The organism is Promicromonospora sukumoe 327MFSha3.1, assembly GCF_000385135.1.
In the GTDB taxonomy this organism is placed as follows: Bacteria; Actinomycetota; Actinomycetes; order Actinomycetales; family Cellulomonadaceae; genus Promicromonospora; species Promicromonospora sukumoe_B.
Map to the genome: position 1 here is coordinate 57672 of NZ_ARQM01000015.1, position 57671 is coordinate 115342.

Genomic DNA, 57671 nt, shown 5'->3' on the forward strand with positions numbered 1-57671 from the left:
GCCGCCCGCCGTCCGCCGCCCGACCTGCAGCAACGGACCGATCTCGGCGAGGCGATCCCCTTTGAGGCCTAAGTTTCTTCGCTTTGTGGCTGCGCAAAGCGAAGAAACTTAGGCCTCAAAGGTGTCCGGGCTACCGGGTACCGGTCAGCTGCCGGTCAGCGGAGCGGGTCGACGACGGCGTAGGTCTCCGTCGTCAGGATCGGGGCCAGCACCCCGTTCGACAGCGCGTACCACCCGGCGACCGCCCCGACGGCCTCCGGCAGGGCGCCCGCGTGCTGCACCTGGGTCGCATGGGCCCGCATCGCGCCCACGACCGACCCGAGCACGCCGCGAATCTCGACCCGCGCGGTAGGGCCGATCCGGGTGATCGGTAGTCCGTCAGATGATCGGTAGTCCGGGCTGCCGACCACCTGACGTTCTGCCGACCACTCGGGCAGGCCCTCCTTCGCGAACGGCGGGAGGTCCTCCGCCGGGTCCGGGAGGGCGAGGGCGTGGGCGGCGGCCAGGGCCTGCGCCTCGGGCAGGGCGGCGAGCGTCGCGCGCGCCGCGCGCACCTCCGCCGCCGGGGCGACGGCCTGCCACAGCTCGGCCCCGGCCCAGGGCTCGCTCCGCCGTCCGACGCCGGAGCCCGCCTCACCTCCGCGAACCGGCTCGGCACTCCCCTGCCCGACGCCGGAACCGTGCTCACCCTTGCCCCGCTGCCCGACGCCGCCGTCCTGCTCCCCCGCGAGCACGTCGCCCGGCTCCCACGCCGGATCAGCCGCGAGGCGCAGTGCCCGCACCGTCACCTCGTGCGCGCGCACATGGTCGGGGTGCCCGTATCCGCCGCCGGGCTCGTACGTGGCGACGACGGCGGGGCGGCACTCGCGGATCAGCGCCGCGAGCCGCCCGGCGGACTCGTCGAGCGGCACCCGCGCGAACGCCGTCGGCGGGGAGTCGGGCGCCGGGCCGGCGACGCCGGGCGCGACCCAGGCCATCCCGGAGTCCTCGTACCGCACCCCGTCCGCCGCGCCGGAGACCACCCCGGAGCCCGACCCCGCCGACGCACCCGAATCAGCGTCCACAACCCCGTTTACCTGCGCAGATACCCCGGGAAGACCGTCCAGGAACGAGTGCCGGATCGCGCCGTCCGCCCCGCCGGCCAGCGCCGTGAGCGCACGGGCCAGCTCGGTCTCGCGGTACGCGCCTAGCGCGGCGCCGTCGCCCTCCAGCCCGGCCCGGCCCTCCGACGTCGTACCGGGCAGGGCGATGACCTCGCCGCGTTCCCCGCGGGTACAGGTCACGACATGCGCCGGCCGCCCGGCCGCCGCGAACGCGGCGATCAGCCCACCGGTGGACAGCGTCTCGTCGTCCGGGTGCGCGTGCACCGCAAGCAACCCGGATGCCCCGGAGAAAGCACTGAGTGCTGGGCCTTCGCCCGCGGAACGAAAGTTCATGGGCGAAGGTCCAGCACTCAGCGGTGGAACGTCAGGAACGCTTGGCGCGAGCCGTCGCGCGGGCGCGGTCCGTGGCGTTCAGGAGCACCTTGCGGATGCGGACGACCTCGGGGGTCACCTCGACGCACTCGTCCTCCTGCGCGAACTCCAGCGACTCCTCGAGCGTGAGCTTGCGCGGCGGGATCAGGTTCTCGAAGTTGTCGGCGGTCGAGGACCGCATGTTCGTCAGCTTCTTCTCCTTGGTGATGTTGACGTCCATGTCCTCGTTGCGCGAGTTCTCGCCGACGATCATGCCCTCGTACACCTCCTGCGTGGGGTCCACGAAGAAGGAGCCGCGCTCCTGCAGGTTGATCATGGCGAACGGCGTCACCTTGCCGGAGCGGTCCGCGACCAGCGAGCCGGTCATGCGCGACTCGATCGGGCCGTGCCACGGCTCGTAGCCCTCGGAGATCGACGCCGCGATACCGGTACCGCGCGTGTCGGTGAGGAACTGGGTGCGGAAGCCGATGAGGCCGCGCGCCGGGACCATGAACTCCATGCGGACCCAGCCGGTGCCGTGGTTCGTCATGGTCTCCATGCGGCCCTTGCGCTGCGCGAGGAGCTGCGTGACGGAGCCGAGGTACTCCTCGGGCACGTCGATGGTCATGCGCTCCATCGGCTCGTTGACCTTGCCGTCGATCGTCTTGGTGACGACCTGCGGCTTGCCGACGGTGAGCTCGAAACCCTCGCGGCGCATCTGCTCGACCAGGATGGCCAGCGCCAGCTCACCGCGGCCCTGCACCTCCCAGGCGTCGGGGCGCTCGGTCGGCAGCACCTTCAGCGAGACGTTACCGATGAGCTCGGAGTCGAGGCGGTCCTTGACCTGGCGGGCGGTGACCTTGTGGCCCTTGCCGCCCTTGCCCGCGAGCGGGGAGGTGTTGATACCGATGGTCATCGAGATGGCCGGGTCGTCGACCGTGATGAGCGGCAGCGGGCGCGGGTCGTCGAGGTCCGTGAGGGTCTCGCCGATCATGATGTCCGAGATGCCGGCGACGGCGACGATCTCGCCGGGGCCGGCCTTGTCGGTCGGCACACGGTCGAGCGCCTTGGTCTCCAGCAGCTCCGTGATCTTCACGCTCTGCAGGCTGCCGTCGTGCCGGGCCCACGCGACGTTCTGGCCCTTGGACAGGGTGCCGTTGTGGATGCGCAGCAGCGCGAGGCGGCCGAGGAACGGCGACGCGTCGAGGTTGGTGACGTGCGCCTGCAGCGGCACGCCCTCCTCGTAGGTCGGGGCCGGGATCTTGTCGAGGATCGTGGCGAACAGCGGCTCGAGGTCCTCGTTGTCCGGCAGGCCGCCGTCGGCGGGCTGGTCGGTGGAGGCGCGGCCGGCCTTGGCGGACGCGTACACGACGGGCACGTCGAGGATGGCGTCCAGGTCGAGGTCCTCGACCTCGTCCGACAGGTCGCCGGCCAGGCCGAGCAGCAGGTCGGTGGTCTCGGCGACGACCTCGCTGATGCGGGCGTCGGGGCGGTCCACCTTGTTCACGACGACGATGACCGGCAGCTTCGCGGCCAGCGCCTTGCGCAGCACGAAGCGGGTCTGGGGCAGCGGGCCCTCGGACGCGTCGACGAGCAGCACGACGCCGTCGACCATGGACAGGCCGCGCTCGACCTCGCCACCGAAGTCGGCGTGGCCCGGGGTGTCGATGACGTTGATGGTGATGCCCTCGGGCTCACCGCTCGCCGCGGCCGCGGGGCCGGCGTACCGGATCGCGGTGTTCTTGGCGAGGATCGTGATGCCCTTCTCGCGCTCCAGGTCGCCGGAGTCCATCACGCGGTCGTCCACGTGCTGGTGCGCGGAGAACGCGCCCGCCTGCTTGAGCATGGCATCCACGAGCGTGGTCTTGCCGTGGTCGACGTGGGCCACGATCGCGACGTTACGCAGGTCGGATCGGGTCGCACGGGCCGAGGTCGGCGCGGTTGCAGGCACGGTCACGGAGCACTCATTTCCAGAAGGGAGGTCAGGGGCGCGGACTCTGGCCCGAACGGACCGGTCTCGCAGCACCACCCATCTTACCCGCGAATCGAAATCGCCAGGTGTCGACCGTGTCACTGTGCGGTGAACACCCCCGGAAGCGACAGACCCTCGGGTCACCGGAGTGTCCCGAGGGTCTGCCACGTACTCACAGGGAGCGGGTCAGCCGCCGATCTCCAGGCTCGCGCCCGGGATGGCCGCCAGGAGGTCCCGCGTGTACTCCTGCTGCGGGTTGTCGAACACCTCGTCGGTGGTCGCGTGCTCCACGATGCTCCCGTCCTTCATCACGGCCACCAGGTCGGCGATCTGCCGGACCACGGCCAGGTCGTGCGTGATGAAGAGGAAGGACAGCCCGAGCTCGGCCTGCAGGTCGTTGAGCAGCGTCAGGATCTGCGCCTGGACCAGCACGTCGAGCGCCGAGACGGCCTCGTCGAGCACGAGCACCTCGGGCTTGAGCGCCAGCGCACGCGCGATCGCGATGCGCTGCCGCTGCCCGCCCGACAGCTCGTTCGGGAACCGGCGCATGGTGGCCTGCGGCAGCGACACCATGTCGAGCAGCTCCCGCACCCGCGCCTCGCGCGCCTTGCGGTCACCCACCTTGTGCAGGACGAGCGGCTCCTCGATCGACCGGAAGATCGAGTACGTCGGGTCCAGGGACCCGTACGGGTTCTGGAACACCGGCTGCACGCGGCGGCGCAGCGCGAACTGCTCCTTGGCGGACATCTTCATGACGTCCTTGCCGTCGAACATGACGGTGCCCGACGTCGGCTCGAGCAGACCCAGCACCATGTTGGCCGCCGTGGACTTGCCGGAGCCCGACTCGCCCACCAGCGCCAGGGTGTGACCCTTGGGCAGCGTGAAGTCGATGCCGTCCACCGCGGTGAAGTTCGTGTGCGAACCCGGCCGGGAACCACGGATGGTGAAGACCTTGGTCAGGTCCTTCGCCACGACGACGTCGGGCGCCGTCGTCTCCGCCTCGTCCGCGTGCTCGGCGAGCAGGTCGTCCGACTCCTGCCCGCGCTCGTGCGCGGACTGGATGCGCCGGGAGGCCAGCGACGGGGCCGAGGACACGAGCCGCTTGGTGTACTCGTGCTGCGGGTCCTTGAGGATCTGCAGCGCGGGCCCGGACTCGACGACCCGGCCCTTGTACATGACGACGAGGTGCTCGGCGCGCTCGGCGGCCAGGCCCAGGTCGTGCGTGATGAACAGGACCGCGGTGCCCAGCTCGGCGGTGAGGCCGTCCAGGTGGTCCAGGATCTTCTTCTGGACCGTCACGTCGAGGGCCGACGTCGGCTCGTCCGCGATGAGCAGCTTGGGCCGCGAGGCCAGGCCGATCGCGATGAGCGCGCGCTGGCGCATGCCGCCCGAGAACTCGTGCGGGAACTGGCGGGCACGCCGCTCGGCGTCGGGCAGACCGGCCTCGCTGAGCAGCTCGGCGACGCGCGCGGTGCGCTCCGCCTTGCCGCCCTGGAAGCCGTTGGCGACGAGCGCCTCGTCGATCTGGGCGCCGATGCGCCACACCGGGTTCAGGTTGGACATCGGGTCCTGGGGAACCAGGCCGATCTCCCGCCCGCGCAGGTCCTCGACCTGCTTGCGCCCCAGCCCGACGAGCTCGCGCCCACCGAACGAGATGGACCCGCCGGTCACCTTGCCGGTGCCCGGCAGCAGGTCGATGATCGCGTGCGCCGTGGTCGACTTGCCCGAGCCCGACTCGCCCACGATCGCCACGGACTGCCCCGGGTAGACCGTGAGGTCGACGCCGCGGACGGCCTCCACGGTGCCGGTCGCCGTGGTGAACGAGATCTTCAGGTCCTTGATCTCGAGCAGCGGGGTGGTGTCGTCGTGCTTCTCGACGGGCACCGGGGCTTCCTCGGTGGTCCCGTCGGTGAGGGTGATCGTGGTGCTCATCGCTTCCTCGCCTTCGGGTCGAGGGCGTCGCGCACGACGTCGCCCATCATGATGAAGCTCAGCACGGTCAGCGCGAGCGCGGTCGCCGGGTAGATCATGATCTCCGGGGCGATCCGGATCGACTCCTGCGCCTTGTCGAGGTCGCCGCCCCACGAGACGGTCGACGTCGGCAGGCCGATGCCGAGGAAGCTCAGCGTGGCCTCCGCGACGATGAACGTACCGAGCGCGACGGTCGCGTAGACGATGATCGGCGCGGCCGAGTTGGGCAGCACGTGCTTGCCGAGGATCGCGCCCCGGCTCATGCCGAGCGCCTTGGCGGCGGTGACGAACTCGTTGTTCTTCACGCCGAGCACCGCACCGCGCGTGATCCGGGCGATGGACGTCCAGCCGAACACCGCCAGCACCACGGCGACCACGAGCGCGTTCCGGTCGTCGAGCAGGCTCATGATGACGATCGCGGCGAGCACGAACGGCACCGCGAAGAAGATGTCGGTGAACCGGGACAGCACGGTGTCGAGCCAGCCGCCGAAGTAGCCGGCGATCGCACCGATGAGGGTGCCGATCACGACGACGAACACCGTGGACAGGATGCCCACCGTGACCGACGCGCGCGCCCCGTAGACCGCACGGGCGTAGATGTCGCAGCCCTGCTTGTCGAACCCGAAGATGTGCCCCGCGGTGGGCCCGCCCAGCGAGTCCTCCAGGTGGCACTCCGTCGGGCTGGTCGTGGTGAACAGTCCGGGGAACACCGCCATGAGGACGACGAAGACGATCAGGGCCGCGGACACCCAGAACAGCGCCCGGTGGCGCATGTCGCGCCAGGCGTCGGCCCAGAGGCTGCTCGGCGCCTCGGAGGTGTCGACGGCGTCGATCACGCCGACCTTGACTTCTTCCGGAGGCGCGACGTAGCGCTCCTGCCCCGGACGGGGAGTCTTCTCGTAGCGGTTGTCAGGCATAACGGATCCTCGGGTCCAGGACGGCGTAGAAGACGTCCACGAGCAGGTTGGCGAAGATGTAGACGACGACGAGCACGGTGGACAGCGACACCACCGTCACGTTCTCGCCGCGGACGATCGCCTGGTAGAGGGTTCCGCCGACGCCGTTGATGTTGAAGATGCCCTCGGTCACGATCGAGCCGGCCATGAGGTTGCCCAGGTCGATACCGATGAAGGTGACCACCGGGATCAGCGAGTTGCGCAGCACGTGGCGCGTCATGACCTTGCCCCGCGGCAGGCCCTTGGCCCGGGCGGTCCGCACGAAGTCCGCCGTGATGTTCTCGACGACGGACGTCCGTGTCAGTCGCAAGATGTAGGCGAAGGAGGTCGTGGCCAGCACGATCGCGGGCATCAACAGGCTGATGAAATCGGGGTCGCGGCCGGCGGTGATGGGTAGCCAACCGAGCTGGACGCCCACGACGGCCTGCATCACGAAGCCGATCACGAAGGTCGGCAGGGAGATGAGCAGCAGGCTCCAGAGCAGCACCGTCGAGTCGAAGAGCTTGCCCTTGCGGATACCCGCGTACAGGCCGAAGCCGATGCCGAAGACGGTCTCGATGACGATCGCCATGAGGGCGAGCTGGAACGTCACCGGGAAGGCCTGGGCGATCACGTCGACGACCGGGCGGCCGGTGAACGTCACGCCCATGTCGAAGGTGAAGACGCCCTTGAGGAAGTAGAGGTACTGCATGAAGAACGGCTGATCGAGGTGGTACGCCTCGCGGATCGCGAGCTCGGCCGCTGGTGACAGGCCGCGTTCGCCGCCCAGTGCAGCCACGGGATCGCCGGGGCGCAGGAACACCAGCCCGTACAGCAACAGCGTGGCGCCGAGGAACACGGGGATCACCTGCAGCAGCCGGCGTCCGATGTACCAGAGCATTCGTAGGTCTCCTTGGTAGATGGCTGCGGAACATTCTCCAGGACGTCGCCCGGTGTTCTGGCTCCGCACAGTGGAGGGCGGGGCGCGCAGTTCACGCGCCCCGCCCGTCACCTGGGGTGATGACTCACGCCGGCGGACCGGACGTGATCACAGTCACTCCGTCTTGGTGACCTCGTACAGGAGCGGCATGCTGTCCCAGCCGAACTCCACGTTGTCCACGTTCTCGGAGTGCCCAGCGGTCGTGGAGTAGTACCACAGCGGGATACCCGGGAGGTCCTTGAACAGGATCTCCTGCGCCTTGTTGTAGAGCACGTTGGCCTCGTCCAGCGAGGGCGCGGCCGCGGCCTCCTTGAGGGCGGCGTCGAACTCGTCGCTCTCGTAGCGGCCGTCGTTCGAGCCGGCCAGGGCGGCCTTGCTGTAGAGCGGGCCGAGGTAGTTCTGCAGCGACGGGTAGTCAGCCGACCAGCCGGCACGGAACAGACCGTCGACCTTGCCGTCCGGGCCCTTGTCGCGCTCGTTGAGGACCTCGTCGAACGTCGGGTAACCGGTCATCTCGCACTTGATGTCGAGGTCGTTGATGTACCCGTTGCACACGGCCTCGACCCACGCCTGGTGGTCCGAGTCGGTGTTGGTGTGGATCGTCAGGACGTAGTCGTCCGGCAGCGGGTCTTCCTCGTTGGCCTCGTCCCAGAGCTTCTTGGCCTCTTCCGCGTTGTACGTGGTGACCTCGTTGCCCGGGATCTCACCGGTCCAGCCGTTGATGACCGGCGACGTGAAGTCGGTGGCCGGGATACGGGTGCCAGCGAAGATCGTCTCCGTGATCTGCTCACGGTTGATCGCCATGGAGAGGGCCTGACGGCGCTTGTGGCCGGCGTCGCCCTGGAACTCGGGGAGCCACTCCGGGACCGTCATGGCCGCGAAGCTGGCGGACGGCTCGCTGATGGCGCCGTCACCCAGGTCCTCCTCGAAGGTGCTCATCGCCGAGGTCGGGACGTTCTCGAGGATGTCGAGGTTCCCGCCCTGCAGGTCGGCGTACGAGGTGTTCTCGTCGGTGTAGACGATGAAGTCCAGGCCACCGTTCTGGGCCTTGCGCGGGCCGTCGTAGGCCTCGTTCGGGACCAGCTTGATCTCGGAGTCGTGCTCCCAGCTCTCCAGCTCGTACGGACCGTTGGTGACCGGCTTCTCGCCGAACGCCGCGGTGTCGTCGTAGTAGGCGTCGGGCAGCGGGAAGTACGCCGAGTAGCCCAGGCGGATCGGGAAGTCGGACTCCGGCTGGGTCAGCTTGACCGTGAACTCGGTGTCGCTGACGACCTCGAGGCCGGACAGCGTCTCCGCGGTCGGCTCCTCGGCCATGCCGGAGACGTTGCCCTCCTCGTCGAACTCGGGCACGCCCTGCGCCTCGGCGAAGCCCTCGATGGGCTCGAAGAAGCCGGCGCCCTTGGCACCGTTCGGGCCGTAGCCCGCCCAGTTCCACGCGTCCACGAAGTTGGCCGCCGTGACCGGCGTGCCGTCGGACCACTCCCAGCCGTCCTGGATCGTGATGGTCCAGGTCTGGTTGTCGTCGGACTCGATCGACTCGGCGATCTCGTTGTGCACGACGCCCTCGGCGTCGTAGTAGACGAGGCCCGAGTAGAGCTGCTGGACGACGAGTCCACCCTCGGTCTCGTTGGTCATCGACCCGACGAGCGGGTTCTGGGGCTCACCGTTGCTGATCGTCACGATCCCGGTGCTGGCGCCATCGCCGGTCGCGTCGTCTCCGCTGTTGCCACCGCCGCAAGCGGTCAGCACGAGCGACGAGGCGAGCGCGAACGCGCCCAGCCCCACAAGTCGCTTTCGAGGTGTCACGTGTCCTCCTGGGTAGCAGTACACCCCGGCACGGCGGGTGCCGTCCGGAGCGATGCGGACGCTTCGTTGCGCCCCGTGGTATCACGGAATAACGTAACCGCTCTGCGGACGTGCCGATGACCACCACCCGAGAAACTCCACCGAGTTGTGACCATCTCGGTATCCACGGGTAACACCCAGCAACAGTTCCGACCAGGTAGTTCTCACAGCCGTAACACGGGTGGCGTGAGGGGCGCCAGCGGGAAATTCACCCGTTGCCCGCACGCACCGAGGCAAGTGGCGAAGACGCCACCGCACCCTACGCCGTTCGAGCAAGTCCGCAGCCGGCCATGACGGCCACCACGGGCGCCATCCTGCCGCTCAACTGCCGGTTCACTGCCTGGTCAACGCCGATGCCGCGTACCAGGCTGACATTGCGCGGCCACACCACGAAGGCCGCCCTCGAGGGGCCTGTCGTCTCTTGCGGTTCGCGCGCTCACCACGTTGTACATCCACATCGAAGGGACTACGTCGACATGGTCGGAAAGCTCAAGGGAAAGATGGTCAGCACGATCGCGTGCGTCGTGGGGCTGGCCGCGGCCAGCTTGGTCGCGGTATCCCCGGTCATGGCCACCGCTGCAACCGGTGCGGATGGTGCCCGCGCGGCTGCCGTCGCGTCCTCTGACAGCTCGGCCGGGATCCTGGCGACCTCGTGCAAGGTCGGCACCGGTTGGACGGCTGGCGACAACCCCAACTCCCGGAACTACGCGTGGGCATCGTGCTACGACACGAACCCCGTGACCCGCCCGTGGAACGAGTTCAGGGTCGAGTGGAGCTGCACCGGCGAGGGGTACATGCGGTACGGCGCCTGGACCTACATGAACAACCAGAGGGCATCTGGGACGTGCCCGCTCGGAAAGCGAGTCGACGTGAACCGGGTCGGGACCCGCTACGTCGGGCCCTGAGACTCACGCGGCTCGGGCTGCTGGGTGAGTTAGGCAGCCCGCGCCCCGGCTCTCTGGGGTGGTTCGTCACTCCAAGCGGTGACGAACCACCTCGGTCTCGGGCACGCCGCACTCTGCATACTTCGCAAGGGCTCGTTCGAGGTGCCGGCGCTCACCCTGCACGTCTGCCTGACCACGGTAGATGTCGGCGAGACCATGGTGGGCTCGCGCAAGCTCATAGGAGTCCTCGTGCGATTCTGCGAGCCCTGCGGCGCGCTCGAAGTGGCGGAGTGCGACCGCAAGGTCCCCGGTGAGGATCTTCGCCCGCCCGAGATCGACCAGCGCGGTGCGGATCAGCGCCGGATATCCGAGGTCTTCCGCGTCCTCGACTGCCTGGGCGAGGTAGGCGGAGGCCTCGGTGCCGCGCTTCATCTGGGTCAGGTCCATGCCCAGTTCGACGAGCAGAGGGCCGAGACCGCCACGGAATCCGAGCTGTCTGCAGCGATCAAGACATGCGCTGTGCACCACCGACGCGCCGACCGGGTCGCCGCTCTCGCGGGCGAGGGTTCCCCGGTAGCTGTCGAGGCGGAGGCGGTTGTACTTGTCGTCTCGGTCCAGCAGTCGCTCGGTCTCGTCGAGGCATCGCTCGGCGTCCGCCAGGCGCCCCAGGCGGAGCATGGGCGCGATCATGTTCGCCCGGACGACCACACGTGCGAGCGGGTCGTCGGCCGCCTCGGCCGAGTCGAGCGCCGCAGCGTAGACGTCGAGCGCCTCGCCAAAGTGACCGGACTGACGGTGCGCGATCCCCATCGTCCTCAACGCGAGCGCCGCGGCAGCTTCGTCACCGAGGTCCCGGTAGTGAGCGACGGCCTGCTCCAGGCACGAGTTCGCCTCACGACAACGTCCCTCGACAAGGAGGTTCCGGCCTCTGTCCGCAAGGGTGACGGCCTCGTAGGCCCTGTTCCCGAGAGCACGCGAGATGTCCAGGGCTGCATCGTTCATCCGCAGGTACTCCTCGTGGTCCCGGTCAGCCAGCCGGAACGCACCGAATACCGTCGCCAGGTGCCATGCCGCTTCAAGATTTCCTGATCGCCAGGACGCCGTCACCGCGGCCGCCAGGTTGCCACGTTCGGCTCTGAACCAGGCGAGCGCATCAGCCTTTTCGTCGAATCCCGGCAGCCCGAGGTCGTACTTCGCCATTCCCTCGTTCAGGACCTGGACCGTGGTCGGAGAGATCCGGGTGGCGGCACGGTACGCGAAATGGAGATAGACGTCGACGAGCCGGGCGAGGACTCTCTCGCGCTCGGCCTCGGGCTCCTCCGCGGCAGCGAGCTGTGTCGCGTAGACCCGTACGAGGTCGTGCAGCCGGTAGCGGCCGGGCGAGCGACTTTCCACCAGGTGCACATCGACCAAGGCTTCAAGCATCCAGGTCGCCTGCTGCTGCTTCATCTCCGACAGGGCCGCAGCGGCTACCGCATCGACGTCGTCCCCGGGTACGAGGCTCATCCTTCGGAAGACGCGCCGGTGGTCCCCGTCGAGCTCGGTGTACGACGCGTTCAACGCCGCCACCACACCGCCGTGCCCCAGGTCGAGCTCCGAGAGCAGATGACTGTCGTCGGCGAGCCGGGCGAGAAGGTCCTTTGCAGTCCAGTGCGGACGACTGCGCAGTCGCGACGCCGCGAGGCCCATAGCGAGCGGCAGACACCCGCAGCGCTCGGCAACAGTCACAGCCTCTTCTACGGTGACCCGGTCACCAACCTCGGCCCGGAGCATCGCGACGGCCTCGGCCAGGGAGAGCGCGCCCAGCGGTACCGAGTGCGCGCCGGAGAGGTGCGAGAGATCCCGTCGACTGGTGGCCAGCACAAGACTGCTCGGAGTGCCCGGAAGCAGTGCCTCGACCTGGTCGGCGTCCCTCGCGTTGTCCAGCACGAGAAGCATGGAGCGTCCGGCGGCAGCGCTGCGGTAACGGGCCTTCAGCTCATCGACACCAGCAGGAAGCTCCTGGTCGTCGGTGCCGAGGCTGCGAAGCAACCGGGTCAGGACCGCCCGCAGATTCGGCTCGGGTTCCTCAGATTTCCGAACCCCGTGGAGATCGACGAAGATCTGACCGTCCGGGAACCGCGGCGCCAGCTCGTGCGCCAGCCACACCGCCAAGGACGTCTTGCCGGCCCCTGCCATCCCGTGCACGGCGACGACCAGAGACCCGTCGGCGACCGCCGCGATGATGCTGTCGACCACCTGGTCCCGGCCGGCGAACACCGTCGGGGTGCGTGGCAGCTCCCGGGGAACTGGCCGGCCGGTGTCGGGGGCGGCCTGGAGCCCCTCGCCTGCCCCGGGGGTGCTGGACGGATGTGTCGTGAGCGAGGCCCGCTCCGCCTCGCTGAGACCCAGCACGTCGATCAGGAGGCGCAGGGTCTTCGCCTGCGGCCGCGCCCGCCCCGACTCGATGTCCCGGATCGTCCGTGTGCCGACCCCGGCCTTGTGCGCGAGCTCCTCCTGCGTGAGCATCGCTCGCAACCGAAGCGGCCGCAGGTCGATGTGGCCACCGGCTCGTGCATCCGACATCTCGCAAGGATAGGTCGCGCACGAACTTTCACCCGGTCGGGCGGGCTACGCCGTTCGGTCCACGACCTGCCCGTCGCGCAGCTCCACCACCCGGTCGGCCCGCGCCATGAGCTCCGGGTCGTGCGTGGAGACGACGGCGGCCACGCCGCGCTCGTGCACCACCCTGGCCAGCAGGTCCATCACCACGGCCGCCGTGCCCGAGTCGAGCTGGCCCGTGGGCTCGTCCGCGAGCAGCACCTCCGGGTCGGCCACGAGCGCTCGGGCGATACCTACCCGCTGCTGCTGCCCGCCCGAGAGCTCGTACGGCCGCTGCTTCGCGTGCCCGCTCAGGCCGACGGCGTCGAGCGCCTCCGCCACCCGCCGCGAGCGCTCGCCCTGCGGGGTGCGCCGCAGGCGCAGCGGGACCTCCACGTTCTCGGCGGCGGACAGCACGGGCACCAGGCCGAACGACTGGAACACGTAGCCGATCCGGTCGCGCCGCGCGGCCAGCACGTCGCGCTCCGCCAGCGCGGACAGCTCGGCGTCGCCGAGCCACACGCCGCCCGACGTCGGCCGGTCCAGCCCGCCGAGCAGGTTCAGCAGCGTCGTCTTGCCCGAACCGGACGGACCCCGCACCACGAGCAGCTCACCCGCGGCCACCTCCAGGGTCGCGTCCGACAGCGCGCGCACCTCGCCGGCGCCGCTGCCGAACACCCGGGTGAGGCCCTGGGCCCGCAGCACGGTGCGGGCCGGGGTGGTGGTGGTCATCGGTCCTCCTCGGTGGGGGTCTCGACAGGCTCGACCGGCGAATGCGGCTCGACCGGCGTATGCGGCTCGACCGGCGGGTGGGGCTCCGCCGTCTGGCCCGGCGCCGCCGGCCACACGCCCACGTGGTCGGGCTCCAGCGCCAGCCGCACGCGGTCACGCAGGTCGAGCGCGTGCACGAAGTCCTGCGGCAGCTGCAGCCGGCCGACCCGGTCGACCACCGCGAACTCCTCCGCGACGTGCCGCTCGGCGCCGTGCTCGTCCACCTCCGTGCGGCGCAGCGTCTCCGTGGACGTTCGGCCGTCGCGGATCTGGACGGTGCGCGCGACGTGCTCGGAGACGGTCGGGTCGTGCGTCACGATCAGCGTGGTCACGCCGGTCTCGCGGTTGACGCCGCGCAGTGCCTCCAGCACCTCGACCGAGGTGGCCTCGTCGAGCTCGCCGGTGGGCTCGTCGGCCAGGAGCACCCGCGGGTTGTTGGCCGCGGCCACCGCGATGGCGGTGCGCTGCTGCTCGCCGCCGGACATCTCCCCCGGCCGCCGTCCGGCCACGTGCCCGACCTCGAGCAGCTCGAGCAGCGCCTCGACCCGGCGCGCACGCTCGCGCCGCGGCAGCGCACCGGCCAGCTCCAGCGGGAGCCGCACGTTCTCGGTCGCCGTGAGGTAGGGCAGCAGGTTGCGCGACGTCTGCTGCCAGACGAAGCCGACGGTGGAGCGCTGGTAGCGCACCCGCTCGGCGTGGCCCATGGTCAGCAGGTCGGTGCCCGCCACCACCGCGGAACCGCCGGTCGGCGTGTCCAGGCCGGACAGGATGGTCAGCAGCGTCGACTTGCCCGACCCGGACGCGCCGACGACGGCGACGATCTCCCCGGGCTCGACCGTCAGCGTGAGGCCCTGCAGGGCCTGCACCTCCACGCCGTCGGTGGCGAAGATCCGCACCAGGTCGGCGCACCGGATCTCGCCGCCTTCCGCGGGCCCGGCCGAGGCCGGCGCGCCGCCGCCCGTCAGCTCGATGGTCGTGCTCATCGGTTCTCCCTCATGTCAGTCGTTGCTCCCCATCCGGAGCTGGGCGGCCACCTCGCCGCGGCGGCTCAGTGCCGCCGCCACGCCGACCGAGGCCAGCACCACCACCACGAAGCCGACGGCGGCCGCGCCCAGCAGCGCCGGGTCGTACTGCGCGTCCGGCTGGGTCGGACCGCCCGTCAGGGCGGTGACGTCGACGGCGGCCAGCACCAGCTCCGGCACCACCACGCCGAGCACGGCGCCCATCACGAGGGCCACCACCGCCCAGGGCCCGATCTCCCAGCCGACCAGCCCACGCCCCTGCCGTGGCGAGAGGCCGAGGGTCTGCAGCACGGCGAGCAGCCGCGCCCGTGCGGGGGCGGCGAGCATGAGCGTCATCACCACGGCCCCCGCGCACAGCAGCCCCGCGAGCAGCACGGCCAGCACGAACGCGATGGCCAGCCCGCCCGAGACGGGCGCCGCCAGCACGGCGTCCGCCTCCTGGTCCGGGTCCTCCACGACCGACGACGGGAGCAGCCGCGAGATCTCGTCCGTCACGGCAGCGCGGTCGGCGTCGTCGGTCAGGTCCACGAGCGCGAGGCGCGGATAGGTGACGTCGCCGGTCGCCTCGGCCAGGCGGTCGGCGTCGGCCAGCACGAGAGAGCGGCCGGCCGGCAGTCCCGGGAGCTCGTCGACCACGTCGACGACCCGGACGGGCACGTTGCCCGCCTGCGTCGTGAGCGTGATCCCGGTCGTTCCCGGTCCGACGCCCGGGCCCGCCGCGCCGGGGGTGAGGATGACGGGCAGCGCCCCGTCGCCGTCCGCGCCGCCCGCCCCGGCCAGGTCGGTCAGCGTCTCGGGAGCGCCCGCGACGTCCTGCTGCGCGACGGCCAGCCCGGCCGCGTCCACGGTCCACACCTCGGCCCGCGGCGAGGAGCCGGCGCCCTGCAGCACACCGTCGCCGACGTCGCCCACCGGCGACACGGCCGAGACTCCGTCGATCGCCGCCATCCGCTCCGCCACCGGCGCGTCGACGACGGGGCCCGACACGCGCAGGTCCGCGCCGGTCGCGCGCCAGGCCTCGCGGACGACGCCACCGGAGACCGTGGAGTACAGGACGGCCGAGGTCGCCGCGACGGCCACCGCGAGCACCAGCGCGATCGCCGGGACGGGACCGCCCGCGGGGTCGCGCGTGGCGCGGGCGGCGCCCAGGAAGGGCACCAGGTCGCGCCGCGGCGCGAGCGCCCGCTCGGCCGCGAGGGCGAGCCAGGGGTACGCGCGGACCGCGAGGAGCGTGAGCGCCAGGGAGACCAGCAGCGGCGCAGCGGCGACGAGCGGGTCGACCCCGGTCCCGGAGCCGGCGCCCGACCCGGCCACGACCCCGCGCGAGAGCAGCAGCCACGTCGCGAGCGCGGCCCCCGCGACGACGAGCACCTCCAGCACCCAGCGCACCCGGCTGCGCGAGCGCGGCGCGAGGTCCGCCCGCGTGGTCCGCAGGCCGGCGGGCGACGTGGCGAGCGCGAGGGCCACGGCCGGGGCGAGGCCCGCGGCCACCGCCAGGAGGACCTGGGCGACGGTGACGGGGGCGTCGAGGCCGGTCGCGGCCGAGAGCACCAGGCCCGCCGCGAATCCCACGGCCGCCGAGCCGAGCCCGACGACGAGGCCCTCACCGCCCATGAGGAGCCGCACCTGGGTGCCGGACGCACCGCGGGCCCGCAGCAGGGCAAGCGCGGAACGCCGCCGGTCGACGACGAGCCGCGCCCCCAGGGCCAGCACGGCGACGGTGGCGCCGAGCGGCCCCACGGCGAGGACCGCGACGATCGCGTCGACCCCGGTGCGCTGCGCGAGCAGGCTCTCCAGGATCTCGGTGAGCCTGCTGGTGGGCCGGAGCTGGAGCGGCGTGGGGTCGTCGGGGCCGGCCGGGACGAGGAACGTGTTGGCGGACTGGCCCTTCATCTGGGACAGCAGCACCGGCACCTCCGCGGCGGTCAGGCCGTCGGTGCTCACCGGGAACCAGACGCGGGTCTCGGCCACGCCGAGGGTGAGCGGCGTGAGCATGGCCGGGTCCACGTAGGCGGTCGCGGTGCCGAGCAGGCCGCGGTTCGGGTCCGCGATCACGGATGCCCTGGCCCCCAGGGCGTGGTGCAGCCAGTAGTCCGCGTCGGGGTCGCCGGTCTCGAAGATCCCGGTCACGACGAGCGACGGGTAGCGGCCGGCCAGGGCGATCACGCCCGAGCCCGAGAGGTTGTCGTACCGGCCACCGAGCTCCCAGCCGTACGTCTCGGCGACGGCACGCGACACGGCAACCTCGAACGCCGGCGCCCGCTCGGTGGGCTGGCTCACGGACTGCTCGTCCCCCAGGAACACGGGCCCCGCGGTCGCGGTGGGCCAGCGCCCCTCGATCAGCTCGGCATGCTCGTCCAGGTCCGGGGCTGCGCGGAGGAAGACCTTGGCCTCGGCCAGCTCGGAGCTGGGTTCCGGGACGGTGTACGCGGGATCGGTCGAGGTCACGTGGAAGAGCGGCGCGCCCATCACCGAGCGCAGCGGCTCGGGGGACTCCGTGCGGACGGCGTCCAGGTTCTCGACGAACGGGGCCCAGTCCGGCTCGTCCGGCACGCCGCTGCCGACGGCGCCCGGGTCGTAGAAGCCGCCCGACGGCGCCTGGCCGGGAATCGAGCCCACCACCGAGATCACGTCCCGGGCCGGGCCCGAGGCCGTCGCGGTCTCGTAGGCCACCTGGTCGGCGTGCATGGTCGCGACGGCGCGCGGCGCGGTGGACAGCACCCCGGCGGCGAGGAACGCGACGACGCCGAGCGCCGCCGTCGCGCCCCACGACGTGCGCAGCTGGCGCCGGGCGAGCAGGCCCAGCCCGGACAGGGCCGCCATCAGCGGACCTCCTCGCGGTAGGTGGTGTCGCGGGCCTGGGCGGCGACGCGGCCGCCGACCCCGACCGCGACCAGGACCAGCCCCGCCACCGCGGCGGCCAGCACCAGGGCGGTGCCTCCGGTCGCGAGGACGAGCTGCGCGGGCGGCGCCGCGTCGATCCCGGTGAGCGTCGCGGCGGCGAGCCCGCCCGCGGCCAGCCAGGCCACGCCCCACCCGGCGACCGCACCGACGGCGAGGGCGACGATCCCGACGGTGATCAGCTCGGCGGCCCGCGCCCGGCCCTGCGCCACGGGGCCGAGCCCCACGGCGCGCAGCACGATGACCTCGCCGCGCCGCTCGCGCAGCGTGGCGACCGCGACGGCGAGCACACCGGCGAGCGCGAGCACGGTCGCCCCCGCGGCGGCGAGCCAGAACGAGACCCGCACGGGGACGGCGGTGTCGGTCGAGCCGTAGCCGGGGGTGCTCACGGCGGGCCGCTCCCGGCTGTTCGTGGCGGCGGCCTCGGCGGCGTCCGTCGCGTCGCGGGCCAGGCTCGCCACGGCCGGTGCGGGTCCGGCCGGGCCGGGTGGCCCCGCCGCGAGCCAGACCTCGTTCGTCAGGACCGGATCGCTCACGTCGCGCACCAGCGCGGCGGCGAGCGCTCCGCGGTCGAGCAGGGCGGCGTAGGGGTCGAGCGCGCCGGGCACCGTGCCCGACGACGCCACGACCTGCACCGGCAGCCGCGTGCCGCCCAGCGTCAGCTCGAAGGTGTCCCCCGTGGCGACGCCGAGCGCGCCGGTCAGCGACGACGAGGCCAGCAGCGGCACCGGAGTGGCCTCGGGGTCGCTCAGGAGCCGGAGCCGGCTGGCCGCGGTGGCGCCGTCCTCGCCCAGCGCGATCGTGAGCTCGGCCTTGCCCTCCGTCAGCACCAGTCCCGAGGGGCCGTCGAAGGTCTCCGACGGCGTCCATTCAGGCTGCTCGACGTCCTGCCCGCCCGCCGTGATGCCCTCGACGGCCAGCGTCACCTCGGCGATCGACCAGCCAGGCCGGGTGTCGACGTCGAGCGCGGCGATCCGCCAGGCCTGGCCCTGCGGGGGCGCCGGCACGTCGCCGGTCAGCTCGTGCACGGCCGGCTCCTCGCCGAGGGCGCCGTCGGTCCCGCCGCCCTCGGTGAGCTGCCCGAGCTCGACCGTCGCGACCGACCCGTCGGGCGCCGCGAGCACGAGGGACAGGTCGAGCTCGTGCCGGGGCGCCCAGTCGGCCAGCTCGGTCCCGACGGTCTCCTCGATGCCGGCGCGCACGGAGAGGGTGACGTCGCGGGCGTCGCCGGGAAGGGCGGGCGCGTCGGCGAAGCTGTCGCTCGCCAGGTCGCCGGCGAGCCGCTCGACGTCGAGCACCTCCTCCGGGGCGCGCACCACCTGGGGCACTGCGGCAGCGGGGAGCGCCAGCATCGTGACCGGCAGGCCGTCGGAGTAGGCGGTCCCGGACAGCACAGGTGCCGCGGCGACGGCGGTGTCGCCGGGGCCGGTCCCGCCCGGCAGGAACGGGGCCGGGTCCAGACGCCCGCTCTCGGGTGCCGTGATCCGCACGTCCGCGCCGTTGGTGAGCACGTCGACGTCGTCCCGCAGGCGCTCCGCGGTGCCGGTGTAACCGCCGGCCAGGGTCGCGGCCCCGCCGGCGAGCACGAGCAGGACCACGGGGACCACGTAGACGACGATGCGGCGGGCCACCTGCCGCGCGGCGAGCGGGCCGACGACGCCGCGCGACCGTCCAGCGAGACCCGCCCACAGGCGCGTGGCCGGGCCGAGCACCGCCATGGCGGCGACGGCGAGCGCGGCGAGCGCGAGCGCGGGGGCGGCGGCCGCCGTGGGGTCGGTCCGCAGGCCTCCGGGAGTGGTCACCAGCGGCGAGCCGTAGCGCAGGAGCTGGGTCACGCTAACCGCTGCGGCGGCGACCGTCAGCACCACGGTGCCGAGCGCCGCGACCTGGCGCACGCGCCCCGAACGGTCGGTCACCTGGCGCCGCACCGCGGCCTGCGCCTGCAGCGCGGCGACCAGGACGAGCGTCGCGGTGGCCATCACCGCGACCGCGAGGGCCACGGCCAGGGGCGCACCGGCGGTGGCGGCCGCCGAGGAGCCGGCGCCCACGACCGCGCGCAGCGCGCCCCACGCGGCGGCCCCGCCGGCCGCGGCGGCGGTCAGGGCGAGCAGCGCGCCCTCCACCGCGGCCGCCGCCGTCACCGTGCCGGGTGCGGCGCCGCGGGACACCAGGAGCGCGACCTCGCCCTCCCGGGTCGCCGCCAGCAGCCGGGCCACCTGCACCAGCGCGACCAGGCCGACGAGCGCCAGCAGGGACAGCGGGACGAGCGCGACGGCGTCGGCGGCGCGCAGCGCGGCCCCCAGGTCGGCGGCCGTCACGTCGAGCGTGCCGGTGACGGTCAGGCCGCGGGGCGCGACGTCGGCGTCCTCGCCCAGGGTCCGCTCGACCTCGGGGGTGAGGGCCGCGAGGGCGGGCAGGTCGGCCGGGGTGATCGCGGCGCCGTCGGGCACCACGGTCCAGCGGGCGAACGGGTCGGTGTCCAGGCCGGTGATGACGTCCGCGCTCACGACGACGGGCCCGGGGTGGGCGCCGTCCGCGCCGGTCAGCACGGCCGGGTCGCCGAGCCAGCCCGCGTCGTCCGGCTCGGTGACGCGCCAGGTCGCGCTGACCGTGACCGGGGTGCCGGTGTCCGTGGGGTGCTCGGGGTCCACGCCCAGCCGGAGCGTGTCGCCGACCGCCAGGCCGGCATCCTGGGCCGCGTCCACCTGGAGGGCCGCCTCGTCCTTCGCGGCCGGCCACGCGCCGTCCACGAGGGTGACGCCGCTCGCGCCCGCCCCGGACAGGGCCTCCTGGCGCGAGGGCGCGGGCAGGAGCGCCACCGACCAGCGGCCGAGGTCGTCACCGTCGGCGCCCGCCGTGTACTGCGGCTCGGTCCGCACGTCGTAGGTGAGGCGGTGCGGCACGCCGTCGAGCAGCCCCGCGAGCACCTGCTGGACGCGCGCGTCCTGGGCGTCGGCCTCGGCGCCGTCGGCGAGGCGGGTGGCGAGCTGGACCGCCCTCCCCGAGGGCTCGGCCGCGGCCAGGCCGTCGCGGGCGCCCGCCGTGGCGGCGGCCTGCGTCCAGCCGACGGTCACACCTAGCGCGCCGGTCAGGACCGCCACCAGCAGCCAGACGAGCGCGAGCAGCCCGCGGTGCGCCGTGGACCGGCGGGCAAGGAGGGTGGCTCGACTCACGGGGCCAAGGTAGCCCCGCCCTGTGACACGCACGACGAAACTGTGGCTGCCGGAGGCAACGATCCGGTCACGCCGTGTTGCGGTCCCGCAAACGAGTTCGGTCGGTTGCTCTGAGTTCGGTCCAAAGATGGACCGAACTCAGAGCAACCGACCGTACTGGAAGGCTTGCCCCAGGCTCAGCGCTGCGACGCCGGGACGTACGGGCGCTCGGTGGCGCCGGTGTAGACCTGGCGCGGGCGCCCGATCTTGGTCTGCGGGTCCTTGATCATCTCGCGCCACTGGGCGATCCAGCCGGGCATGCGGCCCAGCGCGAACAGCGGCGTGAACATGGCCGGCTCGAAGCCCATGGCCTTGTAGATCAGGCCCGTGTAGAAGTCGACGTTCGGGTAGAGCTTGCGCTCGACGAAGTAGTCGTCCGAGAGGGCGATCTCCTCGAGGCCCCGCGCGATGTCGAGCAGCTCGTCCTTGGCGCCGAGCTTGTCCAGCACCTCGTCCGCCGACTTCTTCACGATCGCGGCACGCGGGTCGTAGGACTTGTACACGCGGTGGCCGAAGCCCATCAGGCGCACGCCGTCCTGCTTGTTCTTGACCTTGTCCATAAAGGTCTCGACGGTCTCGCCGCCCGACCGGATCTTCTCCAGCATGGTGAGCACCGCCTCGTTGGCGCCGCCGTGCGCGGGACCCGAGAGCGCGTTCACGCCCGCGGCCACTGATGCGTACAGGGTCGCGTTCGAGGAACCGACGACGCGCACGGTGGACGTGGAGCAGTTCTGCTCGTGGTCCGCGTGCAGCACGAGGAGCTTCTCCAGCGCGTCCACGATCACCGGGTCGGCCTCGTAGGCCTCGTACGGCGTCGCGAACGTCATCCGCAGGAAGTCCTCGACGTAGCCGCGCGAGTAGTCCGGGTACAGCAGCGGCTCGCCCACGCGGCGCCGGTGCAGGTAGGACGTGATGGTGCGGGTCTTGGCCAGCAGCAGCACCGTGGCGAGGTCGACCTGGTCGTCGTCCGCCGGGTCGAGCGACTCCGGGTAGAACGTGGACAGCGCGTTCACCGCGGAGGCCAGCACGGCCATCGGGTGCGCGTTGCGCGGGAACGTTCCCATGAAGGTGCGGAAGTCCTCGTGCACCAGGGTGTGCCGGTTGACGCGCTCGGTGAACGCGTCCAGCTCCGAGGTGCTCGGCAGCTCGCCGTAGATGAGCAGGTAGGCCACCTCGAGGAAGCCGGAGCCGTCCGCGAGCTGGTCGATCGGGTACCCGCGGTAGCGCAGGATGCCGGCGTCGCCGTCGATGTACGTGATCGAGGACTCGCACGACGCCGTGTTCATGAAGCCGGGGTCGACCGTGACCAGACCCGTGTCCTTGAGCAGCGACGACACGACGATGCCGTCGTTGCCCTCGCTGGCGGCGACGACAGGCAGGGTGTGAGTGGTTCCGTCGACGGCGAGCTCGACGCGGCTCGAGCCGTCCAGCGGTGTGGAGGTCATGTCTTCCTTCCTGAGTGGCGCACGAGGGACGCTGCTGTGAAAGAAAGGTGTCGGGACAGCGTCGACCTGGGGCACGACAGTATCGCGCCCTGCTTTAGTTTTTCCAATCCATCGGTCAAGGCTGCGTGATGCGTGTCACAGCATCGGCAATCTGTACGTCAGTCGAGGTCAGCGCCACACGCGTGTGGGTGCCGTCGCCGTACAGATGACCCGGCGCGGTGAGGATCCCGCGGTCGGCGAACCACTCGGCCACCTCGAGCCCCGGCCGCCCGTCCGGCGCCGCCACCCAGAGGTACAGACCGGCGGTCGACTCGTCGATGACGAACCCCGCCTCGGTGACCGCGGCGGCCAGCGCCCGGCGCCGGGCGCCGTAGGCCTCACGCTGCACGGCGACATGGGCGTCGTCCGACATGGCGGCCGTCATCGCGGCCTGCACCGGCGCGGGCACGATCAGGCCCAGGTGCTTGCGGGTCTGCGTGAGGTCCGCGACCAGGGCGGCGTCGCCCGCGAGGAACGCGGCCCGGTAGCCCGCGATGCTCGACTGCTTGGACAGCGAGTACGCGGCCAGCAGCCCCTCGTGGGAGCCGCCGCACACGCTCGGGTCCAGGATCGAGGGCACGCCGCCGGTACCGGTCGCGGCGTCGTAGGGGGAATCCCACACCAGCTCGGCGTAGCACTCGTCGGAGACGACGACGGCGCCGATCGCCCGCGCGGCGTCGACCACGGCGCGCAGCGCCGCGGCGTCGAGCACGCGGCCGGTGGGGTTGCCCGGGCTGTTGACCCAGACCATCTTGACGTCGTCCCGGCCGGCCCAGTCGGCGACGTCGTCCGTCGCGAGGGGCGTGGCGCCGGCCGCGCGGATGCCCGCGAGGTAGGTGGGGTAGGCCACGGCGGGGTGCACCACCACGTCGCCGGGGCCCAGGTGCAGCAGGGAGGGCAGCAGCCCGACGAGCTCCTTGGAGCCGATGGTCGGGACCACGGCCGCGGGGTCGAGGCCCGGCACGCCGCGGCGCCGGGCGAACCAGTCCGCCACGGCCTGGCGCAGGGCCGGGGTGCCCGCGGTCATCGGGTAGCCCGGCGCGTTCGACGCGGCCTCGAGCGCCTTCCGCACGACCTCCGGCGTCGGGTCCACGGGCGTGCCCATCGACAGGTCGATCAGGCCGCCCGGGTGCGCCTTCGCCGTGGCGGTGATGCCGTCGATCGAGTCCCAGGCAAAAGGGAGGTCAGACAGGTCGTGCAGACCCACGTCAGGCCTGGGGCGGAAGGGCCGCGATCATCGGGTCGTCCTTCTCGATGACGCCCATCTTCGCGGCGCCGCCCGGCGAGCCCAGGTCGTCGAAGAACTCCACGTTCGCGCGGTAGTAGTCCTTCCACTCGTCGGGGACGTCGTCCTCGTAGTAGATGGCCTCGACCGGGCAGACCGGCTCGCAGGCACCACAGTCCACGCACTCGTCCGGGTGGATGTACAGGGAGCGGCTGCCCTCGTAGATGCAGTCCACGGGACACTCCTCGATGCACGCCCGGTCCTTGACGTCGACGCACGGCTGAGCGATCACGTAGGTCACTTGGAGGGTGTCCTTCCACTTCCGGACTGAGGATCATGCACGATGCCGACCGCGGGACCGGCCCGGCGGGGCGATCCTAGTATCTCCCGGGACACCCCCTGGTCCCCACCGGTCTCACACACCGGAAGGAGAAGTGACGTGACATTCGCTACACCGGCCGCACCCGGCGGGTGGCGGGACCTGCGTCCCGGCACCCGCGTGGTGGTCCGGCGGCGGCTCGCGCCGGAGGGCCCGGTCGTGTCCGACGGCGGCACGGCGTACCGCTGGACGGACCTGATCGGCCATGTCGTCGAGGTCTCGGACGCCGGCCTGCGGCTCCGCACCGACCCGGCGCCCGGCCGCGGGGAGCCGCAGGAGGTCGACGTGGCGGCCGCCGACATCGAGGCCGCCAAGCCGATCCCCCCGCGACCCGTCAGGCGTTCTGGTCCACCCAGATGACACCGGTGGGGCACATGCTCACGGCCTCCTGCACCGCGAAGTCCTGGTCGGCCGCCGGACGCTCGTCGAGCAGCACGACGATGCCCTCCTCGTCCTGGTCGAAAACGTCGGGTGCGAGCAGGACGCACTGGCCGGCGCCGCAGCAGGCGTCACGGTCCACGTTGATCTTCATGGGGGTCACTCTCCCCACTTGACGGGCAGTTCGTCGAATCCGGCCACCAACAGGCCTTCCTTGCGCGGCACCGACTCGACGTCCACCGCCAGCTCGAGGCTCGGCACCTTGCGCACCAGCGCGGCGAGCACGATCTGCAGCTCGGTGCGGGCCAGCGACTGGCCGAGGCACGAGTAGGCACCCGCGCCGAAGGAGAGGTGGGGGTTCGGGCGGCGGCCCAGGTCCATCTCGGCCGCGCCCTCGAACGTGCCCTCGTCGCGGTTGGCGGCCGCCAGGCTGCACACCACGGTCGTGCCCGCGGGGACGGTCTCCCCCGCGATCTCGACGTCCTCGTCCACCCAGCGCACCATGCCGAAGCCCGCGTTCGGGTCGAACCGCAGCGACTCCTCGACCGCGCTGCGCACCAGCGAGGGGTCGGCGACGAGCCGCTCCCACCGGCTGCGGTCGCCCAGGAACAGCGCCATCATCTTGGCGATGTGGCTCGCGGTGGTCTCGTGGCCGGCCACGAGCAGCGCCATGCTGGTGCCGATCACGGTCTGCGCCGTCAGCCGCGGGTCGTTCCGGTCCACGAGCGCGATCAGCTCGGAGATGAGGTCGTCGCCCGGCTGCGCCCGCTTGGCCTCGACCAGGGCGGCCATGTACGCGCCGAACTCCTGGCGCGCCGCCGAGATCTCCTCCTGGGTGTACCGAGTGGTGCTCAGCGCCGTGTCCGACCAGTACGGGAACCGCTCGCGCTGGTCCTCCGGCACGCCCAGCAGCTCGCAGATGACCCAGACGGGCAGCGGGAACGCGAGAGCCGGCACCAGGTCGGCCGGGCCGCCGGCGGCCAGCATGTCGTCGATGAGCTGCTCGGCCCGGGCCGTGATGCCGGGGGCCAGTGCCTGCACCCGCTTGGCGGTGAAGGTCGCGTTGACCAGCCGCCGCCAGGCCTGGTGCTGCTCCTCGTCCGCCATCACCCCGGTCGGGTCGTTGCTGAACGTGCCGCCGTCGTCCTGGGAGCCCACGCCCGTGCCGCCGGCCGGGATGACGCGGCCGAACCGGCCGTCGGTCAGCATGGCGCGGACGTCGTCGTACCGGGTGAGCAAGGTGGCCTCGCCGCCGCTCGCGAGGCGCACCTTGGCCACAGGACACTGCTGGCGCAGCTCCTCCCACTCCGGTGGCGGCTCGATCGCGCGATCCGACGGGATGGGGTAATCGAGCAGGTCAGACATCTTGTCCTCCGGTTGGCTGAGGGGGTTGTGCCCGCCCCATCCAATACCGGTCCGGGTGAATCGGACAAGGGTGTCCGGTTATTCAGGCGTTGGCGACCAGGCCCAGCTCCGCGACGCTCGCCAGGTGCCGGTGCCGCGGCACGATGCGCACCGTGTAGCCGAACGGCCCGGACGTGTCCAGGCCCACCTCGCCGCCGAACGCGTGCCGCCCCGCCTCGTAGGACTCCACCAGCGCCAGCGGCTCGGCCGTGAACTCGTCGATGACGTCGGCCTCGGTGACCCGGCCGTGCACCACCTGCACGTCCACGTCCTCGGGCGAGAGCGGCCCGAGCGAGACGTAGGCCCGCACCGTCAGCCGGTCGCCGACGCGCACCGCCTCGCCGATGCCCGCCGACTCGACGTGGTCCACGCGCACCTGCGGCCACGAGGCGCGCACGTGGGCCTTCCAGCCCGCGAGGTCCTTGGCCGCGGCGAACCCGTCGGCGGCGAGCAGCCGCCCGGCCTCCGCCGCCGGGGCGTACAGCCCGTGCACGTACTCGCCGACCATGCGCGTGGCCTGCACCTTCGGCCCGAGGGTGGCCAGCGTGTGCCGCACCATCTCCAGCCAGCGGCTCGGCACGCCGTCGGCGGACCGGCCGTAGAACGCGGGCGCCACCTGGGACTCGACCAGGTCGTACAGGGCGGCGGCCTCCAGGTCGTCGCGGCGGTCGGCGTCCTCGACTCCGTCGGCCGTGGGGATGCCCCAGCCGTTCTCGCCGTCGTACCACTCGGCCCACCAGCCGTCCTCGATCGACAGGTTCAGGCCGCCGTTGAGGGCCGACTTCATGCCCGAGGTGCCGGACGCCTCCAGCGGCCGCAGCGGGTTGTTCAGCCAGACGTCGCAGCCCGGGTACAGCGACTGCGCCATGCCGATGTCGTAGTTCGGCAGGAACACGATGCGGTGGCGCACCTCGGGGTCGTCGGCGAACCGGACGAGCTGCTGGATCAGCCGCTTGCCGGAGTCGTCGGCCGGGTGCGACTTGCCGGCCACGATGAGCTGCACCGGCCGCTCCGGGTGCAGCAGGAGCGCCTTGAGCCGCTCGGTGTCGCGCAGCATGAGCGTGAGCCGCTTGTAGGTGGGCACGCGGCGGGCGAAGCCGATGGTGAGCACGTCGGGCGAGAGCACGTCGTCGACCCAGCCGAGCTCGGCCGGGGACGCCCCGCGCTCGCGCCAGGACTTGCGCACCCGGCGGCGGGCCTCGGCCACGAGCTCGGCACGCATCTCGCCACGCAGGGCCCACAGCTCGGCGTCGGACACCTTGCCCGGGTCCAGCCAGCCACCCGACGCCTCGGGCGCCGTGATCTCGTCCAGGCCCATCCGCTCGGCCTCCACGGCGGCCAGGCGCGGCGCCACCCAGGTGGGCGAGTGCACGCCGTTGGTGACCGACGTGATCGGCACCTCGCGCGAGTCGAAACCGGGCCACAGGCCCTCGAACATCTCGCGGGAGACCTGGCCGTGCAGCAGCGAGACGCCGTTCGCCCGGCCACCGAGCCGCAGGCCCATCACCGCCATGTTGAAGACGGTGGGGTCGCCGCCGTCGTAGTCCTCCGCGCCGAGCGCGAGCACGGTCTCGGTCGGCACGCCCGGCATCGTGTTGTCGCCGCCGAAGTACGCGCTGACCAACTCCTTCGGGAACCGGTCGATGCCGGCGGGCACCGGCGTGTGCGTGGTGAACACCGTGGCCGCGCGGACCGCCTCGTGGGCCTCGCCGACGCTCAGGCCGGAGCCGACGAGCTCGCGGATGCGCTCCACCCCGAGGAAGCCCGCGTGGCCCTCGTTGGTGTGGTAGACCTCCGGCTCCGGCGCGCCGGTCAGGCGCGACCAGGCGCGCAGCGCGCGCACACCGCCCACGCCGAGCAGGAGCTCCTGCTGCAGGCGGTGCTCGCCGCCGCCGCCGTACAGGCGGTCGGTCACCTTGCGGGCCGCGTCGTCGTTCTCGGGCACGTTCGAGTCGAGCAGCAGCAGCGGCACCCGGCCGACGGCCGCGACCCAGACGTGCGCGTGCAGCGTGCGCCCGCCGGGCAGGGCGAGCGAGATGACGGCGGGCGTGCCGTCGTCCTCGCGCAGCACCGCGAGCGGCAGGCCGTCCGGGTCGAGCAGCGGGTACGTCTCCACCTGCCAGGCGTCGCGCGTGAGCGACTGCCGGAAGTAGCCGGCGCCGTACAGCAGGCCGACGCCCACGATGGGCACGCCCATGTCGGAGGCGCTCTTGAGGTGGTCGCCCGCCAGGATGCCGAGGCCGCCCGAGTACTGCGGCAGCACCGAGGTGATGCCGAACTCCGGCGAGAAGTAGGCGATCGCGCGCGGCAGCTCGCCACCGGCCGCCGTGGTGCGGCCCTGGTACCAGCGCGAGTCGCGCAGGTAGTGGTGCAGGTCGTCGGCCGCCGCCCGCACCCGCCCCGTGAACTCCTCGTCGGCCGCGAGCGCCGCGAGGCGTTCGGAGCCGAGCGCGGCGAGCAGGGCGACGGGGTCGCCCCGGACGTCGGACCAGAGGTCGGGGTCGATGCTCGCGAACAGCTCGCGTGTCGGCGCGTGCCAGGACCAGCGGAGGTTCTGGGCCAGCTCGTCGAGCGCCGCGAGCTGCTCGGGGAGGACCGTGCGGACGGTGAATCTGCGGATCGCTCTCACCGGCAGAACACTACGCACTTGTCCCGGCGAGCACACCTGTTGCCGCGGGCTTCACCGACCCGTCCGACGACGTTCACCGGACCTCGGCGCGCCCCGCAGGCGAGTCACCCGAACCGGTCGATAGCGTGTTCCGGTGAGCCCGCACACGACTCCCGGCCGGATCGGCCGCATCCCCGTCCTCGAGGTCGCCCCTGTCGTCGAAGGGGGCCGCTGGCCTGCGAAGGCGGTGGTCGGCGAGGTTGTCCCCGTGGAGGCCACGGTCTTCCGCGAGGGGCACGACGCCGTGTCCGCGACGGCCGTGCTCGTCGCCCCCGACGGGTCGGACCACTCGTGGGCGCCCATGACCGACGTCGCCCCCGGCCTGGACCACTTCCGGGGCGAGCTGCAGCCCGACGCCGAGGGCGACTGGGCCTTCCGCGTCGAGGCGTGGTCGGACCCGTACGCGACGTGGGTGCACGACGCCGGGATCAAGATCGCCGCGGACATCGACACGGATCTGATGCTCGCCGAGGGCGTGCGGCTGTTCGACCGGATCTGCCGCCTGGTGCCGGGTGATGAGCTCGTCGCGGCGGACCGGACGGCGCGCGACGCGCGGGTGCTGACCGCCGCCGCCAAGGCGCTGGCCGACGCCCGCCGTCCGGCGCAGGCGCGGTTCGCGGCAGCGACGGCGCCCGAGGTCACCGACGCCCTGCGCCGCGCGCCGCTGCGCGAGCTGGTCTCGGCGTCGGACACCTACCCGCTGCGGGTCTCGCGGCGCCTGGCGCTGGCGGGGTCCTGGTACGAGATGTTCCCCCGGTCGGAGGGCGCGTACCAGAAGAAGGACGGCACGTGGGTGTCGGGCACGTTCAAGACGGCGGCGAAGCGCCTGCCGGCCATCGCGGCCATGGGCTTCGACGTCGTCTACCTGACGCCGGTCTCCCCCATCGGCACCACGTTCCGCAAGGGCCGCAACAACACGCTGGAGGCGGCGCCCGGCGACCCGGGCAGCCCCTACGCGATCGGGTCGGCGGACGGCGGGCACGACGCGATCCACCCGGACCTGGGCACGGAGGCGGACTTCCGCGACTTCGTGGGCGCCGCGCGGGCGGTGGGCCTGGAGGTGGCGCTCGACATCGCGCTGCAGTGCTCCCCCGACCACCCGTGGGTCACCGAGCACCCGGAGTGGTTCGTGGTGCGCGCGGACGGTTCGATCGCGTACGCGGAGAACCCGCCCAAGAAGTACCAGGACATCTACCCGCTCAGCTTCGACACCGACCCGGACGGCCTGTACGCGGCGGTGCTCGGCGTGATCCGCACCTGGATCGACCGGGGCGTCACGCTGTTCCGCGTCGACAACCCCCACACCAAGCCGCTGGACTTCTGGGAGTGGCTGCTGGCGCAGGTGCACGCGACGAACCCGGAGGTCATCTTCCTGTCGGAGGCGTTCACCAAGCCCGCGATGATGCAGACGCTGGCCCGGATCGGCTTCCACCAGTCGTACACCTACTTCACCTGGCGCAACACCAAGGAGGAGGTCGAGGAGTACCTGGCGGAGGTGAGCGGGCCGCAGGGCTCGGTGCTGCGCCCGTCGTTCTGGCCCACAACGCACGACATCCTGCCGCCCTACCTGATCGAGGGCGGTGTCTCGGCGTTCGCGGTGCGCGCGGTGCTGGCGGCCACGGGCTCGCCCACGTGGGGCATCTACTCCGGCTACGAGCTCGTGGAGAACGTGCCGCGGCCCGGCGTGGAGGAGCAGATCGACAACGAGAAGTACGAGTACCGGCCGCGCGACTGGGCGCGCGCCGACGAGTACGGGATCGCCCTCCTGCTCGGTGAGCTGAACGCGATCCGCCGCAACCACCCGGCCCTCGGCCAGCTGCGCAACCTGACCGTGCACCCGACGACGAACGACCAGGTGGTCGCGTACTCGCGCCGGATCTCGGCCGATCACGCGTCGCGCGCGACAGGGGCGGCGGCGGGCCGCACCATGAGAGCAGGGGGTAACGATCGGCGTGCCCCGCGGCACGACGACGTGATCGTGGTCGTGCTGAACCTGGACCCCCGGAACGTGCAGGAGTCTGTAGTGCACCTGGATCTCTCCGCCCTCGGCCTCAGCGCCCCCGACGGCGACGACAGCGCCCCGTTCTACGTGGCGCACGACCTCCTGTCGGGCGAGACTTACGGCTGGGGAGCTCATCCCTGGGTGCGCCTCGACCCACAGGTCCGGGTGGCCCACGTGCTGCAGGTGGGCCCCGCATGACGACGTTCGGGCCGGGTGGCCCCGCCGTCGGGCCGCCCGAGGGATACCCCGCACAGCCGACGCCGGAGCGGCCGGCCGCGCCGGAACGCCCGGCCATGCCCAACCCGCCGTCGGTCCCGGTGCCCGTCCAGGCGCTGCCGCCGCGGCGGCAGCCGCGCCTCGACGCCCGGCGCAAGGGGCTCGTCGACGACCCCGAGTGGTACAAGAAGGCCGTCTTCTACGAGGTCATGATCCGGTCGTTCTCCGACTCGGGCGACAACGGGACCGGCGACCTGCGCGGCCTCGTGGAGCGGCTCGACTACCTGGAGTGGCTCGGCGTCGACTGCCTGTGGCTGCCGCCGTTCTTCCCGTCCCCGCTGCGCGACGGCGGGTACGACGTCGCCGACTTCACCGCCGTCTCGCCGCAGTTCGGCACCATCACGGACTTCAGCGACCTGGTCGCCGCCGCGCACGAGCGCGGCATCCGCGTGGTGATCGACCTGGTCATGAACCACACCAGCGACGCCCACCCGTGGTTCCAGGCGTCCCGCGCCGACCCGGACGGCCCGTACGGCGACTTCTACGTGTGGAGCGACGACGCCACGCAGTACCAGGACGCCCGGATCATCTTCGTCGACACCGAGACCTCGAACTGGACGTTCGACCCGGTGCGGCGGCAGTACTTCTGGCACCGGTTCTTCAGCCACCAGCCCGACCTCAACTTCGAGAACCCGCGCGTCGTCGAGGCCATGCTCGACGTCGGCCGGTTCTGGCTGCAGCTCGGGGTGGACGGGTTCCGGCTCGACGCCGTGCCCTACCTGTTCGAGTCCGAGGGCACCAACTGCGAGAACCTGCCCGAGACGCACGACTTCCTGCGCCGGGTGCGGCGGATGATCGACACCGAGTTCCCCGGCCGCATCATGCTGGCCGAGGCGAACCAGTGGCCCGCGGACGTCGTGGAGTACTTCGGCACGGACGACGACCCCGAGTGCCACATGTGCTTCCACTTCCCGGTGATGCCGCGCATCTTCTACGCGATCCGCGACCAGCGGGCCCGCCAGCTCCTGGAGATCCTCGCGGACACCCCCGCCATCCCGGCGAGCGGGCAGTGGAGCACGTTCCTGCGCAACCACGACGAGCTCACCCTGGAGATGGTGTCCACCGAGGAGCGCGCCAGCATGTATGGCTGGTACGCCCCCGACCCCCGGATGCGCGCGAACGTGGGCATCCGACGGCGGCTGGCGCCGCTGCTGGACAACTCCCGCAAGGAGATCGAGCTGGCCAACGCGCTGCTCCTGTCGATGCCGGGCACGCCGTGCCTCTACTACGGCGACGAGATCGGCATGGGCGACAACATCTGGCTGCCGGACCGCGACGCGGTGCGCACGCCGATGCAGTGGACGCCCGACCGCAACGCGGGCTTCTCCACCGCCGACCCGGGCAAGCTGTACCTGCCGCTGGTCCAGTCGCTGGTGCACCACTACCAGCACACCAACGTCGAGGCCCAGCTCGCGCAGCCGACGTCGCTGCTGCACTGGATGCACAACATGCTCGCGTTCCGGCGGCTGCACCCCACGTTCGGCACGGGCGACTTCACGGCGCTGGACTGCGAGGACGAGTCGGTGCTGGCGTTCACGCGGTCCTCGTCCGAGGAGACGCTGCTGATCGCCGCGAACCTCTCGGCGACCGCCAGGTCCTCGACCATCAAGCTCCCGGGGTACGCGGGCTGGACGCTCACCGACGTGTTCGGCGGCGCCGGGTTCCCGAGCGTGGGCGACGACGGCATCCTGACGATGACCTGGGGCGCACGCGACTTCTACTGGCTGGTGCTGGCACCGCCCGCGCCCGCCGGGGCACCGGCCGCGCCGGACGACACGGCAGGGCAGGCGCGAGCGGTGTGAGCCCGGCGCCCACCGTCCACGTCTCCCCCGGAGCCGCGCACCTCTCCCCCGAGGTGCTGCGGCTGCTGGACCGGTGGCTGCCCGAGCAGCGCTGGTACCCCGTGCCGGCCGAGGGCGTCACGCACCAGCCGTGGCTCACGGTCACGTTCGGGGGCGTCGCCGACGTCGTCGTCGCGCTCCTGCGGCTGGCGGGCCCGGGGCTGGCGGCCGGCGACGAGTCGCTGGTGATCCAGGTCCCGCTGGTGCTGACCCCCACCGCCGAGCCGGAGGCCGACACGGCCGAGACCGAGGCGGCCGGGCTGATCGGCACCGTCACCACGGCCTCGGGCCGGGTGACCGTGCACGACGGCGGGGTGCACCCGGCCGCGTGGCACGCCTACTTCACGGCCGCGCTGCCCGGCGCGTGCGAGCCGGAGGACTGCGCCGAGCTCGCCGGGGCGCGGCGCATCTCCGGCGAGCAGTCGAACACCTCCGTGGTGCTGCCCGCCCTGCCGCACGCGACGGGCCGCGGCGGGATGCTGAAGATCCTGCGGACCGTGGCTCTCGGCCCGCACCCCGACGTCGTGATCCCGGCGGCCCTGACCGAGGCCGGCTGGGACGGCGTGCCGCGCTACCTCGGGTCGGTCGAGCTGCCGGCGGACGGGCCTGGGGCTCCTGGGGCTCCTGCGGGTTCCGGGGCTCCCGGGGCGGCCGAGGCGGCGGGCGACGCGCCGGCCCGCGCGCACCTCGCCGTGCTCTCCGAGCTCGTGCACGAGGCGACCGACGGGTTCGAGCTGGCCTGCGCGTACGCGGCGCGGGACGAGGACTTCGGGGAGCGCGCGCTGGAGCTCGGCGCCGTCGTCGCGCACCTGCACACCGCCCTGCGCGAGGCGCTGGGCCGTGGCCCCGCGCTGGAGCCCGCGGGCTTCATGGGCGTGCTGCGCCGCCGGGCGGCCGAGGCCTTCGCGGACGTCCCTGCCCTGGCCCCGCAGCGCGCGGGCGTCACCGCGCTGTACGACTCGCTGAGCGCGCGTCTGTCGGCGGTCGTGGACGGCGGCGGGGTGGTGGCGCTGCAGGCGATCCACGGCGACCTGCACCTGGGCCAGGCCCTCTGGTCGCCGGACGGCTGGAAGGTGCTCGACTTCGAGGGCGAGCCGCAGCGCCCCGTGTCCGAGCGCACTGCCCCCGACCTGCCGCTGCGCGACGTCGCCGGGCTGCTCCGGTCGCTGGACTACGCCGCCGCCGTCGGCCACGCGACGGACCCGCAGTGGGTGTCGCACGCCCAGATCAGCTTTCTCGAGGGGTACCGCGAAGCGCAGAGCAGGGTGGGGGCCGAGGAACGAGGCACCCGCCCGGAGCGGAGCGCAGCGGGATCCCGACCAGAAGGCGGAGAGGGGTACCGGCAGGCCGGCGGCGAGGACCAGGGGACGCCGCTCGCGCCGGAGGAGGTGGCGACGTCCGGCACCGTGCTCGACGTCGGCACCGCCGAGCTCATGCTGCGCGCCCTGACCGTGGACAAGGCGCTGTACGAGGTGGTCTACGAGTTCCGGCACCGCCCGGCGTGGATGCACATCCCGCTCGCCGCGGTGGAGCGCGTGCTGGCCTGAGGTTCTGTTCAGCCCACGAGGCTATGCCCGCATCCGCCGGGTTGAAGCGTTGCAACCTCGTGGCCTGAACAGAACTCCAGCTCGGCAGCTCAGCAAGCCCTGTGGACAGGCCGCACCACTGTGCGGCGTCGGCTGCAATGGGGCGATGAGATCAGGAGCGGACCTTCCCCCACCCCTCCTCGAGGTCGCCCGACGACAGGGCGGGCTGGTGTCCACGGCGCAGTGCGAGGAGCACCGCGTGCTGACGAGCCGACGCAGCCGACTCGTCGCCGCCGGCACCTGGAAGCGACCGGCTCGTGGCGTGTACGACACGCACGAACGCGATGCCACCGTGCACGAGTTCGACCAGGAACGCTGGCGCGCCGTCTGGCTCGCCCTGAAGACGTACCCCAGGTCCGCGGCCGTCGGCGAGATTGCGCTCATGGTGCACGGCGCCGAAGGGCTACCCCGGCGGCTCAACGCAGTGGTGGCGCTGCCGGGTGGCACGTACGCCCGACCTCGCGCGGGTGTGCGAGTGAGCCAGGTCGACCTGCGCGGCGACACGGTCAAGGTGCACGGCCGCCAGGTGGCCCGAGCTCCTCTGGCCCTGGTCCAGGCGATGCGGACGCTCTCACGGGACAGCTGGGTCAAGTGTGCGGACAGCCTGATCAACAAGAAGGTCATCGGTGAGCAGGACCTCGTGGAGGTGCGGTCGCTCGCACGTCGAGGAGGACTCGTCGCCCGGCTCCACTGGGTCGACCTCGTCGACGGTCGAGCCGAGTCGCCCCTGGAGACCGAAGCACGGCTGCGGTGCATCGACGCCGGCTTTCCACCGGACGACCTGCAGCGCGAGTTCCGGGACGACGACGGGAGGCTCCTGGGGCGGGCCGATCTGGTGTGGCACCTCGGCGGCGGTCGCTGGCTGGTCGTCGAGATCGACGGTGGTGCCTTTCACTCCTCCGACGACCAGCTCGGCAGGGACGCCGTCCGACAGAACGACCTGCTCGAGGACGGCAGCCTGATCGTCTTCCGCTTCCGCAGCGCACACCTCAGGCAGCCGCAGGGGCTGACGGACCGGATCGGTCGAGTCCTGAACCGCTCCGGCTGGCACCCTGCACGGGCTCTCCCCTCGGGCCGCTCCTGACCTTCTGTTCGGCCCACGAGCCTCTGCCCGCCGCGCTCGGTCTGAAACGTTGCAAGCTCGTGGCGTGAACAGAACAGCAGGTCGGCCCGCGACCTGACCCCGGTACGTGTCGCACGCCACCGTCGGGACGTGGAAAGGTGAACCCATGGCAGACCTGCCCGACGTCGACCTCGAGGCGCTGACCGCCGTCGCGTCCGGAACCCACCACGACCCGCACACCGTGCTCGGCCCCCACCTGCTCGACGGGCCCTGGACCGTGGTCCGCGCCCTGCGCCCGCTCGCCGACGAGGTGGTCGTCGTCACGGCGAGCGCCGACGGCGGCGCGGAGGTCGAGGCGACCCATCAGGGGGCGGGAGTCTGGGCCGCCGTCGTCCCCGCCGCCGAGGAGGCGGACGGGTCGCGGCACGCCCCCGACTACCGCATCCGCACCCGGTCCGGCACGGATACCTGGACCTCCGACGACCCGTACCGGTTCCTGCCCACGCTGGGCGAGGTGGACCTGCACCTGATCGGCGAGGGGCGGCACGAGCAGCTCTGGCAGGTGCTCGGCGCCAACCCGCACCGGTACCCGAGCACGTCCGGCGACATCGCCGGCGTCGCCTTCGCCGTGTGGGCCCCGAACGCGCGCGGCGTGCGGCTCGTGGGCGACCACAACGGCTGGGGCGGCACGCACCCGATGCGGTCGCTCGGCCACACGGGCGTCTGGGAGCTGTTCGTCCCCGACGTCGGCCCGGGCCTGCGCTACAAGTTCGAGATCCTGGGGGCCGACGGCGTCTGGCGTGCCAAGGCCGACCCGCTCGCCAAGGCGACGGAGCAGCCGCCCGCCACGGCCAGCGTCGTCACCGCCTCGGAGCACACGTGGCACGACGAGGCGTGGCTGGCCGGCCGGTCGGCGTCCGACCCGCACTCCGCGCCGCTGAGCGTGTACGAGGTGCACCTGGGCTCCTGGCGGCCGGGCCTCGGCTACCGCGAGCTCGCCGAGCAGCTCACGGACTACGTCGTCGAGCAGGGCTTCACGCACGTGGAGCTCATGCCGGTCGCGGAGCACCCGTACGGCGGCTCGTGGGGCTACCAGGTCACGAGCTACTACGCGCCGACGTCGCGGTTCGGCTCGCCCGACGACTTCCGGTACCTGGTGGACCGGCTGCACCAGGCCGGGATCGGCATCGTGCTGGACTGGGTGCCCGCGCACTTCCCGCGCGACGAGTTCGCCCTGGCCCGGTTCGACGGCACGCCCCTGTACGAGCACCCGGACCCGCGGCGCGGCGAGCAGCAGGACTGGGGCACGCTGATCTTCGACTTCGGCCGCCGCGAGGTGCGCAACTTCCTGGTCGCCAACGCGACGTACTGGTTCGAGGAGTTCCACGTCGACGCCCTGCGCGTGGACGCGGTCGCCTCGATGCTCTACCTCGACTACTCGCGCAAGGACGGCGAGTGGACGCCGAACGTGCACGGCGGCCGCGAGAACCTGGAGGCCATCGCGTTCCTCCAGGAGGCGAACGCGACCGCGTACCGGCGCACCCCCGGCGTCATGATGATCGCCGAGGAGTCGACGGCGTTCCCGCAGGTCACCGGCCCGACGTCGAGCGGCGGCCTGGGCTTCGGCCTGAAGTGGAACATGGGCTGGATGAACGACACCCTGCGCTACCTGGCGGAGGACCCGTACAACCGGCGCTACCACCACGGCGAGCTCACGTTCTCGCTGGTGTACGCGTTCACGGAGCAGTTCGTGCTGCCGATCAGCCACGACGAGGTCGTGCACGGCAAGGGTTCGCTGCTGCGCAAGATGCCCGGCGACCGGTGGCAGCAGCTCGCCGGGGTGCGCTCGTTCCTGGCCTACCAGTGGACCCACCCGGGCAAGCAGCTGCTGTTCATGGGCTGCGAGTTCGCGCAGGACACGGAGTGGGCGGAGTCCGAGGGCCTGCGCTGGGACCTGCTCGGCGACGCCGGGCACTCGGGCGTGCAGCACCTGGTCCGGGACCTGAACGCGCTGTACCGCGCGACGCCGGCGCTGTGGGAGCTGGACTTCGACCCGGCGGGCTTCGAGTGGCTGGAGTCCGACGACGCCGACCACAACGTGCTTGCGTACGTGCGCCGGTCGCGCTCCGGGGACCCGGTAGTCGTGGTCGTGAACTTCGCGGGCGTGCCGCACGAGGGGTACCGGCTGCCGCTGCCGGACGTGCCTGCGCATGTCGAGCAGGGAAGGATGGTCGAGCCTGTCGAGACCCTCCCGCCCGCCGAGCCGGCGGAGACGTCGATGCGGGTCGCCCCGGCCGACGCCGCGACGCTGGCCGAGCCGGTGCCCGCGGGCGGGCCGGTGTGGCGCGAGGTGCTCAACACCGACGCGACGGTCTACGGCGGCTCCGGCGTCGGCAACATGGGCAGCGTCCAGGCCGAGCCGGTCCCCCACCACGGCCGCGCGTGGTCGGCCCCGATGCGCATCCCGCCGCTGGGCGCCCTCGTCCTGGTCCCGGAGTAGCCCCCCGGGGGTAGCCCCAACTCTTTCGAGGCCTAAGTTTCTTCGCTCTGAGGCGACTCAAAGCGAAGAAACTTAGGCCTCGAAGGTGACGGATAGATCAGACTGCCGACCCGGCCGACCGGCGCGCCCGGTCAGTGCGCCCGGTCAGTACAGGCTGATCGCCAGGCGCTTGCGGGCCTTGCTGACGCGCGGGTCCGTGGTACCGGCCACCTCGAAGAGCTCCAGGAGCCGCACCCGGATCTTCTCCTTGCCGTCGGCGTCCGTCTCGGTCAGCAGGTCGAGCAGGCGCGCGAACGCGTCGTCCACCTTGCCGCCCAGCATGTCCATGTCGGCCACGGCGAGCGCCGCGTCGACGTCGGACGGCGCGGCCGCGGCGGCCTGCCGCACCGCCGCGAGGTCGGAGTCGTGGGTGCGCTGCATCAGGTGCACCTGGGCGAGACCGGCCGTTGCGTCGGCGTCCTTCGGGTCCTGGCGCAGGGCCTTCTCGTACGCCGCGGCGGCACCCGCGAGGTCGTCGCGCTCGATCGCGTCGTACGCCTCCTGGTGCAGCGGGGGCAGCGGCTGCTCCGGCTCGGGCTCGGGCTCGTCGCCCGTGGGGGCGGCGCCGCCCGGGGCGAGGCCGGTGACGCCGTTCTGCTCGGCGGCGGCCAGCACCTGGTCGAGCACGCCACGGATCTGCTGCTCGTCCGCGGCGCCCTGGAACAGGGGCAGGGGCTGGCCCTGCAGCACGGCGACGACGGTGGGCACGCCCTGCACCTGGAAGGCGGCGGCGACCTGCGGGTTGGCCTGCGCGTCCACGCGGCCCAGCAGGAACCGGCCGGCGTACTCCTGCGCGAGGCGGCCCATGGTGGCGCCCAGCTCGGCGTTCGCCTGGTCGGTCGGGATCCACAGCAGGATCACCACCGGGTAGGTGGCCGAGTCGCGGACGAGCTGCTCGAAGTTCGCCTCGCTGACGTCCACCACGAACCCGCCGGCTTCGGGTGCGCCGCCGGGCTGCCCGGGCGGCGGTGCCTGGGGACGGTTGAGGGCGGACAGGTCGACGGCGCCGCGCACCGCGAACTCGGGCTGCGCGCTCCGGGCGGGGCCGGGCTGAGGGGAGGTACTGCTCATGGGGGCAATCCTAATGAACCACGCGATCGATACCCGTCGACTCCGCTCTGGGCGATCAGCGGGTCACTTGTTCGAGACCGAGACGGGCACGCGGTGGAAGCCCAGCAGGGCGACCTGGTCCGGCGAGTCGGCGGGCGGCACGTACAGCGCGACGATGTCGCGGTAGACGACCTTCATCACCTCGGTGCCCTTGGCGTTGCCCCACAGCGCCTTGGCCGACGGCGTGCTCGGCGTCAGCCGCCACCCCTTCTCCGCCTCCAGGGTCTCCTGGCTCATCAGCGCCGCCAGCACGACGGCGCCGCCGTCGGCCGTGCGGACCGCCTTGACCGGGTCCTTCGTCGGCTCGTACCCGACCTCGAAGGTGCCCTTGGCGCCCTTGTCCTCCTTCTTGATCGCCGCGAGGTAGCTCTCGCCGGTCTCGCGCAGGTGCTGCCGCAGGGTGTCGTCGCCGAAGTTTTCGGCGTACTTCGACCGGTCGTCGATGCTCAGGACCGACGCGTACTGCTGCGCGACGTCCTGCGGCGAGATCTTGAGGCTCGTGTCGTCCGCCGGGACGGCCGGGCTGCCCAGCTTCGCGTCCGCGAACTGCGGCATGGTCACACCGGGCGTCAGGTAGACGAAGCCCCACATCTTGTACTGGTCGCGGGCCGAGGGCTGTTCGAACGCCGCGAGCGCCGGCGTGGCCTTGTTCGGGGGCTGCTCCGTGATGACGAAGCTGTTGCGCGGCCAGCCCTGCTCGGACGGCAGGATCAGCTGCCGGCCGGTGAGCGACAGGCCGGTCAGTGCCTTGTCGTTACCAGCGGCGGCGACCCGCAGCTCGGCCCGGCGCAGCTCGAGCGCGGGACCGGAGAGCCGCTCCTCCAGCGCCTGCGCGCCCTCGTCGCCCTTCGCGCCGTCGACGACCGCCGTCACCCGCTCCAGGATCTTGCGCTCCTGGGTCTCGCTGACGACCGCCGCGACCACCGGGGCGTCGGCGACCGGGACGGGGAGCTCGGTGGTGCACCCCGTGAGCAGGAGCGACGTGACGACAAGGGCGCCCGGGACGAGCCAGGAACGCGGAAAGGGTGGCCTCCGTGAGTTCACGGAGGCCACCCTAGCCAGGGCTGACCGCGAGGTCAGCGGAACGTCAGCCGTTCGAGACCGACGAGGGCACGTGCTCGTAGCCGACCAGGCTGATCTGGTCCTCCGAGTCCTTCGGCGGCACGTACATGGCCACCATGTCCTGGTAGTTCACCTCGACGACGTTGGTCACGTCCTTGTCGCCCCACAGAGCCTGGGTCGTCTTGGTCGGCGGGCCGATCTCGCAGCCCTCCTCCTTGGCGGTGATGGTCTCCTTGCTGATCATCGCCGCCATCACGAGAGCGCCGCCGTCAGCGGTGCGGACCGACTTGACCGGGTCCTTCGTGGGCTCGTACGCGACCTCGAAGGCGCCCTTGCAGTCCTCCTTGTTGATCGCGTCGACCTGCAGCTTGCCGTAGTCACGGAAGAACTGGCGCAGGTCGTCGTCGGCGAAGTTGCCGGCGTACTTGGAGTCCTTGTCGACCGTCAGCACCGAGGCGTACTGCTTGATGACGGTCTCGGGAGTCTCCTTGAGGCTCTCGTCGTCCGCCGCCACCGCGGCGCTGCCCAGGTCGGCCTCCGCGAACTGCGGCATGGTCACGCCCGGGAGCAGGCGCACCCAGCCCCACAGCTTGTACTGCTCGCGGGCCTCGCCCTGGTTGAACGCCATGAGCACCGGCGTGGTGAGGTCCTTGGGCTGCACCGTGATGGCGAAGCTGCTGCGCGGCCACTCCTGGTCGGAGGGCAGGACGACCTGCTGCATCTCCATGTTCAGGTCCGTCAGCGGCTCGTCGTCCTTACGGGCGCCGGCCACCTTGAGCTGGGTCTCGCGGATCTTGAGCGCGGGCCCGGACAGGCGCTCGCCCAGCGAGTCCGCCTCCTTGGCCTTGGTCACGCCCTCGACGACGCCGGACACCTTGTCCAGGATCTTGCGCTCCTGGGACTGCGTCACGACGGCCGCCGCGACCGGTGCCTCGGGCTTGGGTGCGGGAAGCTCCTCGGCGCAGCCGGCCAGCAGGCCGGTTGCCAGCACGGTCGCTACCACGGCCATGGATCGGGTCGTGGTGCGTCTCATCTGTTACCTCCGTCGTCGCTCCCGGTCACACCCCAGGTCTGGCGCCACGCCGCGGCGCGGCTGTTCGGGGTCTCCTGCTCGGGTTCGGGCTGGGGTTCCGGCTCGGCGGCCGGCACGGCCGGCATGGCGCCGGTCGCTGCCCGGCGCTGCGCCTGCTCGCGCATGCGCATCTCGCGCCGGGTCATCGGCTTGCCCGACGGCGCGGGCGCGGCCTGGGCGGCTGCCTCGCCCCGCGCGGGGGCGGGCTGTGTCTGCTCAGGGACGGCACCGCCGAACGACGGGGGCGCCGTCGGCTGGGCCGGGGCCGGAGCTGCCGCGGGAGCGCCCGGGGCCTGGCTCCGCCGGCTGCGGCGGATCCCGCGGATGGACGCCGCCGGTGAGGCGGCCGGCTCGGGCGCCGGCGCCGGCTCGGGGGCCGGTGCGGGCGTGATCGGTGCCGCGCCGCCGAAGGGGGCGGGCGCGGGCACGGGCGCGCCCCAGGCCTGCGTGCGGTCCTCCTGGGGCGGGGACGCACCCGGCTCGGGCGTACCGGGCTCTGGCCGGCCCGGCAGCGGCGTGCCCCGCTCGGGGCGGCCGCGGCCCGGCCGTTCCGGGGCCGCCGGCGGGAAGACCGCCGTACCGCCGTCGGGCGCGCCGAGCGCGGGCGGGAACCCGCCGCGGGGCTCTTCGGGGTGCTGGTCCTGCTCGTCGCCGTCCACCCCGAAGACCGCGTCGCGGCGCGGCAGCTCGGAGCCCGACTGGCGGGTACGGACCGCGGTCGGAGCGTCCTTCTTGCCGCCGCGCTTCTTGCCGCGGCGGGCACCGAGCAGCATGAAGACGCCGAGGATCAGGGCGAAGCCGCCGCCGAGCACGCCCGGCCACAGGTACGGGGTGTTGACGGGGCGGGGCCAGGTGAGCTGGAGCGTGGGCGCCTCGGCGCCCTTGCCCACGCCCGCGGCCAGGAGTACGACCCGGCCGGGCTGCTCGGTCCAGCGCATCTGGACCGCGCCCTCACCGCTGACCTCGGTGATCCACATGTCGGAGCCGGCGGGGTCCGGGCCGCTGGCCGGCTTCTCGGCAGGCTCCGCGGACTCCTCGTCGTCGGTGGTGGCAGGCGTGCCCGGGGCGACGCTCAGCGTCTCCCACGAGGACAGGCCGGTCACGGAGTCGTAGGGGTCGCTGCCGACCCAGCCGAGCACGTCGACGTCGGACCCGAGCGCGAGCGTGACCTTCTGCCCCTCGGGGACAGTGGCTTTCACGGTCACCTGGTCGTCGACGAGGCCCAGGACGCCGGGCTCGGTCACGACCATGGTTCCGTCGCCGCTGGGGGTCGCGGTCGCGACAACAGTGTCGGAATCGCGCAGGACGGTTGCCGTCGCGATCCCGAATCCGATCCCGCCGAGGCCGGCCACGATCAGGAGGATCGCCAAAAACCTTTGCACCACCGATTCCCTTCGAAATTTAGGGCGCGAGCCCGTCGATCAGGTGGATGTTCCAGCATAGGGACCGAACTCAGAGCACTGTCCAATGACAGGTGTGCTTGTGAGGTTCGGCCGGGACTCTCACTCTTCCTTCACCGAGGTCTGCCTGAACCGCCACGGCGGTGCAGGGGTCCCGGGCCAGCGGGCAGTATTCCACGCATTGCGTAGATTGCATCCCACTGCGGAGTATCCACATCCGCAGAAGGCACGTATTCTGGGCGCCGGACGGGCCGTACAAACGGCGTCCCAGGGGGGAGCCTGACCCGCGCCTCACCAAGTTCCGACACTGGAGGTCTGCACCGTGTCCGACGAGCGCTCGCTCTTCCCGACTGCCATGCGTGGTTACGACCGCGACCAGGTGCACGCGCACCTGGACCGACTGAACCACGCCCTCGAAGAGGCGCGCAGGCAGGTCGAGGCCTCTGACGGCCGCGCCATGCAGCTGACGCAGGACCTGAACGACGCCAAGCGCAACCTGCGCGAGACGGAGAAGCCGTCCTACGCCGGCCTGGGTTCGCGCATCGAGCTCCTGCTGCGGTCCGCCGAGGACCAGTCGACCGACATCATCAACCAGGCCAACCAGCAGGCCGCCGACATCATGGCGCGCGCCAAGCTGTCGGGCGGTCAGGTGCGCTCGCGCGCCGAGTCCGAGGTCGCCGAGATGCTCGCCAGCGCTCGCCGCGAGGCCGAGGAGATCCGCACCACCATGGCCGCCGAGGCGGAGGGCCACCTGCTTGCCGCCCAGCGCCGCGCCGAGGAGCTCGTGGGCTCCGCCGAGCGCGAGTCCGCGCAGATCGCCAGCGCGATCAACGCCGAGGAGAGCGAGCGCCGGGCCAGCCTGGAGCGCGAGCTCGGCACCCTGCGCTCCACCGTCGAGCGTGAGACCACCGAGCTGCGCGTCAACACCGAGCGCGAGACCGCAAAGCTCCGCGCCCAGGTGAACGCCGAGACCACCGAGCAGCGCGAGACCGCCGAGCGCGACTCGTCCGCCATGCTCGCCAGCGCCCGTGCCGAGTCCGAGCAGATCCTGTCCGAGGCCCGCCGTCAGGCAGCCGAGGCGTCGAACGCCGTCACCACCGAGATGGAGGACCTGCGCGAGCAGGCCCGCGCGGCGCTCGCCCAGGCCGAGCTGGACATCGCCACCCGCAAGGAGGCGGTGGAGAAGGAGCTGGCCGAGCGGCACGAGACGGCCAAGACCGAGACCGCCAAGCTGGTCAGCACGGCCGAGGAGCACGCGGCCGAGGCCGAGAAGCGCGTGGCCGTGGCGCTCGAGCAGTCGGAGAAGATCCGTTCCGAGTCCGACGTCTACGTCAAGGACCTCGTGGCCGACGCCCGCAAGTCCGCGGACCGCATCGTGGCCGACGCCCGCGAGTTCGCCGAGCAGACGATCGACGACGCCCGCGCCGAGGCCGAGTCGAGCCGGTCCGCCGCTCAGCACCAGCTCGAGGACCTCACGCGCCAGCACGACTCGATCAACTCCTACCTCGAGGAGCTGCGCGGCATGCTCGGCACCCCGGCGGCCGCGCCGGGCGCCCCGGCCGCACCGGCTGCCCCGGCGGCCAAGTCCGCGAGCATGGCGGGGGCCACCCCCGCGCAGCAGGCGCGCTTCGCCGTCGTGGGCGACGGCACCGAGGCCGAGCCCGACGTCTCGGGTGACGCCGACGCCTCGATGCCCGCGTCGATCCCGCCGAGCAACCCGACGCCCGTGCCCGTCGGCACCGCGACCGTCGTGATCCCGTCGGTCAAGGGCACCAAGGCCAGCACGAAGGCCGGCGCGGCCGCCTCCGACTCGACGTCCTCCCCCGCGGAGAGCGAGGAGGCGGACGCCCCCGTCGCCGAGAAGGCCGGCGCGTCGAAGTAGTCCCAGCAGCCGCTGACACAGTTCGGGGCGCGATCCACCACCCGGTGGATCGCGCCCCGAACTGTTCGCGCAGGTGATCAGCGGTGGGCGACCGATCAGTGGTGGGCGACGACGTGGGTGTGCAGCAGGCCCAGGGCGGCGGCGACCGCCTGCGGGTCCTCGACGACGCTCATGTGCCCGGCGCCGGGCACCAGCGTGAGCGCGGCGTCGCCCATGGCGGGCCCGGCGGGCGAGCCGGCTGCCCGCACCATGTGCTCGGCCTCGGCCAGCGGCGTGATGGCGTCCTCGGCGCCCACCACGACGGCGACCGGCGCGTCCAGGCCCTCGAGGACGGCCGTCCGGTCGGGACGGGCCGCCATCGCGCGCTGCGACCAGGCGACGCCGGCGGGCGACTGTGCGCGGATCCAGGAGTCCAGCAGGGGGAACAGGTTCCGCCGGTGCTCGGTGCTCGTCGCGCCGACCAGGTTGGCGGGCATGCCCAGCACGGCGTCCACGGTCTGGCTGGCGTCGACGGCGGCCGCGATCCGCAGGCGCTTGGCCCGCGCCTCCTCGGTGTCCGCGGTCGACTTCGTGTCCACCAGGCCCAGGCCCGCCACGAACCCCGGGTGGCGCTCGGCCAGGGCGAGCGCGACGTAGCCGCCCATCGAGTGCCCGACGACGATCGCGTTGCCCTCCCCCGCCTCGATCATCGTGCGGTACACCGCGTCGGCGATGTGCTCGATGCTCGGCGGGAAGCCGTCCAGGTCACTGTGCCCGGCGCCGGGCAGGTCGACCCCGATGGCCCGGATGCCCGGCGGGAGGTGCTCGGCGCACGCCACCCACATGCGGTGGTCCAGCGGGAAGCCGTGCAGCAGCACGAGCGGCACCCCGCCGCCGTCCTGCAGCGTGAACGTGGCGAGGTTCTGGGTGGCTCGCGAGGTCATCGTCGTCCTCCTGTGGTGGGTGCTGGTTCGGGTACGACCGCTCAGGAGGTGCCCAGTGGCCCGTCCCAGTGGGTCGGCAGCGGGAGTGGGTGGTCCGGCAGGACGTGGCCCACGATCTCGTTGAGCGCACGGGCGACGGCGGGCTCGCCGACCCAGAGGTGCTTCGCGCCGTCGACGCCGATCACCTCGGCCTGCGGCACGCGCGCGAAGCGGCGGCGGGCTTCCTCGGGGCGCAGGTAGTCGTCGAGCTCCGGCACCAGCACCACGAGCGGCCTGCCGAACGCCGCCCAGCGGTCCAGGTCCTCGTCGGTCGCGCGGTGCAGGGGCGGGGACAGCAGGATCGCGCCCTCGATGCTCGGGTCGGCGCCGTGCTTGAGGACCAGCTCGGTGCCGAACGACCAGCCGACCAGCCACGGCCGGGGCAGCCCGCGGAACTCGGCGAGCTCGATCGCCGCGGCGACGTCGTACTTCTCCGCCTCGCCGCCGTCGAACGTGCCCTCGCTCGTGCCACGCGGGGAGGACGTGCCGCGCGTGTTGAACCGCAGCACCGCGAGGTCCGCCAGCGCGGGCAGGCGCCAGGCCGCCTTGCGGTACACGTGGGAGTCCATGAACCCGCCGTGGGTAGGCAGGGGGTGGAGGGTGAGCAGGCTGGCCGCTGGTTCGCGGTCGGCGGGCAGCGCGAGCTCGCCCACGAGGGTGAGGCCGTCGGCGGTGTGCAGCTCGACGTCCTCCCGCTGCGCGGGCAGGACGGTGAGCGAGCGGATCTGGTGGGTCGTCTGGCCGGAGGCCGCGTCCGGCGTCGCTTCAGTGGTCATCGGGTCCATTGTCCTCCCGCGTACGGGAGGACGCGTCGGTGCGGGGGCGTGTCGGCGCGCGGGCGTGTCGCGCGGCGGGGCCGGACGCTCAGCGCAGGTTCGCGCGGCGCTGCCAGCAGCTGTTGTGCCAGTGCCGCCGGGCGTCCAGCCCGGCCTCGGCGCCGCCGAACCCGTCCGTCTTCCAGGCGACGACGTGCGGCGTCCCCGGGGTGACCTCCTGGCGGCAGGCCGGGCAGACGTAGGTCTTGTCGGAGGAACGGATGCGCTGCACCACCCACTCGCCGTCGGCCGCCGACTCGCTGCGGCGTCCGCCCGTGGCCCGGTCCACGTCGAGGGGGACATGGTCCGCGGCATACGGACGCTTGCTGGAGCGGCGGTTCGACGGCATGCCATCTATTGTTCCGCAGGGCGGAGCGGATGGCTCAAGGCTGCCCGAGAACAGCCCACATCGCGCACCACAACGCCTGGGAGCCGCACTCATCTCCGCCCGCTAGAGTGTGGCGGTCCCCAGCAAGGCGCACACCGACCGAAGGACTACTCGTGAAGCACCGCACTACTGCCGGCCTGGCAGCCGTCGCGCTGGCATCCATCGCGCTCACCGGCTGCGCGAGCGGCGACGCCGACGGGAGCGGCAACGCCGCCGCCTCCTCCTCCACCGGCAACGTCTGCGAGGTGACGGCCGCCGCGGAGCCGTCGCCCGCTCCCAGCCCGTCCGAGGAGGACGTCAAGGCGGTCGACGCGATCGAGGTCTCGGGCCCGGTCGGCAAGGAACCGAAGGTGACGTTCAAGGCGCCGCTCGAGGTCACGACCCCGACGTCCCGCGTCGTGGACGAGGGCACCGGCGAGGAGCTCGCCGAGGGCGCCCAGGTGACCATCAACTACGTGGTCATCGCCGGCAAGGACGGCTCGACCAGCGGCTCGACCTGGGAGACCAAGAAGCCGGAGTCGTTCACGCTCGGCGACCCGCAGTACGACCTCCTGAACGACCGCCTGATCGGCCAGAAGGTCGGCACGCGCCTCCTCATGGCCAGCACCGCGATGGACCAGACCATCCAGGTGACGATGGTCGAGGTGACCGAGGCCAAGGAGATCCCGACCCGCGCCGAGGGCACCGAGGTCGCGCCCAAGGAGGGCCTGCCCACCGTCGAGCTCGCCGACAACGGCCAGCCGACCGTGACGATCCCCAAGTCCTACGAGGAGCCCACCGAGCTGGTCGTCCAGCCCCTGATCGAGGGCGACGGCGCCGAGGTGACCAAGGACCAGACGGTCACCGTCCAGTACGCGGGCTGCCTGCTCGACGGCACGTCGTTCGACTCCTCGTGGAGCCGCGGCACGCCGACGTCGTTCCCGCTGAGCGGTGTGATCCCCGGCTGGACCAACGGCATCGCCGGCCAGAAGGTGGGCAGCCAGGTGCTGCTCGTCGTCCCGGCCGACCAGGGCTACGGCGAGCAGGAGAACGGCGCGATCCCGGCGAACTCGACGCTGGTGTTCGTGGTCGACATCCTCGAGGCCAAGGCGGCCTGACCCTCCTCGGCCCCACGCGGGCCGACGTGAGATCCAGCGCACACGATGTGCGCATCGCCGCAGGTGGCGGCGCAGACGTGGCGGGTACCCGAGCCGGGTGCCCGCCACGTCTCGTAGGGTCTTCCCATGACCTCGACCGACGTGCCTGCCCCTGAGTCCGCTCCCGTGCCGGAGCGCGAGGTGCTCACCTGGGAGACCTTCCCCGTCGCGGTGCGCGACCTGGCCCACAAGGTGGTGGACAGCGGGTTCGTGCCCGAGGTCGTCATCGCCGTCGCGCGCGGCGGGCTCGTGCCGGGTGGCGCCATGGCCTACGCGCTCGGCACCAAGGGCGTGGGCACGCTGAACGTCGAGTTCTACACGGACATCGGCAAGACGCTCGAGGACCCGCGGGTCCTGCCGCCCCTCATGGACACGTCCGACCTGCCGGGCGCGAAGGTGCTGGTGGTCGACGACGTGGCCGACTCCGGCCGCACCCTTGCGCTGGTCATGGACCTCCTGGAGAAGAAGGGCGCCGAGGCACGCTCCGCCGTGCTCTTCACCAAGCCGCGCACCATCATCCAGCCGGACTACTCCTGGAAGGACACCGATCTGTGGATCACCTTCCCCTGGTCCGCCGAGCCCCCGGTGACGGGCGCGAGGTCGATCGACGCCTGAGCCGCTGAGCCCCGGCGTGCGCGGTCAGCGCCACGAGGCAGGTGACCAGCACGCCCAGGGCCAGCCCCGAGGCCACGTCGTGCACGTAGTGGACTCCCGCCGCGACCCGGGCGCCTGCGACGGCGAGCGCCAGCGGCACGACGAGGGGCCAGAGCCGGGGCGCGGCGAGCAGGCAGGACATCGCCAGCGCCCCGGCGATCGTGGAGTGGTTGCTCGGCCACGACCAGTCCCCCGGTGCCGGGCACGCGAGCACCGTTGCCACGTCGACCGCCCGGCACGGCCGTTCCTCGGTGACGAGCAGCTTCACGGTCTCGCTCGTGACGTACGCCGCGACCGCGCCGGCGCCGGCCGCGGCGAGGAGGCCGAACCGGGGACGGTCACGGAACCAGGTGAGCAGCACGAGGCCGGCCGTGATCGCCACCAGCGCCAGCAGCCCCTTGTCGGCGACCAGTCCCGCGAGCTGCGCCAGCGCCGACGCGGCGGTCCCGCCGGCGACATCTGCGAAGAGCGCCGCGCGGGCGGGCCACGCCAGGAGCGCGAGGGCAACCAGGATCAGGACTGCGCCGAGGGCGGCGGGCAGGGCGGCGTGCGGAACCGGGCCGCGGGACGGGCCGGCCGGACGATGTGCCGGCGGGGCATGGTGTGTGGTGGTCATGCCGAGAACGCTAGGTACCTGTGGGGCGGCGGGGATCTGGCGTAGGTCAGGAGTCGTCTATGACCCAGGTCCTAGATCTCCGGCCCGAAGATCAGACCCTGGCGGGAAGCACTCCCCCGGCCGGTCGACGACGATGGTCCGGTGACCCAGACGCCCCTGCCCGCCGAGGTCGAGCCCGCCACAGAGCCCGCCGCGGAGCACTCCAGCGAGACCGCCGCCGAGGCCGCCTCGGCGCGCCGCTCTGCCCGCCCCCTCGGCCTGGTCCTGGCGGTCGCGTTCGCCGTGCTGCTGGTGCTCGCCGGGGTCGACCCGTGGTGGATGATCCCGCTCGCGGCGGCGGCCGCTCCGCTGGGCCTGGCCGACCGCGGGGCACGCCTGGGCGTCCTCGCCATGGCCCTCGCCGCAGGAGCGGGCGCCGTCGCCGTCCTGGCCGGCTGGGCCGATCTGCGCGACGCGCTCGTCACCGCCGCCCGTGGGGTCGTCACGGGTGTACTTCCGTGGAGCGTGGCGATGGCATGGCAGGCGCGTCGGTCCGCCGAGGCGGACGCCGCCATGATGCTGGTCCGGGAGCAGGACGCCCGACGGCTGCGGGCCGAGACCGATCTGGCTCGACAGCGGCTGCACCTCGCCGAGGGCCTGCACGACGACCTGGGGCACGCCCTCAGTCTCGTCGCCCTCAACCTGGGCCGGCTGGAGCTCGAGCTGGAACGTGGCCTGGGCGACGACACGGGGCGAGCCGCCGGGACAGCCTCGGGGCGGGTGACGGAGCGAGACCGGGAGGCCGAGCGCCGGCGGGCGGCAGCCGACTCCGCGCGGGCGTCCGTCGGGCTCGCCCGGCGACAGGTCTCCGATGCGGTGGCGCGCCTCGGTGCGTCCGTCCAGACCCTGCGGACCGGCCTGCCCGATGACACCCGGGCCACGACGATCGGGGCGGATCTCGACGTTCTCGTCCGGGATGCCCGCCGGGCCGGCGCCGACGTCGAGCTCGACCGATCGCTCGCACCCGCGCGCCTCGTGCCCTTCGGCCCCGCCGTCGCGCGCGTGGTGCAGGAGGGCCTGACGAACGCGCTCAAGCACGCGCCGGGCCTGCCGGTCCGGATCCGCCTCGAGCCGGGCGATGGCGGGCTCGGGTCCGAGGACCGACCCGGAGGCGAGGCCGAGGACACCGGGTCCCTCGTGGTGACCGTCCGCAACCCGTTGTCCGCCACCTCTGCCGCCTCTGCTGCCGACAGTGCGAGCGGCACGGGCATCCGTGCCCTCGCCGAGCACGTGCGCGCTGCCGGCGGGTCCGTCGAGGCCGGGCCGGCGAGCAGCGAGTACGTGCTCCGTGCCGAGCTGCGCCCGGTGGCCCGTCCCCCGTCACCCGTGGTGGGCGTCCCGCCTGCGCGTCCGGTCGATCTCGAGACGCCAGGTCGCCCTGCGGATCCCACCCCGCGGGGCGCACAGGCGGTCACGGTCGAGCTGGCACGGGCCCGGCGTCGGGGCGGAGCACTGCTGGTCGCGGCCGTGCTGGTACCGACGGCCGCCCTGGTCGCGGTCGCCGCCGCGATCCAGCTCGCGGACCACGTCACCGCACGGAACGCGCTGCTCGATCCGGCGGCCTTCGCGCGTGTCGCCGTGGGGGATCCGCGGTCCGCGGTCGAACCCGTGCTGCCCGGGGCCACGCTCCGACCGCCGCCGGGGGCCGATCCGTCGTGCGACCACTACGCCGTCACGGCGGACCCCCTCGCCGATGCGTCCGGCGACGCCTACCGGATCTGCTGGTCGGACGACCGCGTGGCATCGGCGGAACTCGTGACCGGGGGCGCGTCGTGAGCGAGCCCGGCATCACGGACGGACCTGACGTCGCGGGCCCGGCGGGCATCCCGGCCCCCGCGCCCTTGCGCGTCGTCCTGGCTGACGACGAACCGCTGGTGCGAGCCGGGCTCGCCGGAATCCTGGAGACCGACGACGGCATCCGGGTCGTCGGGCAGGGCTCCTCGGGCGAGGAGGCGCTGGCAGCCGTCCGGGCGCACCGGCCCGACGTCGTGCTGCTCGACGTACGCATGGGCGCCATGAACGGGCTGGAGGCCCTGGCGGAGATCAAGCGCACCGCCGGGTCGCCCCCGTGCCTCATGGTCACGACGTTCGGTGAGGACGAGTACGTCGCGGAGGCCGTCCGCCTGGGTGCCGACGGCTTCGTGCTGAAGTCGGGCGACCCCCGCGAGCTACTGCTCGCCGTGCGTGCGGCCGCGTCCGGCGGGGCGTTCTTCTCGCCGGCGGTGTCGCGGCGGCTGCTCCAGACCGGGCTCGGCACGCGGTTCGTCGCACGGCAGGACGCCCGGGAGCGGTTCGAGCGGCTGACGCGACGGGAGCAGGAGGTTCTCGTCCTGCTCGGCGACGGGCTGTCGAACGCCGAGATCGCTGACCGGCTCCATCTCGCCGAGGGCACGGTCAAGGTGCACGTCACGTCGATCCTGCGCGGCACGGGCGCCCGCAACCGTGTCGAGGCCGCGCTCGTCGCAGCGCAGGCCGGCGCTCCGTAGCCGCGACGAGGAGCGGCCCGGAACTCCGGGATTCCGGGGTTCCAGGCCGCTCATCGGGTTGGGCGGTCAGCCATCGACAGCAACGCGCGGCCCAGGGCGCCGCCCGTCACCAGGAGCCGGTCAGAGCTCCACGGTGAGCTCCGCGTCCCGGAGGTCGAGGCGGTCCAGCAGCCGGTTGTACGGCCCGAACGTCTGCTCGACCTCGGCGGGGTCCAGGTAGTCCGACAGGTCGTACCGGTGGGACGGGGTGCCCTTCGGCTTGGCGACGACGTCGGCCAGGTGCTCCTGGTCGCGGGTGGTCCAGGTGGCACCGATCGCCGCGTAGAGGCGGGGCACCTCGGTGAAGGGGTCGGCGCTGAGCTTGTGGTACGGCACGTCCACGATCGAGGCGGGCGGCAGGTTGCGGCGCAGCTCCAGACCCCGGTTCACCTGGTCGACCAGGTGGTCCAGGGCGAACCGGCCGATCACCTGCCGGTCGGTGTCGTGCTGGTACATCCCCCAGAAGGTCTCCATCAGGCTGCAGAACGACCCGATGACGGTGACGGGGTCACGGTGGGTCCACACGAACGTGGCGTCCGGGAAGACCTTGAGGATCGTGTCCATGTCGGCCAGGTGCGCCGGGTACTTCAGAAACCAGCGCTTGGTCGCCCGGCCGTGCTGCAGGACCTGCAGGCACGACTTGAGGTACTCGTAGTCGGCCGTCTGGTCGCGCTGAGCCGCCCAGGCGCTGTACGACGGCATCTGGCCGTGCAGGACCGGCCAGTGGCTGCCGTGCGGCAGGAGGAACATCGACTCCTCGGGCCGGTCGACGTTGATGGGGTGGATGTGCGGGATGTCCGGAGCGAACCGCTCCATCAGGCCGGCGCCCTGTTCCATCTGCTTGATCAGCTTCTGCTCCGACCGCGGGTCCTCGAAGCCGGTGTTCTGCATCTCCCACAGCAGCGGTGCGCGGTGCTCGGGCGAGGCGGACAGCACGCGGTGCGCCAGGGTCGTGGCGGTGCGCGGCAGCCCGCAGACGATCACCGGCGCCGTGATCTGCTCGTCCGCGATCTCCGGGTGCTCCGCCAGCAGGTGGTTGACGCGCAGCCGGTTGACGTACCGGGCCTTGACGTCGGCCAGGATGAGGGACCAGCCCAGGGGTGACAGCCGGGGGATCTCTGCCGCACCCCTCACGATCACGCCGAGGTCGTCCGCGAACTGACGATCCTCCGTGCCCGCCTTCTTCTCGACCTGCGCGACCGCTTTGGCCCAGGACCGGTCAGGGTCCTCGTACCCCTTCACGACCGGTCCCAGCACGGTGTTCAGCGCGCGGGTCATGCGGGGCGTGCGACTCACAGATCCTCCAGGGGAATTGCTCGGGGTTGAACTCGGACAAGAACTAGGTGCGGGGCCTGGCACGGGCCCCGCTGGGTGACTCGGTGGACCGACGCGCTCTCGGCCTGGTCACTCGGCCCAGGGCGACGAGCTGGTGGCTCGGAAGGTCACCGGCAGCGCGGCGGGCCGCCGGAAGCGCAGGTCGGGGACCCAGCGGATCTCCTCGGCGCGGGTCGCGAGCGCCGGTTCCAGCTGACGCAGCAGGGTCTCGACCGCGGTCCGGACGATCAGCCTCGCCTGGCGGGGCGCCGGGCACCGGTGCGCCCCCGCACCCCAGGCCAGGTGCGCCCGGTTGCCGAGCCCGTCCCAGGCATCGCCGCGGATCCTCGGGTCCGAGGCCGCCGCCCCGACCGCGAGCAGCACGGCGTCGCCCCGCTCGACGTACGCGTCGTCGCCGAACAGGTGCCCCTCCTTGACGGCGAACCGCGGCACCAGCACCGTCACCGGCGACGCGTTCCACAGGACCTCGTCCAGGGCCTCGTCGGTCCCGAGCCGCCCGCCGGCCAACCGCCGGAGGAAACCCTCGTCGCTCAGGGCCAGGAGCAGCGCCTGTCCCAGCCACGCCTGCACGCCCAGGCTCGCGCTCGTGACCAGCGACAGCATCCCGGTCACGGCCTCGGCGGTGCCCTCGTAACCGGAGTGCTGCGCGAGCAGGCCGATCGGCGTCAGGCCACCGCTCGCGTCGCGCCCCATGACCTGTCCACCGAGCAGGAAGCTCAGCTCGTCGACGATCGCGCTGTCCCCGCGCCCGGCCGCCAGGTCGTCGGCGATCTCGAACACCTGGCGCCCGGTCCTGGGATCCAGGCCGAGCACCGCGGCGAAGGCGAGATGGGACACCGGCACGACGTAGTCGCGCATCAGGTCGGCGCTCTCCCCGGCCACCAGCCGGTCGACGACCTCCTGGCACACGTCCCTGGTGATCCGGCCGACCTCGGCCGCGTCCACCGCCTCGAGCACCTCGTCGACCGGGCCCCGCAGCCGGGCATGTACCGGTCCCGACGCCGTCTCCACCTTCCGCGTCGACCCGGGCTCGAAGGACGGTCGGAAGGACGCCGGCAGCGGCCCGCTCGGCTCGCCGTTCCAGGCGCCCGTGTCGGTGGTGACCATCCCCGAACCCCGGGCGAGCGTGGCGAGGGTCTGGTAACCGCTCACCAGCCAGGCACGCGCGTCCGACCCGAGGCTGACCGGGGCAGCCTCTCCCCAGTCCTGCCGCAGCTCCGACCAGACGGCATCGATGTCCCGCGCCGCGAGCACCTCGGCGAGCAGGGGGACGTCGACAGGGTCGAACAAGCGCATCGGGAGACCACCAGGTCGAGGCGACCCGGACAACACCGGACTTGGGGCATGCGTAGCCGCAGTCTGATTCGTCATCGTTCTTTTCCACCAGGGGGCAGGGCGAGACTTCGGAGACCGTGCCGACCCTAGCGGCCAAATACCGCATATGGGCACAATTTCACCACGATAGGTTGGGGTGAATCTCCGCACACAGCAACCCGCTGGTCTCGCCGCGCCGACGTCGGCGCCAGGGGCCGGTGTCACTCGGCCGGTCCGGCGCGGACCGGCCGAGCCGCCCCTAAACGCCGATCTGTGTCCAGCTGGTGAGGTCACGCCAGCCGTCCGCACCCGTGGCCCAGCCGGTCAGAACCCGGTGCGCGAGCACGAGATCGGGGCACGACGCCTGGTAGATCGGGCTGTTCGAGCTCTCACGATGCTCGACGACGAACCCCGGCCCGTCGCCTTCGAGGGCCGTCTGGGCAAACCTGTCCTCGTTCGCCAGGTCCTCGAGGACGAAGAACTGCTGGCGACCACGTCGGACCTGGTGGAAGAGCATGAGCAGGTCGTACGGAGCCGGGTCGAGCATCGGCACACCGCGTTCGGGCCGTACCCGCAGGCGTGCGGGGACCCCCAGCGGCGTCTCGCCGGGCAGCCGCTTGCGCCAGTCCGGCACGCGCACGCGCACCTTTGCGCCGGCATCCCCGGCCCAGTCGACCTCGAAACCGTGCCGGGCGACCGTGGTCGCCACGATCTCGCCGACGGCGGCGGCCGGCATCTCGTCGAACCCGCCGAACGAGAGGAACAGGTCACCAGGAGTGTCCTCGAGCCGGTCCGCTTCCTGGCTGTGGAAGAACGTGTACCCGAGCGCATCCGGGCCGTTGGGGTCGGCCTCGTCCTGGATCTCGGTGGCACCACAGGTGTTGCAGCAGGCGAAGGACATCCGCGCCACCACACCCAGGCTCTCGAGATCGGCGAAGGCCGCGGCGAGCGCTGTGTAGCTGCCTTCGTCGACCCAGGTCGCCTGCTCGCCGACTCGCTCCTGCCACTCACGGCGGGCGGCACCTTCCGCTGCGGTTCGCAGGCTCGGCACGGCATCCGACTCGAGCATCTCGTCGGCGGCCTGAAGCACCTCGTCGAACGAGCTGAAGCCCGCCCGCACCATGGCGCGAACCTGCGACCGCACGTAGTTCAGTTCCTCGTCGCCGGCCGTCGGCACCATTTCCATGTCGGTCACGGCCGTGACTGTAGTGCGGGCCACCGACACGGCCGCCCAGCAGGACCCGCCTGAGTCCAAGGCCCCGGTGAGGGACGACCGCCCCAGGACGCACGAGGGCCCGGAACCGCAAATTCTGCGGTTCCGGGCCTCTTTTCAGCCGCTAGGGCGACGGTCTCCCGACAGACGTCAGAAGTCCCAGTCGTCGTCCTCGGTCTCCACGGCCTTGCCGATCACGTAGGACGAGCCCGACCCCGAGAAGAAGTCGTGGTTCTCGTCCGCGTTCGGCGACAGCGCCGCGAGGATCGCGGGGTTGACGTCGGTGTCCTCCTTGGGGAACAGCGCCTCGTAGCCCAGGTTCATCAGGGCCTTGTTGCCGTTGTACCGCAGGAACTTCTTGACGTCCTCGGTCAGCCCCAGCTCGCCGTAGAGCGAGTCGGTGTACTCGACCTCGTTCTCGTACAGCTCGAAGAGCAGGTCGAACGTGTACGCCTTGAGCTCGTCCTGCTCGGGCTGCGTGAGCTTCGCGAGGCCCTTCTGGTACTTGTATCCGATGTAGTACCCGTGCACTGCCTCGTCGCGAATGATGAGGCGGATCAGGTCGGCCGTGTTCGTGAGCTTCGCCCGCGAGGACCAGTACATCGGCGCGTAGAAGCCGGAGTAGAACAGGAACGACTCGAGCATCGTCGAGGCGACCTTGCGCTTCAGCGGGTCGTCGCCCCGGTAGTAGTCGAGAACGATCTCCGCCTTCTTCTGCAGGTGCTCGTTGCTCTCCGACCACTCGAAGGCGGCGTCGATCTCCGGCGTGGACAGCAGCGTGGAGAAGATCGAGGAGTAGCTCTTCGCGTGCACGCTCTCCATGAAGGCGATGTTGGTGTACACCGCCTCCTCGTGCGGGGTGAGCGCGTCCGGGATCAGCGACACCGCGCCGACCGTGCCCTGGATGGTGTCCAGGAGCGTCAGGCCGGTGAACACCCGCGACGTCATGGTCTTCTCGTGCTCCGAGAGCGTGTTCCACGACTGGATGTCGTTGGATACCGGGACCTTCTCGGGCAGCCAGAAGTTACCGACCAGGCGGTCCCAGACCTCGAGGTCCTTCTCGTCCTCGAGGCGGTTCCAGTTGATCGCCGTCACGCGATCGATGAGCTTGAGCTTGCCAGTTGGCGACATGGGAGTTCCTTCAGGAGCGGCGGTGGTACGGGTGAGCCTGGCGGTGCGGACCGGTCAGCGTGCTGCTGTCACAGCATGCAGCTGACGCAGTTCTCGACCTCCGTACCCTCCAGTGCCATCTGGCGCAGGCGGATGTAGTAGAGGGTCTTGATGCCCTTGCGCCACGCGTAGATCTGCGCCTTGTTGACGTCGCGCGTGGTGACCGTGTCCGGGAAGAACAGGGTCAGCGAGAGGCCCTGGTCCACGTGCTGCGTCGCCGCGGCGTACGTGTCGATGATCTTCTCGTAGCCGATCTCGTACGCGTCCTGGTAGTAGTCCAGGTTGTCGTTCGTCATGTACGGCGCCGGGTAGTAGACGCGGCCGAGCTTGCCTTCCTTGCGGATCTCGACCTTGGCCGGCACCGGGTGGATCGACGACGTCGAGTTGTTGATGTAGCTGATCGAGCCCGTGGGCGGGACGGCCTGGAGGTTCTGGTTGTACAGACCGTGCTCCATGACCGAGGCCTTGAGCTCGCGCCAGTCGTCCTGCGTCGGGATCGACACCTCGGCGTCGGCGAACAGGCGCGCGACGCGCTCCGTGGCCGGCTTCCACTCCTGCTCGACGTACTTGTCGAAGTACTCGCCCGTGGCGTACTTCGAGTCCTCGAACCCGCCGAACTTCTGCTTGCGCTCGATCGACAGGCGGTTGGACGCCGCGATCGCGTGGTAGGCCACGGTGTAGAAGTAGATGTTCGTGAAGTCGATGCCCTCGTCGGAGCCGTAGTAGATGCGCTCACGGGCGAGGTAGCCGTGCAGGTTCATCTGGCCCAGGCCGATCGCGTGGCCGCGCTCGTTGGCCAGCTTGATCGACGGGACGGACTCGATCGACGTCTGGTCGCTGACCGCGGTCAGCGCGCGGATCGCGGTGTCGATCGTGCGGCCGAAGTCTGGCGAGTCCATCGCCTTGGCGATGTTCAGCGAGCCCAGGTTGCAGGAGATGTCCCGGCCGACCTCGTCGTACGAGAGGTCCTCGTTGAACGTCGACGGCGTGGAGACCTGCAGGATCTCGGAGCACAGGTTCGAGTGGGTGATGCGGCCCTTGATCGGGTTCGCCTTGTTCACCGTGTCCTCGAACATGATGTACGGGTAGCCCGACTCGAACTGCAGCTCGGCGAGCGTCTGGAAGAAGTCGCGCGCGCTGATCGTCGTCTTGCGGATCCGGTCGTCGGCGACGAGCTCGTCGTACTTCTCCGAGATGGAGATGTCCGCGAACGGCTTGCCGTAGACCCGCTCGACGTCGTACGGGCTGAACAGGTGCATGTCGGCGTTCTTCTTGGCCAGCTCGAACGTGATGTCCGGGATGACCACACCGAGCGAGAGGGTCTTGATGCGGATCTTCTCGTCCGCGTTCTCCCGCTTGGTGTCGAGGAACCGCATGATGTCGGGGTGGTGCGCGTGCAGGTACACGGCACCGGCGCCCTGGCGCGCACCGAGCTGGTTCGCGTAGGAGAAGGAGTCCTCCAGGAGCTTCATCACGGGGATGACGCCCGAGGACTGGTTCTCGATGTGCTTGATGGGCGCGCCGTGCTCGCGGATGTTGCTCAGGAGCAGGGCAACGCCGCCACCACGCTTGGAGAGCTGCAGCGCGGAGTTGATGCCGCGCGCGATGGACTCCATGTTGTCCTCGATGCGCAGCAGGAAGCAGGA

Annotated in this window: 42 protein-coding genes (1 of these 42 only partly in view); 12 read left to right on the top strand and 30 right to left on the bottom strand. The window is 72.0% G+C overall.

The annotated features are described in order from the left end of the window. Positions 1-155 precede the first annotated feature (155 nt). The 6 genes from H291_RS34685 to H291_RS0124015 form a co-directional block, all read right to left on the bottom strand. Positions 156-1367, bottom strand: a complete 1212-nt coding sequence (locus H291_RS34685; RefSeq protein ID WP_020017570.1) for a PIG-L family deacetylase — start codon at positions 1365-1367, stop codon at positions 156-158. Positions 1368-1467: 100 nt separating this feature from the next. Next, a complete protein-coding gene (gene typA, locus H291_RS0123995) occupies positions 1468-3411 on the bottom strand; it encodes a translational GTPase TypA (RefSeq protein ID WP_020017571.1) in 1944 nt (647 codons plus the stop codon). Between the two features lie 201 nt (positions 3412-3612). Continuing rightward, the gene (locus tag H291_RS0124000; protein WP_020017572.1) at positions 3613-5358 is read right to left on the bottom strand and encodes a dipeptide ABC transporter ATP-binding protein; all 1746 of its coding nucleotides are present in this window, start codon (positions 5356-5358) and stop codon (positions 3613-3615) included. After that, positions 5355-6314, bottom strand: coding sequence for an ABC transporter permease (locus tag H291_RS0124005; RefSeq protein WP_020017573.1), 960 nt, complete (start codon positions 6312-6314; stop codon positions 5355-5357). The genes H291_RS0124000 and H291_RS0124005 overlap by 4 nt, the downstream gene beginning before the upstream one ends. After that, on the bottom strand, positions 6307-7233 hold the full coding sequence (locus H291_RS0124010; protein WP_020017574.1) for an ABC transporter permease: 927 nt from the start codon (positions 7231-7233) through the stop codon (positions 6307-6309). The genes H291_RS0124005 and H291_RS0124010 overlap by 8 nt, the downstream gene beginning before the upstream one ends. A 153-nt stretch (positions 7234-7386) precedes the next feature. Then, positions 7387-9078, bottom strand: a complete 1692-nt coding sequence (locus H291_RS0124015) for a peptide ABC transporter substrate-binding protein (RefSeq protein ID WP_157237305.1) — start codon at positions 9076-9078, stop codon at positions 7387-7389. Between the two features lie 515 nt (positions 9079-9593). On the opposite strand from H291_RS0124015, the gene H291_RS0124020 reads away from it, so the two are divergent. Further along, positions 9594-10022, top strand: a complete 429-nt coding sequence (locus H291_RS0124020; protein WP_020017576.1) for a hypothetical protein — start codon at positions 9594-9596, stop codon at positions 10020-10022. Positions 10023-10088: 66 nt separating this feature from the next. Here the strand turns inward: H291_RS0124020 and H291_RS32960 are convergent, their stop codons facing one another. From H291_RS32960 to fdxA, 8 genes are all read right to left on the bottom strand, one after another. Continuing rightward, entirely contained in the window at positions 10089-12566 is a 2478-nt protein-coding gene (locus tag H291_RS32960) for an ATP-binding protein (RefSeq protein ID WP_084468403.1), read from the bottom strand. Between the two features lie 45 nt (positions 12567-12611). Beyond that, entirely contained in the window at positions 12612-13313 is a 702-nt protein-coding gene (locus H291_RS0124030) for an ABC transporter ATP-binding protein (RefSeq protein ID WP_020017578.1), read from the bottom strand. Further along, positions 13310-14335 (bottom strand): ABC transporter ATP-binding protein, encoded by a 1026-nt coding sequence (locus tag H291_RS31520; protein WP_020017579.1) that lies wholly within the window; start codon positions 14333-14335, stop codon positions 13310-13312. The genes H291_RS0124030 and H291_RS31520 overlap by 4 nt, the downstream gene beginning before the upstream one ends. Positions 14336-14350: 15 nt before the next feature. Continuing rightward, positions 14351-17197 (bottom strand): FtsX-like permease family protein, encoded by a 2847-nt coding sequence (locus H291_RS0124040; protein ID WP_020017580.1) that lies wholly within the window; start codon positions 17195-17197, stop codon positions 14351-14353. Next, positions 17197-20448 carry an ABC transporter permease gene (locus H291_RS0124045; RefSeq protein WP_020017581.1) on the bottom strand — a complete coding sequence of 1084 codons (3252 nt, stop codon included), beginning with the start codon at positions 20446-20448 and terminating at the stop codon, positions 17197-17199. The genes H291_RS0124040 and H291_RS0124045 overlap by 1 nt, the downstream gene beginning before the upstream one ends. A 176-nt stretch (positions 20449-20624) precedes the next feature. Beyond that, positions 20625-21932, bottom strand: coding sequence for a citrate synthase (locus H291_RS0124050; protein ID WP_020017582.1), 1308 nt, complete (start codon positions 21930-21932; stop codon positions 20625-20627). A 115-nt stretch (positions 21933-22047) separates the two neighbouring features. Then, on the bottom strand, positions 22048-23178 hold the full coding sequence (dapC, locus tag H291_RS0124055; RefSeq protein ID WP_020017583.1) for a succinyldiaminopimelate transaminase: 1131 nt from the start codon (positions 23176-23178) through the stop codon (positions 22048-22050). 1 nt (position 23179) lies between these two features. Next, entirely contained in the window at positions 23180-23497 is a 318-nt protein-coding gene (gene fdxA / locus H291_RS0124060; RefSeq protein WP_020017584.1) for a ferredoxin, read from the bottom strand. A 138-nt stretch (positions 23498-23635) separates the two neighbouring features. Between fdxA and H291_RS0124065 the strand changes: the two genes are divergently transcribed. Then, positions 23636-23935 (top strand): DUF6725 family protein, encoded by a 300-nt coding sequence (locus H291_RS0124065; RefSeq protein ID WP_020017585.1) that lies wholly within the window; start codon positions 23636-23638, stop codon positions 23933-23935. On the opposite strand, the gene H291_RS0124070 is transcribed toward H291_RS0124065, so the two are convergent. The 3 genes from H291_RS0124070 to glgP all read right to left on the bottom strand — a co-directional run bounded on the left by H291_RS0124070 (position 23910) and on the right by glgP (position 27986). After that, on the bottom strand, positions 23910-24107 hold the full coding sequence (locus H291_RS0124070) for a ferredoxin (protein WP_020017586.1): 198 nt from the start codon (positions 24105-24107) through the stop codon (positions 23910-23912). The two genes, H291_RS0124065 and H291_RS0124070, sit on opposite strands and share 26 nt — an antisense overlap. Positions 24108-24112: 5 nt before the next feature. Continuing rightward, the gene (locus tag H291_RS0124075; protein ID WP_026366076.1) at positions 24113-25318 is read right to left on the bottom strand and encodes a cytochrome P450; all 1206 of its coding nucleotides are present in this window, start codon (positions 25316-25318) and stop codon (positions 24113-24115) included. Positions 25319-25400: 82 nt separating this feature from the next. After that, positions 25401-27986 carry an alpha-glucan family phosphorylase gene (gene glgP / locus H291_RS0124080; RefSeq protein WP_020017588.1) on the bottom strand — a complete coding sequence of 862 codons (2586 nt, stop codon included), beginning with the start codon at positions 27984-27986 and terminating at the stop codon, positions 25401-25403. Between the two features lie 133 nt (positions 27987-28119). On the opposite strand from glgP, the gene H291_RS0124085 reads away from it, so the two are divergent. The 5 genes from H291_RS0124085 (at position 28120) to glgB (ending at position 37293) form a co-directional block, all read left to right on the top strand. Continuing rightward, positions 28120-30225 (top strand): alpha-1,4-glucan--maltose-1-phosphate maltosyltransferase, encoded by a 2106-nt coding sequence (locus H291_RS0124085; protein ID WP_020017589.1) that lies wholly within the window; start codon positions 28120-28122, stop codon positions 30223-30225. 95 nt (positions 30226-30320) lie between these two features. Next, positions 30321-32105, top strand: coding sequence for a maltose alpha-D-glucosyltransferase (treS, locus tag H291_RS0124090; RefSeq protein WP_157237325.1), 1785 nt, complete (start codon positions 30321-30323; stop codon positions 32103-32105). After that, positions 32102-33691 (top strand): maltokinase N-terminal cap-like domain-containing protein, encoded by a 1590-nt coding sequence (locus H291_RS0124095; protein ID WP_020017591.1) that lies wholly within the window; start codon positions 32102-32104, stop codon positions 33689-33691. The genes treS and H291_RS0124095 overlap by 4 nt, the downstream gene beginning before the upstream one ends. Positions 33692-33836: 145 nt before the next feature. Next, on the top strand, positions 33837-34814 hold the full coding sequence (locus tag H291_RS32965) for a type IV toxin-antitoxin system AbiEi family antitoxin domain-containing protein (protein ID WP_157237306.1): 978 nt from the start codon (positions 33837-33839) through the stop codon (positions 34812-34814). 145 nt (positions 34815-34959) lie between these two features. Further along, positions 34960-37293, top strand: a complete 2334-nt coding sequence (gene glgB / locus H291_RS0124105) for a 1,4-alpha-glucan branching protein GlgB (RefSeq protein WP_020017593.1) — start codon at positions 34960-34962, stop codon at positions 37291-37293. 144 nt (positions 37294-37437) lie between these two features. Here glgB and H291_RS0124110 read toward each other — a convergent pair whose 3' ends face one another. The 4 genes from H291_RS0124110 to H291_RS34830 form a co-directional block, all read right to left on the bottom strand. Then, a complete protein-coding gene (locus tag H291_RS0124110) occupies positions 37438-38403 on the bottom strand; it encodes a tetratricopeptide repeat protein (protein WP_020017594.1) in 966 nt (321 codons plus the stop codon). 63 nt (positions 38404-38466) lie between these two features. Next, positions 38467-39486, bottom strand: a complete 1020-nt coding sequence (locus tag H291_RS0124115; protein ID WP_157237307.1) for a hypothetical protein — start codon at positions 39484-39486, stop codon at positions 38467-38469. A gap of 43 nt (positions 39487-39529) precedes the next feature. Beyond that, positions 39530-40537, bottom strand: a complete 1008-nt coding sequence (locus H291_RS0124120) for a hypothetical protein (protein ID WP_157237308.1) — start codon at positions 40535-40537, stop codon at positions 39530-39532. Then, positions 40534-41958, bottom strand: a complete 1425-nt coding sequence (locus H291_RS34830) for a hypothetical protein (protein WP_157237309.1) — start codon at positions 41956-41958, stop codon at positions 40534-40536. The genes H291_RS0124120 and H291_RS34830 overlap by 4 nt, the downstream gene beginning before the upstream one ends. Positions 41959-42298: 340 nt before the next feature. Between H291_RS34830 and H291_RS0124130 the strand changes: the two genes are divergently transcribed. Further along, positions 42299-43858, top strand: coding sequence for a DivIVA domain-containing protein (locus tag H291_RS0124130; protein ID WP_020017598.1), 1560 nt, complete (start codon positions 42299-42301; stop codon positions 43856-43858). A 95-nt stretch (positions 43859-43953) separates the two neighbouring features. On the opposite strand, the gene H291_RS0124135 is transcribed toward H291_RS0124130, so the two are convergent. The 3 genes from H291_RS0124135 to H291_RS0124145 form a co-directional block, all read right to left on the bottom strand. Further along, entirely contained in the window at positions 43954-44781 is an 828-nt protein-coding gene (locus H291_RS0124135) for an alpha/beta fold hydrolase (protein ID WP_020017599.1), read from the bottom strand. Positions 44782-44822: 41 nt separating this feature from the next. Continuing rightward, positions 44823-45596, bottom strand: coding sequence for an alpha/beta hydrolase (locus tag H291_RS0124140; protein ID WP_157237310.1), 774 nt, complete (start codon positions 45594-45596; stop codon positions 44823-44825). An 88-nt stretch (positions 45597-45684) separates the two neighbouring features. Then, positions 45685-45984 carry a hypothetical protein gene (locus H291_RS0124145; protein ID WP_020017601.1) on the bottom strand — a complete coding sequence of 100 codons (300 nt, stop codon included), beginning with the start codon at positions 45982-45984 and terminating at the stop codon, positions 45685-45687. Positions 45985-46136: 152 nt separating this feature from the next. On the opposite strand from H291_RS0124145, the gene H291_RS0124150 reads away from it, so the two are divergent. Next, the gene (locus H291_RS0124150) at positions 46137-47120 is read left to right on the top strand and encodes an FKBP-type peptidyl-prolyl cis-trans isomerase (protein WP_020017602.1); all 984 of its coding nucleotides are present in this window, start codon (positions 46137-46139) and stop codon (positions 47118-47120) included. A gap of 126 nt (positions 47121-47246) precedes the next feature. After that, positions 47247-47774, top strand: a complete 528-nt coding sequence (locus H291_RS0124155; RefSeq protein WP_020017603.1) for a phosphoribosyltransferase — start codon at positions 47247-47249, stop codon at positions 47772-47774. Here the strand turns inward: H291_RS0124155 and H291_RS0124160 are convergent. Beyond that, entirely contained in the window at positions 47716-48429 is a 714-nt protein-coding gene (locus H291_RS0124160) for a phosphatase PAP2 family protein (protein WP_020017604.1), read from the bottom strand. The genes H291_RS0124155 and H291_RS0124160 overlap by 59 nt on opposite strands. 141 nt (positions 48430-48570) lie before the next feature. Here H291_RS0124160 and H291_RS0124165 point away from each other — a divergent pair, with 141 nt between their 5' ends. Both H291_RS0124165 and H291_RS0124170 read left to right on the top strand, forming a co-directional pair. Continuing rightward, a complete protein-coding gene (locus H291_RS0124165) occupies positions 48571-50244 on the top strand; it encodes a sensor histidine kinase (protein WP_020017605.1) in 1674 nt (557 codons plus the stop codon). Further along, positions 50241-50954, top strand: coding sequence for a response regulator (locus tag H291_RS0124170; RefSeq protein WP_020017606.1), 714 nt, complete (start codon positions 50241-50243; stop codon positions 50952-50954). The genes H291_RS0124165 and H291_RS0124170 overlap by 4 nt, the downstream gene beginning before the upstream one ends. A gap of 120 nt (positions 50955-51074) precedes the next feature. Here the strand turns inward: H291_RS0124170 and H291_RS0124175 are convergent, their stop codons facing one another. The 5 genes from H291_RS0124175 to nrdE form a co-directional block, all read right to left on the bottom strand. Then, positions 51075-52289 carry a sulfotransferase family protein gene (locus H291_RS0124175; RefSeq protein WP_026366080.1) on the bottom strand — a complete coding sequence of 405 codons (1215 nt, stop codon included), beginning with the start codon at positions 52287-52289 and terminating at the stop codon, positions 51075-51077. Between the two features lie 108 nt (positions 52290-52397). After that, positions 52398-53624 carry a hypothetical protein gene (locus H291_RS0124180; RefSeq protein ID WP_020017608.1) on the bottom strand — a complete coding sequence of 409 codons (1227 nt, stop codon included), beginning with the start codon at positions 53622-53624 and terminating at the stop codon, positions 52398-52400. Positions 53625-53901: 277 nt separating this feature from the next. Next, on the bottom strand, positions 53902-54828 hold the full coding sequence (locus H291_RS32970; protein WP_420038578.1) for a DUF6891 domain-containing protein: 927 nt from the start codon (positions 54826-54828) through the stop codon (positions 53902-53904). Between the two features lie 177 nt (positions 54829-55005). Then, on the bottom strand, positions 55006-55986 hold the full coding sequence (gene nrdF / locus H291_RS0124190; protein ID WP_020017610.1) for a class 1b ribonucleoside-diphosphate reductase subunit beta: 981 nt from the start codon (positions 55984-55986) through the stop codon (positions 55006-55008). Positions 55987-56054: 68 nt separating this feature from the next. After that, positions 56055-57671, bottom strand: partial view of a class 1b ribonucleoside-diphosphate reductase subunit alpha gene (gene nrdE / locus H291_RS0124195; protein ID WP_198012581.1) — the 3' portion only. The gene runs 489 nt beyond the window's last position; the window shows 1617 of its 2106 coding nt (coding positions 490-2106); its start codon lies beyond the right edge, outside the window — the gene reads right to left on this strand; it ends in the stop codon at positions 56055-56057.

Coding starts and splice junctions, on each gene's coding strand:
- H291_RS0124030 (WP_020017578.1), bottom strand. CDS start 13,313: ATGACCACCACCACCCCGGCCCGCACCGTGCTGCGGGCCCAGGGCCTC.
- H291_RS0124050 (WP_020017582.1), bottom strand. CDS start 21,932: ATGACCTCCACACCGCTGGACGGCTCGAGCCGCGTCGAGCTCGCCGTC.
- H291_RS32965 (WP_157237306.1), top strand. CDS start 33,837: ATGAGATCAGGAGCGGACCTTCCCCCACCCCTCCTCGAGGTCGCCCGA.
- H291_RS0124005 (WP_020017573.1), bottom strand. CDS start 6,314: ATGCCTGACAACCGCTACGAGAAGACTCCCCGTCCGGGGCAGGAGCGC.
- H291_RS0124075 (WP_026366076.1), bottom strand. CDS start 25,318: ATGTCTGACCTGCTCGATTACCCCATCCCGTCGGATCGCGCGATCGAG.
- H291_RS0124145 (WP_020017601.1), bottom strand. CDS start 45,984: ATGCCGTCGAACCGCCGCTCCAGCAAGCGTCCGTATGCCGCGGACCAT.
- H291_RS0124000 (WP_020017572.1), bottom strand. CDS start 5,358: ATGAGCACCACGATCACCCTCACCGACGGGACCACCGAGGAAGCCCCG.
- H291_RS32970 (WP_420038578.1), bottom strand. CDS start 54,828: ATGGAAATGGTGCCGACGGCCGGCGACGAGGAACTGAACTACGTGCGG.
- H291_RS0124070 (WP_020017586.1), bottom strand. CDS start 24,107: ATGAAGATCAACGTGGACCGTGACGCCTGCTGCGGCGCCGGCCAGTGC.
- H291_RS0124040 (WP_020017580.1), bottom strand. CDS start 17,197: ATGGCGGCCCTGTCCGGGCTGGGCCTGCTCGCCCGGCGCCAGCTGCGC.
- H291_RS0124135 (WP_020017599.1), bottom strand. CDS start 44,781: ATGACCTCGCGAGCCACCCAGAACCTCGCCACGTTCACGCTGCAGGAC.
- H291_RS0124160 (WP_020017604.1), bottom strand. CDS start 48,429: ATGACCACCACACACCATGCCCCGCCGGCACATCGTCCGGCCGGCCCG.
- H291_RS0124180 (WP_020017608.1), bottom strand. CDS start 53,624: ATGCGCTTGTTCGACCCTGTCGACGTCCCCCTGCTCGCCGAGGTGCTC.
- glgB (WP_020017593.1), top strand. CDS start 34,960: ATGGCAGACCTGCCCGACGTCGACCTCGAGGCGCTGACCGCCGTCGCG.
- H291_RS0124110 (WP_020017594.1), bottom strand. CDS start 38,403: ATGAGCAGTACCTCCCCTCAGCCCGGCCCCGCCCGGAGCGCGCAGCCC.
- H291_RS0124120 (WP_157237308.1), bottom strand. CDS start 40,537: ATGAGACGCACCACGACCCGATCCATGGCCGTGGTAGCGACCGTGCTG.
- H291_RS32960 (WP_084468403.1), bottom strand. CDS start 12,566: ATGTCGGATGCACGAGCCGGTGGCCACATCGACCTGCGGCCGCTTCGG.
- H291_RS0124140 (WP_157237310.1), bottom strand. CDS start 45,596: ATGACCACTGAAGCGACGCCGGACGCGGCCTCCGGCCAGACGACCCAC.
- H291_RS31520 (WP_020017579.1), bottom strand. CDS start 14,335: ATGAGCACGACCATCGAGCTGACGGGCGGCGGCGCGCCGGCCTCGGCC.
- treS (WP_157237325.1), top strand. CDS start 30,321: ATGCCCAACCCGCCGTCGGTCCCGGTGCCCGTCCAGGCGCTGCCGCCG.
- H291_RS0124155 (WP_020017603.1), top strand. CDS start 47,247: ATGACCTCGACCGACGTGCCTGCCCCTGAGTCCGCTCCCGTGCCGGAG.
- nrdF (WP_020017610.1), bottom strand. CDS start 55,986: ATGTCGCCAACTGGCAAGCTCAAGCTCATCGATCGCGTGACGGCGATC.
- H291_RS0124010 (WP_020017574.1), bottom strand. CDS start 7,233: ATGCTCTGGTACATCGGACGCCGGCTGCTGCAGGTGATCCCCGTGTTC.
- H291_RS0124020 (WP_020017576.1), top strand. CDS start 9,594: ATGGTCGGAAAGCTCAAGGGAAAGATGGTCAGCACGATCGCGTGCGTC.